The 57671-nt window shown below is 61.2% G+C and carries 51 protein-coding genes, 1 tRNA gene and 5 pseudogenes (1 of these 57 running past the window's edge); 29 read left to right on the top strand and 28 right to left on the bottom strand.

From position 1 onward, the window contains the following. Together RIN79_RS01730 and RIN79_RS01725 are read left to right on the top strand one after the other, a co-directional pair. A protein-coding gene (locus RIN79_RS01730; RefSeq protein ID WP_309082887.1) for an SMP-30/gluconolactonase/LRE family protein crosses the window boundary here: on the top strand, positions 1-1191 show its 3' portion. It extends 525 nt beyond the left edge of the window; the window shows 1191 of its 1716 coding nt (coding positions 526-1716); the start codon falls outside the window, past its left edge; the stop codon is at positions 1189-1191. 2 nt (positions 1192-1193) lie between these two features. Beyond that, positions 1194-1962 (top strand): annotated as a pseudogene (locus RIN79_RS01725) (SDR family NAD(P)-dependent oxidoreductase). A gap of 371 nt (positions 1963-2333) precedes the next feature. On the opposite strand, the gene RIN79_RS01720 reads toward RIN79_RS01725, so the two are convergent. After that, positions 2334-3125, bottom strand: coding sequence for a methyltransferase (locus tag RIN79_RS01720; protein ID WP_309082886.1), 792 nt, complete (start codon positions 3123-3125; stop codon positions 2334-2336). A 75-nt stretch (positions 3126-3200) separates the two neighbouring features. Then, a complete protein-coding gene (locus tag RIN79_RS21535) occupies positions 3201-3485 on the bottom strand; it encodes a GtrA family protein (protein ID WP_375165860.1) in 285 nt (94 codons plus the stop codon). 433 nt (positions 3486-3918) lie between these two features. Between RIN79_RS21535 and RIN79_RS01715 the strand changes: the two genes are divergently transcribed. From RIN79_RS01715 to RIN79_RS01685, 7 genes are all read left to right on the top strand, one after another. Further along, the gene (locus tag RIN79_RS01715) at positions 3919-4806 is read left to right on the top strand and encodes a LysR family transcriptional regulator (RefSeq protein ID WP_309082885.1); all 888 of its coding nucleotides are present in this window, start codon (positions 3919-3921) and stop codon (positions 4804-4806) included. Between the two features lie 114 nt (positions 4807-4920). After that, a complete protein-coding gene (locus tag RIN79_RS01710; protein ID WP_309082884.1) occupies positions 4921-5727 on the top strand; it encodes a carbon-nitrogen hydrolase family protein in 807 nt (268 codons plus the stop codon). 129 nt (positions 5728-5856) lie between these two features. Continuing rightward, positions 5857-6531 (top strand): RraA family protein, encoded by a 675-nt coding sequence (locus RIN79_RS01705; RefSeq protein ID WP_309082883.1) that lies wholly within the window; start codon positions 5857-5859, stop codon positions 6529-6531. 51 nt (positions 6532-6582) lie between these two features. After that, positions 6583-7602 carry an ABC transporter substrate-binding protein gene (locus RIN79_RS01700; RefSeq protein WP_309082882.1) on the top strand — a complete coding sequence of 340 codons (1020 nt, stop codon included), beginning with the start codon at positions 6583-6585 and terminating at the stop codon, positions 7600-7602. A gap of 23 nt (positions 7603-7625) precedes the next feature. Continuing rightward, a complete protein-coding gene (locus RIN79_RS01695) occupies positions 7626-8717 on the top strand; it encodes an ABC transporter ATP-binding protein (RefSeq protein WP_309083084.1) in 1092 nt (363 codons plus the stop codon). 7 nt (positions 8718-8724) lie between these two features. Further along, entirely contained in the window at positions 8725-9582 is an 858-nt protein-coding gene (locus RIN79_RS01690) for an ABC transporter permease (RefSeq protein ID WP_309082881.1), read from the top strand. 7 nt (positions 9583-9589) lie between these two features. Continuing rightward, on the top strand, positions 9590-10384 hold the full coding sequence (locus tag RIN79_RS01685) for an ABC transporter permease (protein ID WP_309082880.1): 795 nt from the start codon (positions 9590-9592) through the stop codon (positions 10382-10384). A 696-nt stretch (positions 10385-11080) separates the two neighbouring features. Here the strand turns inward: RIN79_RS01685 and RIN79_RS01680 are convergent. The 3 genes from RIN79_RS01680 to RIN79_RS01670 form a co-directional block, all read right to left on the bottom strand. Continuing rightward, entirely contained in the window at positions 11081-12388 is a 1308-nt protein-coding gene (locus RIN79_RS01680; RefSeq protein ID WP_309082879.1) for an O-antigen ligase family protein, read from the bottom strand. Between the two features lie 262 nt (positions 12389-12650). Beyond that, positions 12651-14414 carry a sulfatase-like hydrolase/transferase gene (locus RIN79_RS01675; RefSeq protein ID WP_309082878.1) on the bottom strand — a complete coding sequence of 588 codons (1764 nt, stop codon included), beginning with the start codon at positions 14412-14414 and terminating at the stop codon, positions 12651-12653. 230 nt (positions 14415-14644) lie between these two features. Then, positions 14645-16024: a class I SAM-dependent methyltransferase gene (locus RIN79_RS01670; RefSeq protein WP_309082877.1), complete on the bottom strand. Its 1380-nt coding sequence runs from the start codon at positions 16022-16024 to the stop codon at positions 14645-14647. A 593-nt stretch (positions 16025-16617) separates the two neighbouring features. On the opposite strand from RIN79_RS01670, the gene RIN79_RS01665 reads away from it, so the two are divergent. The 4 genes from RIN79_RS01665 to RIN79_RS01650 all read left to right on the top strand — a co-directional run bounded on the left by RIN79_RS01665 (position 16618) and on the right by RIN79_RS01650 (position 18746). Further along, entirely contained in the window at positions 16618-17706 is a 1089-nt protein-coding gene (locus RIN79_RS01665) for an N-acetylmuramidase domain-containing protein (RefSeq protein ID WP_309082876.1), read from the top strand. Between the two features lie 159 nt (positions 17707-17865). Next, positions 17866-18078: a hypothetical protein gene (locus tag RIN79_RS01660; protein WP_309082875.1), complete on the top strand. Its 213-nt coding sequence runs from the start codon at positions 17866-17868 to the stop codon at positions 18076-18078. 145 nt (positions 18079-18223) lie between these two features. Then, positions 18224-18451 carry a hypothetical protein gene (locus tag RIN79_RS01655; protein ID WP_309082874.1) on the top strand — a complete coding sequence of 76 codons (228 nt, stop codon included), beginning with the start codon at positions 18224-18226 and terminating at the stop codon, positions 18449-18451. Then, the gene (locus RIN79_RS01650; protein WP_309082873.1) at positions 18441-18746 is read left to right on the top strand and encodes a hypothetical protein; all 306 of its coding nucleotides are present in this window, start codon (positions 18441-18443) and stop codon (positions 18744-18746) included. Before RIN79_RS01655 ends, RIN79_RS01650 begins: the two co-directional genes overlap by 11 nt. 454 nt (positions 18747-19200) lie before the next feature. Here the strand turns inward: RIN79_RS01650 and RIN79_RS01645 are convergent, their stop codons facing one another. Beyond that, positions 19201-19761 carry a GNAT family N-acetyltransferase gene (locus RIN79_RS01645; RefSeq protein ID WP_309082872.1) on the bottom strand — a complete coding sequence of 187 codons (561 nt, stop codon included), beginning with the start codon at positions 19759-19761 and terminating at the stop codon, positions 19201-19203. A gap of 601 nt (positions 19762-20362) precedes the next feature. On the opposite strand from RIN79_RS01645, the gene RIN79_RS01640 reads away from it, so the two are divergent. The 3 genes and pseudogenes from RIN79_RS01640 to RIN79_RS01625 all read left to right on the top strand — a co-directional run bounded on the left by RIN79_RS01640 (position 20363) and on the right by RIN79_RS01625 (position 22492). Continuing rightward, on the top strand, positions 20363-21109 hold the full coding sequence (locus RIN79_RS01640) for a hypothetical protein (RefSeq protein ID WP_309082871.1): 747 nt from the start codon (positions 20363-20365) through the stop codon (positions 21107-21109). Next, positions 21106-21788 (top strand): annotated as a pseudogene (locus RIN79_RS21530) (autotransporter outer membrane beta-barrel domain-containing protein). The gene RIN79_RS01640 and the pseudogene RIN79_RS21530 overlap by 4 nt, the downstream one beginning before the upstream one ends. 380 nt (positions 21789-22168) lie before the next feature. Then, positions 22169-22492, top strand: coding sequence for a hypothetical protein (locus RIN79_RS01625; protein WP_309082869.1), 324 nt, complete (start codon positions 22169-22171; stop codon positions 22490-22492). A gap of 2368 nt (positions 22493-24860) precedes the next feature. Here the strand turns inward: RIN79_RS01625 and RIN79_RS01620 are convergent. From RIN79_RS01620 to RIN79_RS01585, 8 genes are all read right to left on the bottom strand, one after another. After that, on the bottom strand, positions 24861-26093 hold the full coding sequence (locus tag RIN79_RS01620) for an amidohydrolase family protein (RefSeq protein ID WP_309082868.1): 1233 nt from the start codon (positions 26091-26093) through the stop codon (positions 24861-24863). A 12-nt stretch (positions 26094-26105) separates the two neighbouring features. Continuing rightward, a complete protein-coding gene (locus tag RIN79_RS01615) occupies positions 26106-27074 on the bottom strand; it encodes an oligopeptide/dipeptide ABC transporter ATP-binding protein (protein WP_309082867.1) in 969 nt (322 codons plus the stop codon). Next, complete coding sequence (locus tag RIN79_RS01610; protein ID WP_309082866.1) at positions 27067-28062, bottom strand: ABC transporter ATP-binding protein; 996 nt, start codon at positions 28060-28062, stop codon at positions 27067-27069. The genes RIN79_RS01615 and RIN79_RS01610 overlap by 8 nt, the downstream gene beginning before the upstream one ends. A gap of 14 nt (positions 28063-28076) precedes the next feature. Further along, entirely contained in the window at positions 28077-29021 is a 945-nt protein-coding gene (locus tag RIN79_RS01605; RefSeq protein WP_309082865.1) for a succinylglutamate desuccinylase/aspartoacylase family protein, read from the bottom strand. Positions 29022-29059: 38 nt separating this feature from the next. Continuing rightward, positions 29060-29917: an ABC transporter permease gene (locus tag RIN79_RS01600; protein ID WP_309082864.1), complete on the bottom strand. Its 858-nt coding sequence runs from the start codon at positions 29915-29917 to the stop codon at positions 29060-29062. Then, positions 29914-30894, bottom strand: coding sequence for an ABC transporter permease (locus tag RIN79_RS01595; protein ID WP_309082863.1), 981 nt, complete (start codon positions 30892-30894; stop codon positions 29914-29916). The genes RIN79_RS01600 and RIN79_RS01595 overlap by 4 nt, the downstream gene beginning before the upstream one ends. 304 nt (positions 30895-31198) lie before the next feature. Beyond that, on the bottom strand, positions 31199-32725 hold the full coding sequence (locus tag RIN79_RS01590) for an ABC transporter substrate-binding protein (protein WP_309082862.1): 1527 nt from the start codon (positions 32723-32725) through the stop codon (positions 31199-31201). 3 nt (positions 32726-32728) lie between these two features. Then, positions 32729-33793, bottom strand: coding sequence for a GntR family transcriptional regulator (locus RIN79_RS01585; RefSeq protein ID WP_309082861.1), 1065 nt, complete (start codon positions 33791-33793; stop codon positions 32729-32731). 214 nt (positions 33794-34007) lie between these two features. On the opposite strand from RIN79_RS01585, the gene RIN79_RS01580 reads away from it, so the two are divergent. Beyond that, entirely contained in the window at positions 34008-34991 is a 984-nt protein-coding gene (locus tag RIN79_RS01580; protein WP_309082860.1) for an aldo/keto reductase, read from the top strand. Positions 34992-35781: 790 nt separating this feature from the next. Here the strand turns inward: RIN79_RS01580 and RIN79_RS01575 are convergent. Next, complete coding sequence (locus RIN79_RS01575) at positions 35782-36531, bottom strand: DUF899 family protein (protein ID WP_309082859.1); 750 nt, start codon at positions 36529-36531, stop codon at positions 35782-35784. Positions 36532-36584: 53 nt separating this feature from the next. Beyond that, positions 36585-37802, bottom strand: coding sequence for an MFS transporter (locus tag RIN79_RS01570; protein WP_309082858.1), 1218 nt, complete (start codon positions 37800-37802; stop codon positions 36585-36587). A 518-nt stretch (positions 37803-38320) separates the two neighbouring features. On the opposite strand from RIN79_RS01570, the gene RIN79_RS01565 reads away from it, so the two are divergent. Next, complete coding sequence (locus RIN79_RS01565; protein WP_309082857.1) at positions 38321-38494, top strand: hypothetical protein; 174 nt, start codon at positions 38321-38323, stop codon at positions 38492-38494. 9 nt (positions 38495-38503) lie between these two features. Continuing rightward, complete coding sequence (locus RIN79_RS01560) at positions 38504-38734, top strand: DUF6894 family protein (RefSeq protein ID WP_309082856.1); 231 nt, start codon at positions 38504-38506, stop codon at positions 38732-38734. 145 nt (positions 38735-38879) lie between these two features. On the opposite strand, the gene RIN79_RS01555 is transcribed toward RIN79_RS01560, so the two are convergent. The 3 genes and pseudogenes from RIN79_RS01555 to RIN79_RS01545 all read right to left on the bottom strand — a co-directional run bounded on the left by RIN79_RS01555 (position 38880) and on the right by RIN79_RS01545 (position 41431). Further along, positions 38880-39896: a hypothetical protein gene (locus tag RIN79_RS01555; RefSeq protein WP_309082855.1), complete on the bottom strand. Its 1017-nt coding sequence runs from the start codon at positions 39894-39896 to the stop codon at positions 38880-38882. 443 nt (positions 39897-40339) lie between these two features. After that, positions 40340-40762 (bottom strand): annotated as a pseudogene (locus RIN79_RS01550) (VOC family protein). A 492-nt stretch (positions 40763-41254) separates the two neighbouring features. Continuing rightward, positions 41255-41431 (bottom strand): hypothetical protein, encoded by a 177-nt coding sequence (locus RIN79_RS01545; RefSeq protein WP_309082854.1) that lies wholly within the window; start codon positions 41429-41431, stop codon positions 41255-41257. A gap of 578 nt (positions 41432-42009) precedes the next feature. Between RIN79_RS01545 and RIN79_RS01540 the strand changes: the two genes are divergently transcribed. After that, positions 42010-42927 carry a DMT family transporter gene (locus RIN79_RS01540; RefSeq protein WP_309082853.1) on the top strand — a complete coding sequence of 306 codons (918 nt, stop codon included), beginning with the start codon at positions 42010-42012 and terminating at the stop codon, positions 42925-42927. Here RIN79_RS01540 and RIN79_RS01535 read toward each other — a convergent pair. Next, positions 42916-43323 carry a hypothetical protein gene (locus RIN79_RS01535; RefSeq protein ID WP_309082852.1) on the bottom strand — a complete coding sequence of 136 codons (408 nt, stop codon included), beginning with the start codon at positions 43321-43323 and terminating at the stop codon, positions 42916-42918. The genes RIN79_RS01540 and RIN79_RS01535 overlap by 12 nt on opposite strands. Positions 43324-43344: 21 nt before the next feature. On the opposite strand from RIN79_RS01535, the gene RIN79_RS21525 reads away from it, so the two are divergent. Both RIN79_RS21525 and RIN79_RS01530 read left to right on the top strand, forming a co-directional pair. Next, the gene (locus RIN79_RS21525) at positions 43345-43665 is read left to right on the top strand and encodes an I78 family peptidase inhibitor (protein WP_375165853.1); all 321 of its coding nucleotides are present in this window, start codon (positions 43345-43347) and stop codon (positions 43663-43665) included. A 106-nt stretch (positions 43666-43771) separates the two neighbouring features. Continuing rightward, entirely contained in the window at positions 43772-43969 is a 198-nt protein-coding gene (locus RIN79_RS01530; protein WP_309082851.1) for a hypothetical protein, read from the top strand. A gap of 2 nt (positions 43970-43971) precedes the next feature. On the opposite strand, the gene RIN79_RS01525 is transcribed toward RIN79_RS01530, so the two are convergent. Continuing rightward, a tRNA-Met gene (locus RIN79_RS01525) sits at positions 43972-44048 on the bottom strand. Between the two features lie 516 nt (positions 44049-44564). Between RIN79_RS01525 and RIN79_RS01520 the strand changes: the two genes are divergently transcribed. After that, positions 44565-45626, top strand: coding sequence for a histidine kinase dimerization/phosphoacceptor domain -containing protein (locus RIN79_RS01520; RefSeq protein WP_309082850.1), 1062 nt, complete (start codon positions 44565-44567; stop codon positions 45624-45626). Positions 45627-45954: 328 nt separating this feature from the next. Here RIN79_RS01520 and RIN79_RS01515 read toward each other — a convergent pair whose 3' ends face one another. The 7 genes from RIN79_RS01515 to RIN79_RS01485 form a co-directional block, all read right to left on the bottom strand. Next, the gene (locus tag RIN79_RS01515; protein ID WP_309083082.1) at positions 45955-46320 is read right to left on the bottom strand and encodes a phage terminase small subunit P27 family; all 366 of its coding nucleotides are present in this window, start codon (positions 46318-46320) and stop codon (positions 45955-45957) included. A gap of 309 nt (positions 46321-46629) precedes the next feature. Next, complete coding sequence (locus RIN79_RS01510) at positions 46630-47877, bottom strand: DNA methyltransferase (RefSeq protein WP_309082849.1); 1248 nt, start codon at positions 47875-47877, stop codon at positions 46630-46632. A gap of 569 nt (positions 47878-48446) precedes the next feature. After that, positions 48447-49643, bottom strand: coding sequence for an AAA family ATPase (locus RIN79_RS01505; RefSeq protein ID WP_309082848.1), 1197 nt, complete (start codon positions 49641-49643; stop codon positions 48447-48449). Beyond that, on the bottom strand, positions 49640-50272 hold the full coding sequence (locus tag RIN79_RS01500) for a toprim domain-containing protein (protein ID WP_309082847.1): 633 nt from the start codon (positions 50270-50272) through the stop codon (positions 49640-49642). The genes RIN79_RS01505 and RIN79_RS01500 overlap by 4 nt, the downstream gene beginning before the upstream one ends. 281 nt (positions 50273-50553) lie before the next feature. Next, positions 50554-50754: a helix-turn-helix domain-containing protein gene (locus RIN79_RS01495; RefSeq protein ID WP_309082846.1), complete on the bottom strand. Its 201-nt coding sequence runs from the start codon at positions 50752-50754 to the stop codon at positions 50554-50556. A gap of 287 nt (positions 50755-51041) precedes the next feature. Next, positions 51042-51773 carry a hypothetical protein gene (locus RIN79_RS01490; RefSeq protein ID WP_309082845.1) on the bottom strand — a complete coding sequence of 244 codons (732 nt, stop codon included), beginning with the start codon at positions 51771-51773 and terminating at the stop codon, positions 51042-51044. 2 nt (positions 51774-51775) lie between these two features. After that, entirely contained in the window at positions 51776-52327 is a 552-nt protein-coding gene (locus tag RIN79_RS01485; RefSeq protein ID WP_309082844.1) for a hypothetical protein, read from the bottom strand. A gap of 636 nt (positions 52328-52963) precedes the next feature. Here RIN79_RS01485 and RIN79_RS01480 point away from each other — a divergent pair. The 6 genes and pseudogenes from RIN79_RS01480 to RIN79_RS01455 all read left to right on the top strand — a co-directional run. Continuing rightward, positions 52964-53446, top strand: a complete 483-nt coding sequence (locus RIN79_RS01480) for a DUF2924 domain-containing protein (protein ID WP_309082843.1) — start codon at positions 52964-52966, stop codon at positions 53444-53446. Then, a pseudogene (locus RIN79_RS01475) lies at positions 53443-53891 on the top strand (recombinase family protein); the annotation flags it as partial. The gene RIN79_RS01480 and the pseudogene RIN79_RS01475, both read left to right, overlap by 4 nt. 54 nt (positions 53892-53945) lie before the next feature. Then, positions 53946-54785 carry a recombinase family protein gene (locus RIN79_RS01470; RefSeq protein WP_375165859.1) on the top strand — a complete coding sequence of 280 codons (840 nt, stop codon included), beginning with the start codon at positions 53946-53948 and terminating at the stop codon, positions 54783-54785. Positions 54786-54808: 23 nt separating this feature from the next. Then, the gene (locus tag RIN79_RS01465; RefSeq protein WP_309082840.1) at positions 54809-55174 is read left to right on the top strand and encodes a hypothetical protein; all 366 of its coding nucleotides are present in this window, start codon (positions 54809-54811) and stop codon (positions 55172-55174) included. A gap of 549 nt (positions 55175-55723) precedes the next feature. After that, complete coding sequence (locus RIN79_RS01460; protein ID WP_309082839.1) at positions 55724-56761, top strand: hypothetical protein; 1038 nt, start codon at positions 55724-55726, stop codon at positions 56759-56761. A 2-nt stretch (positions 56762-56763) separates the two neighbouring features. After that, positions 56764-57671 (top strand): annotated as a pseudogene (locus tag RIN79_RS01455) (hypothetical protein); the annotation flags it as partial.

Here is a 57671-nt window from a genome sequence, read left to right as displayed (position 1 = left end):
CGCTACACCGACAAGACCATCACCGATCAGCAGCAGCTCCAGGCCGATATGACGCTGACGCGGGCGCGCGGCTATGCTGTTTCCTACGAGGAGCACCTGCCGGGCGTGAATTCGGTCGCAGCCCCCATCACCGGGCAGGATGGAACGCCGGTCGGCGCGCTTGTCGCGCTCGGACCCTCCTCGCGGCTCGACGCCGAGAACATCCACCCGACCGGGCGCGAACTCATGGCGGCGGCGCGCCGCATTACTGGCTATGCGGGCACAGTGGCGATCAGCTCCGGCCCACGCCCGCGCTCCTCTTCCGCCTCCTCCATTCCCGTCACCTGCGTCCTGCCCTGGGGGGCACAACTCGGCGAGGCGCCGGTCTGGATCGGCGGCGAGGAACGACTCTACTGGGTGGATATCCTGCATCCTGCCGTTCATCGCTTCGATCCCGAGACTGGCCGCAACGAAAGTTGCGAGGTCGACAAGCTCGTCAGCGCGGTATTCCCTGCGGCGGACGGGTCGCTGCTCGTCGCCTCGCAAGACGGCATCGAGCGCTTTGATTTCGCCACGGGCACGTTCGAGACGTTTGCCGAGCCTGAAGCCGGCATCGCCGACAACCGGCTCAATGACGGCAAGGTGGATGCGGCCGGCGCCATCTGGGTCGGCTCCATGCGACTCGACGCCAGCCGGCCGAGCGGCGGTCTTTACAGGATCGCGCCGGACGGCGCCGTCGAGCGCAAGGAGGCGGGCATTACGGTTGCCAACGGGCTCGACTGGAGCCCCGACGGCCGCACCTTCTATTTCGTCGACACGGTGCCCGGCCATATCTACGCATACGATTGCTGTTCCACGCAGGGAACCATCGCCAACCGCCGCATCTTCGCTACCATTCCAATGGAGGAGGGAAGGCCGGACGGCATCGCGGTGGATGCGGAAGGCTTCCTCTGGTGCGCGATCTGGGACGGTTGGCGCGTAAACCGCTACCGCCCCGACGGCATACTCGACCGGGTGATCGACCTGCCCGTGCCGCGCCCGACAAGTGTGGCCTTCGGCGGCCCCGATCTCGATACGCTCTACATCACCAGCGCGCGCACGCGCCTGCCGGCCTCCACCCTGGCAGAAGCGCCGCTCTCGGGCGGCATCTTCGCCTGCAGGGCCGGTGTAAAGGGGGTGCCCGCCAACCGTTTCAGACTGGAGAGGGACTAGCGATGGCGCGCAGCTATGGAGAGCTCTTCCGTCTCGACGGGCGGACGGCGCTCGTTACCGGCTCGAGCCGCGGGATCGGCGCGGCCATCGCGAAGGGCATGGCGGAGTTCGGCGCAAGGTTAGTGGTGCACGGCCAGACGCCGGACTCGATGCGATCCACTGCGGGCGATCCTCGAATCTGGAGGCACCGCGGAGGCCGTGCATGGCGATCTTGCGGCGCCCGGTGCGGGGCGTGAGCTGATCCGCCGGGCGGAAGAGGTCGCAGGCCCACTCGACATCCTCGTCATTAATGCCTCGGCCCAGATCAACGCTACGCTCGATGCGGTGAAGGATGAGGACTTCGAAACGCAGGTGAACGTCAACCTGCGCTCGACGGTGGAGATTCTGCAGGCCGTTCTGCCCGGCATGGCCGAGCGCGGCTGGGGCCGCGTGGTCAATATCGGCTCCATCAACCAGCTGCGGCCGAAGGGGATCGTCTCGATCTACGCCGCGACCAAGGCCGCCCAGCACAATCTTGTCCAGAGCCTCGCGCGCGAATATGCGGCCAACGGCGTGCTCCTCAACACGCTGGCGCCCGGCCTCATCGACACGGACCGGAACGCGTCCCGGCGCGATACCGATCCCGAGGGCTGGGCCGCCTATGTGCGGCAGCTAAACTGGATGGGTCGGGCGGGGCACGTTGACGAGATGGTGGGTGCCGCCGTCTTCCTTGCTTCCGATGCCTGCAGCTTCATGACCGGCGAGGCGATCTTCCTTTCCGGCGGCTATTGACGGACGCTAAATCCTGCCGGTGCGCCGAAGCTAAGGTCGTCACTGCAAGATTGCTAGTCTGGGGTCGTACAACGTTCTTCCGCCAAATCGTGAGTGCATCTCCTCTTGCAGCGGCGCCGGGTGAAGTCGATCTTTGCCCCCGATCTCAGCGTTAATTTCGCGATCGAGCCCGTCTTCTCTACCCTAACTGTCCGATCTTCCTTCTCGGCCGGTCCCGACACAAGCGCTTCGATCCTGCCACGACTTCGGTTGGAGGAGCCGGCCTATGGTGGCGAAAGTTGATCGCCAGCCTGTCGCTGCGTCGTGTGGGGTAAACATTCGCCGCGCTGCCCGCTAGCGCGCGGATAGCTGCGCCGTCTCGGGGGCTGTGATCAAGTTGCCTTGCGTGCGACCACAAAACGGGACCCTCCGAAAGGAAAGCGGAGACCGATGGAAATCGCTGCACGCTCGCTCCTCAGTACCTGTTCCAGCAGAGAATTGACCGGCCGAGGGATATTGAATTCAGCGTGCGGATTGGGTTGGGAGGCCCTATGGTTCAATATACGGGAGGCGGCCATAAGGGGTAGCAGGAGCGATACGAACGAGGTGCTGAGCTCGACTGCAAAGCCAGCAGCGACGATTTTCCTGCGTATTTCGGACGAGGTGTAGCGGCGAACATGGCAGGCATAGTCATCGGCGCCGCTCCACATCCATGGATGCTGAGGGACGGTGATAATGGCGCCGCCACCTGGCCGCAACGCTTTGAATAGCTGTGATAGAACCTGCTCGTCTTCCTCGATATGCTCAAGAACGTCGGCAGCAATAGCTACGTCGAACTCTCCGCGATAGGGAATATGCCGTGCATCCATCTGAATCAGACTAGCGTCAGGAACGCGTGACTTGGCCTGCGCGAGCCCCGCGATGAAGATTTCACTTCCGACAAGACGTACTTGAGGGAATGCCGCAGCCACGCCAGTCAAAACGTAGCCGGTTCCACACCCAATCTCGAGTAGCGAGCGCGCAGGCATAAAATAGCGCCGCAGCGCCCAAATGATGAGTTCGTTCCTTGCCCTAAACCAAAAATTCCCCGCTTCCAGTTCGGCGAGCTTCGCAAACGATTCCGGGTTAAACCCTTCGCCGGAATGTGCAGAATACGGGGCCCAGGCCGGGAAACCGTCAATCACCTCCAGCTCGAATCCGCAACTGGTACCATGGCGCCACGCTGTTGGCCAGCGCTCCTCCGCAGGAAGGGCAGAAAATCATCGTCCTCTCGGCGCCGGAGTTTTGCGGAACACAAACGCGTTCAGCGTGAAAAAAAGGAAAATGGCTACGATGACGATAGCGAAAGCCTGCACTACCTGGTGTGGATAACCCAATTGGTCGGCGACGACGTAAAGCAGGATTAAATTTAGAACGTAGCCGGAAGCGTAACATGCTACATACCTCCCACTGCTCTTGCATATTTCCCCAGAGTAACGAAAGGTCGAGCAGCCAATCCCTGACGAGCTCGTTAAGAAGCTCCCCTGGCTTCTAGAAGGGATCAAAATCTCTGAGCGCGTCGATTTCGGCAAAGCTCGTTTCGTCAACGCTTGACCCGACAGTTCAGGATGGGGCGAACCTCAAGATTCGGGCCCGCGCCAACGGCTAGAGGAGGCGCTAGGCGCTCCAACAGTTAATGCCCACACGCTTTGGCATCGCTAACACAAAGCTGAGATCAAATCAGTCGGGGCCGGAAGCTGACTGACCGCAATCGCACCCGGAGAGATCGGAGCAGAGACGCCTGCTAGAACTAGCCCTGCGCGGACGCGCTGAATTCCAGTTAGGGCTTCGGCCCTTCCGCAGCGTCGACCCAGCTGGCGTGAAGCGCTATGCTCATTTCCGATCGCCGTGAAGCCATGCCGGCTCGCTGGTGGAACAATGGCAAGGGATCCGAAAAGCGGAGCCTAGCCAGCTGAAGGAAAACAGGCGGAGTATATCTTGAACCTGCGCTTCCTTGAGACCTTTGTGTGGGTGGCAAAGCTTAGAAGCTTCAGTCTTGCAGCCGAACAGCTGCACACGACCCAAGCTGCCGTGTCTCATCGGATCGCCACCCTGGAACGCGAGCTCGGGGTCCGGCTACTCGAACGGAACGTTCGGGACGTGAGCCTGACGCCTCAGGGTGTAGACGCCCTCGGGAAGGCGGAGAGGCTTGTGCAACTCGCGACCGAATTCAAATATCGCTTCAGCAATCCAAAAGCCCTGCGCGGGACGGTTCGCATCGGCGCCATCGGCACCGTCGCCCATACCTGGTTGCCCTCGTTCATCGATCTCGTGAACGAGCGCCTGCCAGACGTCGCCCTTGAAATCGCCACCTACACCAGTCTCGAGATCGGCGAGCACATCCGCAGGAACACCCTGGATGTCGGGCTGCTCATGGGTTCAGTCAGCGGCGTGGGGGTCGCCAGCATCGAGCTGTGCGCGTTTCCCTGCGCGTGGGTGGCAAGCCCCCGGGTCGATCTGCCGAACGGCAGGCTCGACGTCGAGGATTTCGCGCATCTGCGTATCCTTTCTCACTCAAGAGATTCGCAGCTCCACGCCTCCATCACGCAGATGCTATGCGACGCCGGCCATGATGAGACCCGCGTCCTTGCAGCGCCGCTGGGGACCATCATCCGCCTCGCCGTCGAGGGCACCGGTATCGGCGTCGTACCGGTCGCCGCCGTTACCAAGGAGATCCAGAACGGAAGCCTCCGCACTCTCAACGTGCGGCAGCCACTTCCGCCCATACCAATCTTTGGCGCTTATCTCAGCACGGAGGAGCGCCCTCTCCCCGCTCTGGTAACGGAGGTTGCCGCGGAGGCAGCAGCGGCCTTTTGCCGTTCCTGATCGCAAGCCACGCGCCAGTGCATTAGATTTTTCTATAGGTTTGGATGATTTTTTCCCGTTGGACAGTCCTGTGCTTGTGGCCCGATGATCTCCGGCAAGGTCAGGAGACGGGCAGTGAAGATTACCCAGATACAGATGAACACGCGTGAGTCCAAAGAGGACAATCTACGCGCGGCAGCAGACTTCATCGATGAGGCCGTAAGACTCGATCGCCCGGATCTGATTGTCCTCCCCGAGTACTATGCCACCTTGAACGCCGATCCTGCCGATCAGCAGGCGACGGGCGAAGAGTATCCCGACGGAGAATCCTTCCGCCTGATGTCTGCCCTTGCCGAAAAGCATAAGGTTACGATCCACGCAGGCAGTGTGGTGGAAAAAAGCGGAAACCGCTTCCACAATACGACCGTCGTCTTCGGCCCCTCGGGCGAACTGCTGGCGAAATATCGCAAGATCCATCTCTTCGACGTGGTCGTGCCCGGTGGCATGGTGTTCCAGGAGTCTGACACTGTGGCTCCAGGCGAAGACATCGTCACCTACCGCATCGGCGAGTTCACGGTAGGCTGCGCCATCTGCTACGACTTGCGCTTCCCCGAGCTGTTCCGGAAACTGCGGGACGCAGGCGCCGATGTGATTGCGCTTCCGGCGGCATTCACGCTGCAGACCGGCAAGGATCACTGGGAGGTGCTCGCCCGGGCGCGGGCGATCGAGACGCAAACCTACTTCCTAGCGACGGGCCAGATCGGCACCTACGCTGATGGCAAGAAGGCCAGCTGGGGCCATACGATGGCGATCGATCCCTGGGGGCACATCATTGCGCAGGCTTCCGATCGGCCGGGCTTCATTACCGCGCGCCTCGACAAGAAGCTAATCGAGCAAACGCGCCGCGGCATTCCTCTGGCTGATCACCACGTGCTCGCCTAAGCCACCCGTGGCTTGAACGCTTGCCGGTCCGGGCTCCTCCATTCGGGCCGCGGCGGGCGTAAAAACTTCTATGCCTTCGGATAGAAAAAACGCGTCTGCCTCACTTCCAACGACAGGTTTAGATCCGATATGTTCACCGTCAACGACATGCCCCCGCAGCTGGATGGCTCGCTGGTCGAACTTCTTGAGCGAACCGAAACGGCGACGGCCGGCCATTTCCTTCATCGCGGCTTCGTTGACCGGGCAATCGCACCGCTTCAGCCCAGGAAGCGCGTGGCGGGGACAGCCGTTACGCTGCGCCTGCCGCACGCGGATTCGACGCTCCTTCATTACGCGACCAAACTGGTTCGCCCGGGTGACGTCGTGGTGATCGATCGTTGCGGCGATATGAAATACGCGTGCTGGGGCGGCGGGCTGACACTTGCCATGAAGCTCGCGGGCGTAAAGGCTGGCGTAATCGACGGGCCCGCGACCGACCTGTCGGAGATACAGGAATTCGACCTGCCGATGTGGTGTCGCGGGCTCTCCTCCATCACCACTCGGCTTCTGGGGATTGAGGGCGCCCTGAACGTTCCCATCTCCGTCGGTGGCCAGGTCGTCAATCCCGGCGATGCAGTGCTGGCCGATGAAAATGGCGTGCTCGTTTTTCCGCCCGAGCTTGCACGGGAGTCCGCGGAGCGGGCCTTGGCAATGCAGAAGGCCGAGGCGACAACGCATGAGAGGCTGCGCGCCGGAGAGAAACTGCCAGACATTAGCGGCGCAACGGCAATCGTCGAAGCAAATATGGTGCGCACCGCCTGGTAGCCTGCGACAAGAAGGGGAAGAGAAATGCTGAAATGGGTAAAGACAGCCGCAATGGCGGCGACGGGGGCCATGCTGGCGATAAGCTCTGCTTCGGCCGAAACGGTCGTGAATTTCGCAGGCTATACGGGGCTTTTTCAGGACCTCTACACAAAGGCCGTGATCGAGCCTTTCATGAAGCAGAATCCTGATATCAAGGTTGTTTATTTCACACCCGGCAACTCGGCCGCGATCCTTGGCGCCTTGCGCGCACAGAAGAATGCGCCACAGCTTGACGTGGCGATGATGGACATCACGCTGGCGAAGGCCGGCACCGATGAGGGGCTTTTCGCCCCAATTGACGAGACGGTCAGCCCACATGTGGCAGATCTTTACCCGATGGCCAAGATTCCAGGTGTGAATGCCGTCGGCATGACCTTTGACAGCCTCGTGCTGGTCTACGACAAGATGGTTGTGAAGGAAAAGCCGGATTCCTGGCGCGCGTTGTGGGATCCCGCGGTTGAAGGCAAGGTCGCGCTGCATGCCACGCCGGACATTCTGGGCGTTGCCCTGACAATCATGCTCGAAAAGATGGCGGGCGGCAGCGATTACAATAAGAATCTGGATAAGGGCATTGAGGAAATGATGACCCTTGCTCCCCACGTGCTCACCTGGGATCCAAAGCCAGACCTTTGGGGCATGATCATGGCCCAGCAAGCGGCCATGGGTGTTGGCTACAATGCGCGTGCGCAGGTCTTTGCCGATCAGCCCGGAAGCGTTCTGGCTGCCTCCATTCCTAAGGAAGGGACACTGTTTCAGATCAACGCCGTCGCGCTGGTGGAAGATGCTCCCAATGCCGAGGCGGCCAAGAAATTCATCGATTACATGCTGAGCCCGGAAGCACAGAAGGCATTCACGGAGGCGATGTTCTACGCCCCGACCAACAGCAAGGCGCAAGTCTCCCCCGAAGCACTCGAGAGAACATCGGCCGGGCAGATGGAGAACGTCCTCAATGTGGATTGGCTGGCGATCGCGGAGATACGCGACCAGGTTACCCAGGAATGGCGCCGACGCGTCATCCCGCTAAGCCGCTGAACATGACCTTGGCAGAAGCGGATATGCGCCATGGTACCGGCCAAGAGGAGCCCGCCGCGGGGGGCTTCCTCTCCCTGCAGGGGCTTGGCAAGCGCTATCAGGGCTTCACCGCCGTCCATCACCTGTACTTGGATGTGCCGCGTGGAGAACTCGTAGCATTGCTCGGCCCTTCGGGGTGCGGCAAGACCACCACGCTGAGGATGATTGCCGGCCTGACGCCGGTATCCGGCGGGCGCGTGCTTGTAGGCGGCCGTGACATGACCTCAGAACCGCCCTATCGGCGGGACATGGGCCTCGTGTTTCAAAGCTACGCCCTCTTTCCGCACATGACGGTGGAGCGCAACGTGGCTTTCGGCCTGGAGATGCGCCGTATCGGCAGGGCCGAGGTGGCCGAAAGGGTGAAGGAGGCGGTCGCGATGGTGCGCCTCCAGGGGCTGGAGAAGCGGCGCCCGCGAGAACTCTCAGGGGGTCAGCAACAGCGTGTCGCGCTTGCGCGCGCGCTCGTCATACAGCCGTCCATCCTCCTGTTCGACGAGCCTTTGTCCAACCTCGACGCCAAGCTGCGCGACGAGATGCGCACGGAGATCCGCGACATCCAGCAACGACTGGGAATCACCGCCGTGTTCGTGACGCACGACCAGGCGGAAGCATTGGCCATGTGCGACAAGGTTGCGGTCATGAACGCCGGACGCCTGGAGCAGCTTGGCACGCCGACCGAACTCTATGAACGTCCTGCAAACCCCTTTGTTGCCTCTTTCGTGGGGCGCATCAACCGACTGCCGGCCATGGCCATGGGCACGAAGGCGAAGGTCGGCGAACGCGAATTGCGCCTGACCCAGCCAATGGAGGGAAACATAGAGGTGATGGTGCGCCCGCATCGAATCCAGCTTGAGCCAGCTGGCTCGGCGGCCACAGAATCAACCAACCGCGTGCAGGGGGAGATCAGGCGGACCACCTATGTTGGCGACTTGATCCAGTATGTCGTCCATGTCGACGGACTGAACTGGTCCGTTGAGCAGCCGACATCCGCTTCCGCCACCCTCAGCCCGATCGGAGCCAAAGTGGACCTGAGCTGGAGGGTTGAAGATACCCTCGCCTTCAAGAGCGCGGGCTAGCAGAAAAATGGCGCAGCAGGGCGATGAAACGCGGCGCAACGGGCTTGCAATAGCCTTGCTTCTGCCGATCGTGCTCGTCAACGTGGGCGTGTTCCTCTACCCCGTCCTGAACCTTCTCAGCACGTCCTTCAAGGAGGCGCTGCCCGGCGGCGGCATTGGCACGGAGTTCACCTGGGCCAATTGGAGCACATTGGTCCAGGACCGGTTCTACATGGAGGCGCTGCTCCGCTCGGTACTAATGAGCCTGCTGATCACCTTTCTGACGCTCCTCTGCTCCTATCCCATCGCCTTGTACCTGCATCGCTCCTCAGGGCAGTGGCGGACATTTCTGTTGGTTCTGGTCGTATCGCCGCTGCTGACATCGGCGGTCGTTCGCACCTATGGATGGGTCGCAGTGCTGGCGGACACGGGGCTTATTAAGAACGGCCTGGAGCAGATTGGAATCACCCTGCCCTTCCGCCTGGTCTACAATATGACCGGAGTGGTCATCGGCCTGACCGAGATCCTCATGCCCTACATGATCCTTGCGCTCCTGGCCGGGTTCGGACGGCTTGACCCGCGCTGTGAAGAGGCGGCTCTGACGCTCGGCGCCAGGCCCATACAAGCTTTCTGGCGCGTGGTCCTGCCATTGACGGCGCCTGGCATCGCGCTGGGCTGCCTTTTGTGCTTCGTCCTGGCGGTTTCTTCGTTCATCACGCCGCGCATTCTCGGCGGAGGGCGCGTCTTCCTGCTGGCCACAGAGATTTACGACCAGGCCATTGTGACCTTGAACTGGCCGGCAGCCGGGACGCTGTCGATCCTGGTCCTCGTCGTCTTCGGGCTGTCCTTGATCCTTTACACCCGCGCGCTGCGCGCATTCGACTGAGGGAGCGATGGAAGAAAGGAAACCAAGCTGGCTGCTGAAGGTGACAGTGACGGTCTTGTTCGTCTTCTTGCTGGTGCCGGTCCTTGTGATTGTGCCGCTGTCATTCAGTGGGGAGAATACGCTGCGTTTTCCGCCGGACAGCTGGAGCTTTCGCTGGTACGGGGAGCTGTGGAGCAATGACCGGATGTGGGGCGCCTTCCGGACGAGCCTTGTGATAGGGGCTGTCGTGACGGTGCTCACAATCCTGATTGCCTTGCCGGCGGCCTATGTGATCGTGCGCTTGAAGGTCCGAGGATCCGAGCTTCTCTACAACCTCTTTACAGCTCCTCTCCTCCTGCCCACCATCGTTATCGGACTTGCGATCCTCATCATCTTCGCATCTGTCGGGCTGTTGGGGACCCGCCTCGGCATCGCGCTCGGCCATCTCGTGCTGACCTTACCCTACGCGCTGCGCATTCTGGCCACCGCGCTAAATGCGCTCGCCGTTACCGTGGAGGAGGCTGCCGCTTCGCTGGGAGCAAAACCGCTGACGGTCTTCAGACGCATCACGCTTCCACTCATCGCACCGGGACTGGTATCGGCAGGCGCATTGAGTTTTCTCGTGTCCTTCGATGAGGTCGTCGTTACGCTGTTCCTGGCTGGGCCAGAGGCGACAACCCTTCCCGTCGAGATGTTCAGGCACCTGGAATCGCGGTCCGACCCTCTGATCGCCGCAATTTCTGTTCTGCTGATTTCCCTGACCCTCGCGGTTGTGCTGATCGTGCACCGGAGCATCGGGTTTTCGACGAGCTTTACCAGATAACGATCGGTGCGGGCGCTGCTCGAGCGCCGAGAAGCCCGCCAGCAAGACGCTGGCAGAGACACCCCGACGCCGCAGTGCAGTCCCGGTGGGATGTCCGCTTTCAGGTAGTGGAACGACCAGCCTTACGACCGAAATAGGGCGCGAAGGAGCCGTTCAGGTTGTTTGCGGCGAGTGACGGCTCCGAGCCGATACCGACCGGGTTGCCGCACGTTCGCGTGCACGCCTCGGTGGAGGCCGGCATCTGACGGCTCGCGGGAACCGAATTGCCGGAGCCACTACGGAGATCTTGAACATCGCGACGGTACACGGGCGGCGCAAAGGCGATCAGGCGATGGCGTCGTTTACAGCTCCGCCCGCTCAGTCGACTTGGGATGTGGGCGACTTTGTGCCCCTGAAAGTGTCCGCAAGGGTGCTCCAAGGAGCTGCACCTGATCGCTTTATCGTTCAAGGCTGGACCCGCATGGTTGCTGGAAGCGCTGTAGGCGCGTCAACTCCCGGAACGCACTGGGCACAACGGATCGAGCGGCTCGGCGTCTAGTCTAATCAAAAGGATCAGCAGGGGATCCGGAATAGTTGCTGGCAACCGGGCAGTTCACGGCTGATCCGTCCCACATGTAGCATATATCGGAAGTCGGCCCGATGCGGTTGGCGAGGTAGGTGATCGACACCATAAGAAGGAGGGCGAGTACAACGCTTTCAAGCAATCTCGTCATTTTCCCCTCCCATTGAGCCCAGCAAAAACCACGTGAGAACGCCGGCACCTGGGATCATCAGTATGTCCCAAGTCAGGGCGACGGCGAACATTGCGACCACGGCCGCCGCGCTGAATGCCCATTCTGGGTAGGCGCGGCGGTGCTCCCATGCCGCCTTGAATGCAAGAAAGATGAAGTAGGCGAAGGGCACCGCAAACAGTAGCCCGCCCTTCCACAGGATGTTGAGGTAATACAGGTGGGGAGTAGTGTTGGCGCCCAGATGTTTACCGATAGGTTCGAAGCGCCCAAATCCCGAAAAGCCGTTGCCAATAAGTGGGCTTGCCGCGAACTCTCTTGCGGCGACGGTCCATAGATCGGTGCGCCCAGTAGTGAGGGCGCTAAGATCGTGGGCTGGTTCCGCAGTGCGTTCGTTGTGGGTCTGCTTCGATTTCATTAAGTAAGCTGATCCCTGCACCAAGTGAGCCATTCTAGTCACTTCGTCTACCCGTATCGACACAGCGGCCCCGGCCAAAACCACGGCCGAGGCAATGAGCGTATAGGCCAGCCACGGACCCTGTCGCCTCCAGAAACAATAGCCCCCGAAGAATAGAGCAAGCAGAATGAGAGCTCCCTGAGAGGCTCTGCTTTCGCTGCCGATCACAAGGAAGATTGCGCACGCCAGCCCGACGCTGAAAAGGATGCGAAGTGAATTGCTACAGGAGAAGATAGCGCCGCACAAAAGAGCTGCTTGCATGCAAAAGAGTGGGGCGATGCTGTTGACGCCGTAGGAGGCGAACACGGGCAGGCCGAGTATGTGGACATTCATGTAACTTGTGCCTGGATCCCGGCCAGGAGTGCCGAAGGGGTACACCCCGCGTACCGGCTCCCCGGTCACCAGAAGAGGCAGCGTCGCAGTGACGAGAAAGACTACTGAGAATATTCCCAGCCAGCGGACAGCCGCACGCAGCGGCACGAGCCGACCCAAAAACAAGAAGCTCGGCGCAAACATCGTCCAAATGAGGAGTTCCGCGATGTTTCCGTGAAGAATGTCTGGGCTGATGATGTGCGCTGCGAACACGGAACCGAGGCCGCACAGCCCTGAAACGATGAACGCCGTTGCTAGCCTGTCATTGAGGCTAAATAGTACCGCCAGCCCGACGACAGGAGCCAAAAAATGCGCCGGGTTGATTTCCATTCTGAAGACGGTGCCAAGAGACACCTGAATCGTGAGCATCGCGGCAATGGCTGGGACGGCCCAGCGCAAAACCTTCGGATCGGATACTATGCTGGCTCTCGCGCCTAGTTCGATCATGCTTGATGTTATCCATCATCGCCCCCCTGGCTGAATGGAGTGGTCCCTTTAGCGCATAAAGCCGGAGGAGAAAACCCCAACGGCCCCTCTATGCGCACCTTGTACAATCCCGAGTGATCTACAACCTAACCTGACCACCTGAAAGGCAAATTCGTGGACCGCACGGTACCAAGAACCCAAAGCGGCGCACGATGGCGGCGCTTTGTGACGGTGAAAATATATAGGCGATCCGGTGGGAGGCCTCCTGGACCCCATAGCACCTTTACTTTGCGGGAGCTTGCGCCTGATTTGTGGCGGGTTGCTGAGCCTCCCAACCTTGAAATTTCCACCCGTCCTTCTCGCGGAGGAACTTCGCGAAGCGATCTATATTGCCGAGTTCTGCGGTGTGGGCTTCGAAATAAATGGCCGGCCTATCCGCTGGTGGCTCGACGGAAAGCAGGGACACGCCAGGACCAGTATATGCCAGGCCGAAGAAGTCCATCACCGTGGGGGCAATGTCCAGCAACTGTGCGGGGGCATCGCTGATCTTGGATTCCTTTGCGCCAGGAGGATGGATCAACAAAAGAGCGCCAGCCACGCCTTCAACAAAATGGCTTGGCAATTTGGAGAGATCACCGGTGTCACGGTCAATGTAAGGGGCCGAAGGATCACGTTTTACTGTTGAGTCCCACCTATGCAGAAGTGCGGCATCCCCTAGACCGTGGTCGGCATGAAAGATAACAAGTGAATTCTCGAACCGGTTTAGCTCTCGCAGCTGTTCCGTAATCCGTTCCATCACTGTCACAGCACAGGCGAACTGGTCATCTATCTGCTGGTCGTGGCTCTTTTGAGCTTGCCGGTCCGGATGGGCAAAGGAGCACGAAGCGTCAAATACAAATGGCGAATGCGGCACCATCAAGTGAAGAAAAACATAGCGTCCACGAGGGGGCAGAGACTGTTCTGCCTCTAGGAACTGTTCCAGCGTGTCCATAGTCGCTGCTTGCATGGGCTGGCGCCATTTTGGGAACCCTTCGCTTCCATCAAAGAGCCCACGAACAGAACTCGTTAGGGAGAACCCATACTCCCACGTATCTACCGGGCGCTGTTGGTGCTGGAGCGATCCGAGGAAGTAGTCTCGCACCGATACCGGGATCAAGCTTTGAAAGAGAATGTCGACGGCAAAGGTAGTGCCAAGGTTTTTTCGGTTTGCGGCATATAAAACCGTTGTGGCCTCGCATAAAGAGGCCTCCGGATCACAAAAGTACGGATAAAAGGGGAAGTAGTGGGTCGAGATACCGGCGCTTTGGAGGGAGGCCGAAAACCCTTTGTTGAAGGCTTCATCCCAATTTGTAATCGGAGATGGATGATGCTGACCTGTAAACACGGAGCGCATGGACAAGTTTGTTCGCCCGTAATTTGCGATTGCATTTGGGAAGAAGGTGAACCCGTTCAGTTCGGGCTTGTTCTTGCTGTTAAGTCGATATTTAAAATAGGGGGAGGCAAAAGCGTCCAGCACCACGTGATAGACGTTACCTTGAAACTTCGCGGCGCTGGCGCTGGTCGGGGCGGCTCTAACAAGTTCAGGGCGGGGTGGCCCCTCAGTTTTGCCTTTTAAGACGTGCCACAAAGCGTAATGCTGCGGAATTGAGAATGCCACTGTCAGGACGGCGAAAAGAGCCGCGGCCTTTGCCAGTACGTCGAACGGAACACGGAGCGCGATCCAAGTACAGATTGCAAGAAGGGCAACCTCTGCAGCGACGGCCCCTAACATCGCTATGGGTGAGTGTAGCCAGATGTGAGGGTAGGCTGCGTTCCAAGCTATCACGTTGATGGCGAAGCTGGTGAGGAAGACGACGCTCGATCGGCAAGCAAGAGCGATCACAGCCAGTACGGCGGATGAGGCCAAAAATAGGGCCCAAACCGCGTAAAGCGCGCGTGCGGTGAACGCGATCTCGTTTGCGTTCGCCTGGATAACAGCTGGTGAAAAACTTAGGAACACGAGGCCGGGCAGCAATATGGCCGCTAGGACTGGGATCAATCGCTGCATTTCTCCTCCCGAAGTAGCGGTTGCCTCTCAAGTTGTGGTCTATGCTTTCAAAGGAGCTGTGGGAATCCTGCAAGGAGAAACACCCCCGGGATGCACCATACGATCAGCCGACCGCAGCAACGTAGAACTTCACCGCGCTGGTGGTACACCTACCCTTTACCTCTTCGCTCGCCCCTCACGCCTCACCAGAGGCCTGCTGATACCGAGACTGCCGGACAGTAGCGTTCCCTCTATCGCGAGTACCAGAAGAGGGTGCGACCAGAACGTGATATCCGCTTTTGACGAACAGTATGAGAGCGCTTTTCGAGGGTGGCCCGGAAATGAGCTTCATTATAGTTGGGGAAGATATCCTCTCTGAAAGCCAGCATCTTCGTGATGGTTGGGTCGGATTTTGGAACGAACTCTATTACACCCGTGGGTGCCAAGCTGACGATCCACTCAACAACCTGATCAAGTGGCACATTGTGTGCGATGGCCAAGTGGTGCTCGAAGGCGAGCGCGAGTACAGCGTCGCTAGAATATCGTTCCGAAAACCCCAGCCGCTCACTTTGCATCCACCCCTGCGAGGGAGAAGGGTTCCTCGCGTCGAGGAATAGAGGAAGAAAGTTTAGGTTTCCGGCCTTTGCGCGTTGGAACGCTTGATCCAGCGACTGCTGATCGAAGTCAAAACCTATGACAGTATCTGCTCCGCGTTCCAAGGCTATGGAACTGTAGTCGCCTGTATTACAGCCGAGGTCGATAACCGTTCTTGGTCTTGTTTCCGCTATAAATTCACCGACGAATGTGCCCTTCTGAGCAGCTTCAGCGGGATCGTATGTGGTGGTGGAGGCATAATTCGCCCACGTGGTGGCGCTGATATTTGCCGGTCGAAGTGCTTCAATCCACCGGAACAATTGCCGGAGCAACCCGCGAAAGCCTTCCAGAGGAAGTTTTCTATTCTTTAGGGCGGCATTGACTTCTCTGTCGCTTGTGGCCCCTTGCTGAAAGTATGCCGGTAGAATGACGTGCGTCATCGCCCTCCAACTTAGGCGAGAGCGAAGTGGAAGAAGTTTGGCTATGGCCGCCGTAGGAATGCCTTCCAACTCGCCCCGGTACCAACCATTCGCCGCTATATCGAAATACGCGCGTAGGAGTAGAGGGTTCAGGAACTGCTCGCAAAACTGCCGGTGACCGGCCCAAAACTCACCCTCGACGTACGGCCGGATCGAAAGGTGGTCAATGAAGACGGGCCGCGGACCGATAAATTGGACATTGTAAGCCGAGGCGTCTGAAAGTGTGAACCCTCTTTCCAAAAGGTAGAGATGCAGATCCAGGTGGAACAGCGCTGCTTCCTTTAAAAGTGAGAAGGACCACTCATACGGAAGCGTCCACGGTGATATTTTGGGATGCTCCAGGAGATACGCAGCATCTTCAAAGCCGTCGACAGGCCGTTCTTCGAAGTCTGCAAGCCGGCCCTGCGCGACAAGGCTGCGAAGAACTTCACGCGCGGTCTCATACTGCGGGGCAGCTGTTTGAGAGACCGTACGGAAAACGCGGTCCCCGGAAATGTAGATTGACCCTGCCGGGTCACGGAAGGAGCCCGGCAGACGAAGCAGGACATTGCTTTCCACTGGCTATTCAGGCCTGCTCTTGTGCAGTACCGAGCGGACGAACGCCTTAGCTCTGTGCCAGTAGAGAGTCACCGTCGCACCGGCCACAGCAATCGCGCCAATGATCCCTTGAAGGATCATACTCCCAGTACCAGGGTCTAAATAGGCATGCGCGTGGGTCACAGATGCGGATGAGATCAATACAACAATTGCCACTATCCTGGTCATTCAGTCCTCCAACTATTCACGTCATGCGAGTAGTCATCAAACTGTCACGCAACTGTCAAGAACAGGAAACCGGCATTCGCGCATTCCTCGGCAGGTAGTGGCTGTTTCAGATCGTGTCGTGGCGCCGGCCTAGCGCAGATGCGGTGCAATCTGCAGGATCAAAGTGACACCAGCTATACAGAAGGCAACAAGCCCAACCGCGGCAGTGTAGAATCTCGTCCGCTCGTCCTGATCGAACCACCATTTCATCTGTTTCGCCCCCGCGAATTGTCAGTCTGCCGGGGCGGCAGACCGATGCCCCAATGCGAAGAAAATCACACCGGTTCGCCCGACGCCAATGTGACGGCGGCCCTTCGCTACGACTGAACTCCCGAAAGGACCATCTCATGCTCGATAAAGCGACCGTGCGCGCGGTCGGCCTTACTGCTGCGCGCCTGAAGGTGGAGACGAACGTGCTCCTGGCCGTGGTGGAGGTGGAGAGCGCAGGCAAGGTCTATGCCCTCCTGAACGGACGGCAGGAGCCGCTCATCCGCTTCGAGGGGCACTATTTCGACCGGCTGCTTGAGGGAAAGAAGCGGGAGCGGGCACGAAAGGAAGGCTTGGCGCATCCCGCCGCCGGCGGCGTCAAGAACCCGTCCAGCCAGGCTGCGCGCTGGCGCATGCTCAAGGCCGCCATGGCGATCGATGAGCAGGCGGCGCTGGAAAGCACGTCCTGGGGCATCGGGCAGGTCATGGGCGCCCACTGGGAAGCGCTCGGCTATGCGAGCGTGCAGGCCATGGTCGCGGCCGTGCGCAAGGACGTGGCGGGCCAGATCGCTGTGATGGCCCGCTACATCGAGGAGTTCGGCCTTGCCGATGAACTGCGGCGGAAGGACTTCACCGCCTTCGCCCGCGGCTACAACGGCCCCGGCTATGCCCGGAACGGCTATCACACCAAGATGGCGGCGGCCTATGCCCGGCTTTCCGGCAAGAAGCCGGTTTCCGCAGCAGCGAGCATGCTGCGTATGGGATCCAAAGGCGCGCGGGTGCGCGAGCTGCAGGCACTCCTTGTGCGTGCCGGCTATGCGGTGAAGGTCGATGGGGATTACGGGCCGAGCACGAAGGCGGCCGTGACCGACTTTCAGCGGGAGAACAAGCTCGCGGTGGACGGAGTGGCCGGGCCGGAGACGATGCGCGCGCTCGCGGCCTTCAAGGTCGCCCCGGAGGAGGAGCCGGGCGCCGTGGGGCCGTTTGAAACCGAGGAGGCCAAACAGGGCGGCGCGGCTGTCGTCACCGGCGCGGGTATCGAGACAGCGCGCCAGCAGATCGACAGCGCGGCGGACCGCCTCGCCGACATTCCTGGCCTCGAATGGCTCTCGGGCACTCTCACCATTGTGGCCGTGCTCCTGGTGCTCGGCGGCCTCTCCTGGGCAGCATACGGCTGGTGGAAGAGCCGGCAGACAGACGAGGGCGACGCCGCCCCGGCAGGTGCGTGATGTTCGGCCTCGGCATATGGCTGAAGCTAGGTGCGGCTGTTGCCGTCCTTGCGGCACTAGCCTGGTCTCACACAGCGGCATATCGAGCAGGCGCGAATTCCGAGCGAAGCGCTGCGCTTGAGCGCTCCGTTGATCTCCTCCGCGAAAGGAATGCCTCCGATGAGACAGTTCGCAACATGGACGATGCTGCTCTTTGCGCTGCTCTCGGCGGCAGGATGTCAGACGACGGCACCTGCCAGTGAGTGCGACGGCTGGCGCGAGCTGACGCCGGCCCCGCAGACGAGAGACTTCATCATCCGCAATGACCGCCCGTTTGCTGAACAAGTGGCGGGACACAATTCGTTCGGAACGGGGCGGGGGTGCTGGGAATGATCAGCCGGCGCGCTTCGGTTTGGGCATTTGGCGAATAGTAGCGACGAGAGGGAAACCCGATGCCGGCGACTGACGACATTTCATCCACCTGCGCCGGCTCGACATGGTTGAGCGCAATCTGACCGACCATGCCCGGAGCCTATCCGTGTTCACCGACCGTCTGGGCGAGACAAATGAAGAACTGACGCTGATACAGGTCGAGCGGGCGGCGCGGGATGAGCAGCGGAAGCACCTCAACGATCGGCTGCAGCGCATCGAGGCCAGCATTGCAGGTATCCAACGCTTGGGGTGGTGGGTACTCGCCACCTTCAGCGCTTCCGCCGTCGCGCTGATATCGAACTTCCTCTTCAGAGGAGGCTTCCATGTGCCGTGAGACCGCGGTGAGTTGGGCGCTGTTCCTTTTCAAGGCATTCTGCGCCTCCGTCATTTTCATGGCCACCGTCTTCACCGTCTACACAGTCGGGCCAAAGATGGAGACGCGCTACCATCCGGTCGTTTCCAAGCTGCGAATCCTCAGCCTGACGAGCAACGATGACGGTTACGCCGTGATCCTGGCGGAGTTCACGAAGCTCCGCGTTTTGCGAATATATCGGGATCGCTTGGTTCCGGGGAAATCCCGATTTCGGTTTCGAGCGTGTGCCTGTGATCCTCTTACGACAGGAGGGTGACAGGTCGAGCCCCAGTAGGCCTGTCGGCACCCAGCAAGTCGGCCCCTGGGTTGTGCAGATGCCGGTGGAGGAAATACCGGGCAACAGCTTTGCTCGGCTGATCCACAGCTGCCATCCGTTCTGGAGCACGACGACTGAGTTTTAGCCCTGATGGGAACGCGCTTCGGTCTCAGCCGTTGACCAGGCAGAGCGTTCCCTGCGCTCATATCCACCGCCCCGCTGGCTACGGCCGGCGAAGCTTTTTTGCGTTAGTGCGGCTGCAAAGAGATGGGAACGGAATGGCAGGTTTCGGGCAGCTACGCCGCGAAAGCTGCCTCTGACCGGGCCAACGAGCTTCGGCGGCAACGCGCCAGGCGCACGCCGGCAAGGTTTTCACCGGTCCATTCTAGCCGCGTTTCGCGGCTGTGCCGAGCGCTTGGCACCCGTATGCCAGAAGCTATCTTCGAACTGAAGCTCAACGCGGCCGCCGCAGCATCGGGACGAGTGTCGGCGACGAACCAACCTGGATCGCGCCGAGCGGTTCGAAGCCGTAGCGTCGGTAGAACGGAATGTTGCGCGGGTTCGAGGATTCCAAATAGGCGGGCGCGTGATCGTGATCGCACCGGGCGAGTGCGTACGCCATCAAGGCGTCGCCGTGACCTTCGCCTTGATGCGCCGGGTCCACTCCGATCAAGGGCAGGTACCAATGTGGTTCGGCGGGGTGATGCGTGGCCATCTGTTCGAAGATGGCCGCGGTCTCGGGGGCAAGAGCGCGCGCAACCGTGCTCTCGAGCACCGCACCAAGCCCTTCCTCGTCCGCATGTACTCCAGGCGTTAGCCACAGCGCCGTCCCGGCATAGCCGTCGGTGCAAAAGGCGCTTCCGTTAGAGAATGCGTTGCTCCCGAACGCCCGAATAAGTCGCGGCATGGCCGCAAGGTACTGGTGTGCCTGCGGCCAGGTCCATCGCGCCATAGGGTCCGCTGCAAACGCCAGCATGACTGTTCCGCCCGCCAGATCTTGCTCGGCCGCGGCCATAACTCTCACTGGTGGCGATTTCACACTGCCCTCCTGACGTAGGTGGTCGGACGAGGCGCGCCCGTTCTTAGCTACCCATCGTAACCCGGATCGCGTGGGAGCGATACCGGTTGCTGCGCGCTCAGCAGTTGGACCGCTGCGGCCTGCCGACGGCGCAACCGCACCTTCTGGGACGTGATTGCCCCGCTGGCCATGCCTGCGGGCGTTTTGTCCACACGCATGTAGTCCGGCTTGCCCCAGGCAACCTGTCCATCTTGGCCATGAAGTAGGTACTCACTGCGCCTTCCGTCTAGCTGTTTTACAATAGAGCGTTGTGTTGCACTTTTGCATGCCTGCGCCGTCCTTTTTCTTTTGAGCGTAAAATTCGTTGAACCTTGAATAAACTTCAGGCTCTACGCTCATCTTCAAATCCAAGGGGGTCATCCATGGACAGACAGGTGGGCGGCGTTGTTGCCGAACTTTTTTTCACGATCAGAAGCCCGTTAAAACGCGCCGCCGGGCGCTTTTTTTATGTCCAAGCACTTCCTGCGCGCCTCTTGCGCTGGCCGCTGCATTCTTTGTGCTTCCAACTGACGCGTTAGCGCAGTGCGTTACCGGCCAGATGATCACGTCGGATGAAGGATCGGTAACCAATTCCACTAGCGTTGATTGCGTGCACATTCAGAACAGCACGATCACCGGTGACGTCACCAATACCGCATCTGGTGTGCTCAACCAGCCCGCCAATGCTGGCTTGGCCGTAGACCAGAACAGCACTGTGACCGGCAATGTCCAGAACGACGGCCAAATCAGCGGAGCCGAGGGCATTCGGGTCAGTGCCTCCACCATCGATGGCTTGATTGAAAATAACAACTCTATCGCAGGTGACATCTATGGCATCCGCCTCGTCAACGGGGCCTTGGCTGGGGGACTCACCAACTCTGGCACCGTAGCCGGGGCGACTTACGGGATGGTCCTCGAGAGCGGGGCTGTCTTCTCCGGTGACATCGTGAATAGTGGCACCTTCCAGGGAGGAGGCAGCGGCATTGCTCTTATTGATTCAACGATGTCGGGAAGGATAATCAACAGCGGGGACGTGATAGGCACGACGGCGATAAGCATCGTTTTGGTTAATACTAACGTAAGCGGTGGCATCTCTAACGAAGCTTCCGGACAGATTATCGGCGACGAGCAGGGCCTATATGTATCGGGCGCGGCCGGATCTCCGCTCACCATCACTAATGGTGGACTTATTAGGGGCACCTCGGCTGTCGGCATCTATTTGCTTGATGCTGACCTTGGCGGTGGCATCGCTAACGAAGCTTCCGGACAGATTATCGGAGGCCAATATGGCATATCGGCGGGGTGAGCCTGCATTACGGCACCTTCTCGGCCGACGTCGCCTCCATCCATGGCGACGGCTCCATCGACGGCTCTGGCTACGGCGCAGGCGGCACGCTCACCTGGTATGCCGACAACGGCTTCTATGTGGACGGCCAGGCGCAGGTGACCTGGTTCGACAGCGATCTCGAATCCAGCACGGCCGGGCTGGTGCTGGAGGACGGCAATGAGGGCGTGGGCTATGCGCTCAGTCTCGAACAGGCAAGCGGATTGCGCTGACGCCGGCCTGGGCAACCACCCCGCAGGCGCAGCTCACCTACTCGGCCGTGGAGTTCGACGACTTCACCGACGCCTTCGGGGCGCCGGTGTCGCTCGGCAGCGCCGAGAACCTCGTCGGGCGCCTCGGCATCACGCTCGACCGCCAGGCCGAGTGGCAGGGCTCCTCGGGCAGCATCAACCGCTCGCATGTCTACGGCATCGCCAATCTCTACTACGACTTCGACGGCGGCTCGAATGTGGATGTCGCGGGAGTGGACATCGAAAGCGAGGACGATGCGCTCTGGGGCGGCCTTGGCGTCGGCGGCTCGCTCAACTTTGCTGACGACAAGTACTCCCTCTATGGCGAGGCGCTGGCGAAGATGAGCCTGGAGAATTTCGGCGACAGCCATTCGATCACCGGGACGGTGGGCTTTCGCATGCAATGGTAGGGCGCGCCACCCCTAGTGTTACCGCTCCCATGTCCCGCAGGCCGAAAGGCTGGCGGGGTTTTTCGTTTGCGCAGAGTCCGGCTCAATCGTTCGTGACGATCTGTCCGTCAGCCGGAGCATCATGAAGGTTATCCCACACGAGCCAATTGTCTGTGGGATCCAGGACGAGCTCGTATGGTTTCGATTGCGTGCTCGCAGATGGTTTCCGCCACGGACCGAGACGACGGAACACTCGATGATCTGGAATCTAGCTCTTCTAGCGATTTCAAGATGCGCCCCTCCAGTTTCTGCTGAAGGGCGAGAACTAATCCGAGCCAACCTGGTTCCAACGTGATTTCAGTCGTACCTCCGCCCCGCTGGCTTCGGCCGGCGGGGGTTTTTTGCGTTCAGTTGCTGTGTCGGTGGCGCAGGATCAAAAAAGTTCAATGCCTGCACAACCTCGGCGATTGTCTCTTGGGGCACCTTTGCCTTTGCTGCTGCCGGATCGAAAGGAGGGCCGCCAGCGGTTCAGCACCGCGGACGATCTGGCCGACTACGTGCAGCTCCGCGCGCGCATCGCGTGGCTGAACAAGATGCACCAGCCGGAGGTGTCCTCAATGCCTTCACTGGCGACCGATCGCGCCATGAAGATCGGCCGCGACATCAACGCCGCAGTCGCGCTGTCGCAGAAACTCGCAGAACGCTTGGGTTGGCAAAATAAATGAACCACCCGGCCGCACCCGGGCAGCTAGCGGGAGGCCATTTTCGTTGCCTGATTCGATGCCGCCCCACATGCCACACCCGCGATATAATCGGTGCTTCGAATCGTCCTGGCGGCCGAAGGGGTTCAAGCAATGCATAACGTGGCATCGCAGAGGCTAAGGAGGCTTAAAGGGGATCTCGCCAAAGTCGTCCCGCGCGTGCCTAATAATCGGGCAAGTCTGTTGGACCTCCAACAGAAGTCCCTGCCAGAGCTGTTGACCGATTTTCTTAATTGGCGATCGCGCTACATTGCTCCGCGGCCGCGGAAAGTCACCATCGAACCACCCGCGATGGCGGATGCAAGGTGGATTAGCCACCGTACCGCTATACAATCGTTTCTGGAGAAGGTGCGGCGGGGCGTCGACCTCACTCCACACCTTTCATTCAAGCCCCGCAGTCGCCAGAGGTCGTAGTGGATCCCCAGAGGACAGATGGTCTGACAAGGACAAGGTTCTGAACGTTTTGGGCTACCACCATTTCCACCTCGGCATATCGATCGGAGAGAACGATCCCGCTCCGCGTACAAAGGACATCATCCTCGCTGGGGTTGGCCGCGAGACCTTCAAGTTGATAGGGATATTCTCCCACGCACTTTTCAATGAGGGCCACGCCGACCATGTAGCGGAGCAGAAGCGATTATGGTCAATCCATGAGCAGTTTGTCCTGCGGGGACCGGCGTAGGCTCCATCGCAGTGACTTCAAGGATCACCAATTCACGGCATTCCTTGCACGTTCGTCAGTATGCGGGCCATTGTGCGAGCAGGATCCTGGAGTGCAATCCCAAACTGGAGGATCCGGCGTTTCTCAAAGTGCTATACCCGCCGTCACTTTCCACACCTGCCAAACCGAAGTTTCGGCGGGCGTTCGATCATTTGAATTGCGTTTTGCTAGACTTCAGCGCACGCGCTCGTTGGACCTTAACGACTGGGTGGGCGTGATCGTTGGTGGGGAGGCTTCAGCCCAAGAGAATCATGGGCGCTTTGAAGGGGAAGTTCAGGCCGAACGGCTTCCTGATGGAAGAAGAATGCGCCTCTGTCCGACTTCAAGTAGTCGAGACGGGGTGGTTAGCGCCTGCAAGGGCGGTCGTGGACGAAGCCTCGATACCACGCCTGCTTTGGTCAAGGGTTGGGTCCCCCTTTACTGGAAACTACCGCTTGCGTCCGTGATCCACGACGTGGCCTGCCAGTTGAGGGAACGAACCTGGGAAGTGAGCCACCTTGCCTTCCACTACGGTATTGAGGGCAGATGGTGTCGCTGAAATCATGGCAAAAGTTCTATACAAGTCATCGAGACGCGAGCCTAGGAGGGCCGGCCGACAACGGGATCATGCCCGTTATCACGCCGTCCTCCTCCGTTCCTACGGAAGCTGCCCGGCGCTATCTCTTACCCGGTCAATCGGGCGATCGCCTCGCTTTGGTCTCGTTGCGCCTGGGTTCGTGTTCAATTTTGCTCCCTCCCCTCCACGTCGACGGGGCAAGGCAGTTGCATTGGCCTACCATGTCGCATCCATGTCGCGTGGAGTAGCCGAGTGTGAGGGAAACCCTCGAAAATCAAGGGAACTGGTTGCAACATTGCGCGACATAAAGTGCTGGATTCCCAGCCAGTCGCTCTCTTCTAACCGCTTGAAAAATTTACATAAATTGTGGTAGAGGGAGGGTTGGCTACATCCAACCCTCTCCGCGTCGATTGGGCATGCACGGGCGGACGCTGAGGGAAGCACGCATTCTGCGGTGAGTCGAATGCTGTAAGAAACTTCGATCGCGATAACACGTCCTCAGCGGTGGGAGTAAGCCGTGGCGTCTCTCATCAAAGATTGATCAGATCGACACCGAGCAACGGGTTCAACTATCCTCACGGTACGGAGCGGAAGCGCTCCTCCTCGTGTGATGTTTGAGCTAATGTTGTTCGGTGCCGTTGCTCGTAACCCCGAAGATCAGGTGCGATGGTCCCAGGCGATTCCGCGCATCAAGAGTCTCTCGTCCACCAAAGGCACGCTGGACGAGTCTTGCATACGCAGGTTCTGCCTAAACCTACGCGATAGTCTTCCCGCACCGCCTCCCACTCGCTTGCAGGACATCCTCCCGGTTTCCTCCAGCCGCGTGTTGCGACTGCGACAGCAGGCGCCAAGCCCGCCCTAGCCGTGAGATCGCCAATCTGGCCGACGGCAAAATGTCTTCACCACGGTCCGGATCGACCAGAACCATTCGTTAGAACCTCCGTTCGCCCCGGCCGCCGCGCGGCGGAGCGAGGCGACGCCGTCGAAGCTCTCTACACTTCCTACTGTAGTTCAGGCTGGCGGAGCCGTGCTCCAACCACCTGAGGCGAGCCAGACTAGTGCAGCGCGTTCTTGAAGATAGTGCCGTCGCGCATGATGAGTGACAGATGCGCTCCGTCGTCTTGCAGAAGGGAGATGTCTTCGAGCGGATTGCCATCCACTACGACGAGGTCGGCCAGCGCACCAGGCGAAACAATGCCGAGCTCGCCGGAATAGCCGCAGAGCTCCGCGCCGATTACGGTGGCCGAGCGGATAATTTCCGCCGGCGTCAGCACCTTCGCCAGAAGCTCGAATTCCATGCAGTGGTAGCTGCGCAATTCCCCGAGCAGGTCCGAGCCGAAGGCCATTTTCAGCCCCGCCTCGCGCATCACTTCCAGCGAGCGCAGGCCGCCCTTGCGCACCACGTCGATCTTCGAAATTTCCGTCTGGCCGAAGCCGAAGCGCTTTCCTTCCAGATGCAGCGCCTCGTAGGCGACGAGCGTTGGCACGGCGATGCAGCCCTTTTCCGCTGCGAGCCGGGCCGTCTCGGGCTCGATCAGGTTGCAGTGCTCCAGCGAGTGGACGCCGAGCTCGACGGCGCGGCGGATCGCGCGATCCGTGTAGAGATGCGCGGAAACATATATATTGGCGTTCTCTGCTTCCTCGACGATTGCCGCGATCTCCTCTCGCGAGAACTGGATAGACTCGATCGGATCGTTGGGCGAGGACACGCCCCCATTTGCCATGATCTTGAGGAAGCGGGCGCCTGCCTTGATCATTTCGCGGGCGGCCAGCCGGCAGGCGTCCACGCCGTCCACCACATAACCCATCGAGCCCAGCCGGTCCGACATCATGCCCGGGCGGTCGTCGGTGCGCTGGCGCAGGTCGGCATGACCGCCGGTGGTGGTGAGTCCCTTGCCGCAGATGACGAGGCGCGGCCCCTTGATCAGGCCTTCCTCGACACCGCGCACCAGGCCGATATCGGCCCCGCCGAGATCGCGCAGCGTGGTGAAGCCGCGCTGCAATGCCTCCTCCATCACGCGGGCGGAGCGCAGGGCGGAAAGCGAAGTGGGCGCGATGATGTTGGCCCAGAGGTCGAGCGTTTCCGCCACTACATGCACATGGCAGTCGATCAGCCCCGGCATCAGCGTGCGGCCAGCAAGGTCAATACGTGTTGCGCTGGGGAGAACGTCGAGATTCGCGCCGACCGCCTTGATACGATTGCCCTCGACCAGAAGATCCAGGCCGCCGCGGGTTACGCCCGCCTCGGGGTCGAGCACCCTACCATTGGTGAAGAGAAAGCTGGTCATGCGGTCCTTTCCTCAGCGGTAATGGCAGGCGACAAGGCGGCCGTCCGGCCGCGGCGTGAGCGCCGGCTCGTGTATCGGGCAGCGCTCGGTCGCCAGGGAGCAGCGCGTGTGGAAGGGGCAGCCGGACGGCTTCTCCGTCGCGCTCGGCATGTTGTCGGCGCTGGCGCTGTAAGCCCGCCGCCTGCGCGGATCGAGCGCCGGCGCGGACCTCATCAGAAGTTCGGTATAGGGGTGGGTGGGGTTTTCGAAAATTCCATCGCGGTCGGCGATCTCGACTATCTTGCCGAGATACATCACCGCCACTCGGTGCGAGATGTGCTCCACCACGCCCAGGTCGTGCGAGATGAAGAGGTAGGATACGCCGAGATCGCGCTGGAGATCGGCGAGCAGATTCAGGATCTGCGCCTGTACGGAAACATCGAGCGCGGAGACGGGCTCGTCGCAGATAATGATTTCGGGATCGAGTGCCAGCGCGCGGGCGATGCCGATGCGCTGGCGCTGGCCGCCCGAGAACTGGTGCGGAAAATTCTCCGCCTGGTCGGGCCTCAGCCCCACCCGCTCCATCAGCGCGGCCACGCGCTGGCGGCGCTCCGCCGGGGTGCCGATGCCGTGAATATCGAGGGGCGCGCGGATGATGTCGTGCACGCGCTGGCGCGGGTTCAATGAGGAAAACGGATCCTGGAAAACGATCTGCACGCGGCGGCGGAAGTTCTTCAGCGCCGCGCCGCGCAGTTTTCCGATGCGCTCACCTGCGAACGTCACGCTGCCTGCCGTGGCTTTCACGAGCCCCATGAGCGCCAGGCCGGTCGTAGATTTCCCGCAGCCGGACTCGCCAACGAGGCTCAAGGTCTCACCGCGCTTGAGGGAAAAGTCGACGCCGTCCACGGCCCTGACGGAGCCCACCTGCCGCTGCAGCACACCCTTGCGGATGGGAAAATGGACGGTAAGCCCTTCGACCTCCAGGATGGGCGCCTCAGTCATTGTCGTGTTCCCAGCAGGCGGCGAAGTGGCCGGGCCGCTTCTCCTGGAAAGGGGGGCGTTCCGCAAGGCAGCGCGCCGAGGCGCCCGGGCAGCGCGGCGCGAAGGCGCATCCCCTGGGCAGGTCCCACATGGGCGGCACCGTGCCGGGAATGTCGGTGAGCCGTCCGGCGCTCCGCCCGCGCGGCACGGCGCCCATGAGGCCCTTGGTGTAAGGGTGGATAGGATGGTCGAAGAGGTCGTAGACCGACGCCTCTTCGACCTTGCGGCCAGCATACATCACGATCACCCGGTCCGCCACCTCGGCTACCACGCCGAGGTCATGGGTGATCAGGATCAGCGCCGTGCCGAGCCGCTTCTGCAGATCGGAAATGAGGCCCAGGATCTGCGCCTGGATTGTCACGTCGAGCGCAGTGGTGGGCTCGTCGGCAATCACGATCTTCGGGTCGCAGGCAAGCGCGAGCGCAATCATGGCGCGCTGGCGCATGCCGCCCGAAAGCTCGTGCGGGTATTGCCGGGCGCGCCGCTCGGGATCCGGCATCTGCACGAGCCGCAAGGTCTCGATCCCCCGCTCCATAGCCTCCGATGCGCTTGCCTTCCGGTGCCGGCGCACGACCTCTGCGATCTGATCGCCGACCGTCATGACTGGGTTGAGCGCCGTCAGTGGCTCCTGGAAGATCATGGCGATTTCCTCGCCGCGCAGGTCTTCCACCGCCCGCGTGGGAAGGGCGAGCACGTCGACGCCGTTGACCTCCACCCGCCCGCCGGCGGCTTCGGCAGCTTCGGGCAGGAGGCGCATCAGCGCCAGCGCCGTCATCGACTTGCCGCAGCCGGATTCGCCGACGATGCACAGAGTCTCGCCCGCGCCGACCGCAAGGCTCATGTCGGCCACGACCGCATAGGCGCCCTGCTCGCCGCGGATGCGGATCTGAAGATCCTCCACGGCGAGCACCGCATTCCCGTTCGCCGGCTGTGTGGCGGGCGTGGTCATCGTTCCGCGCTCGCTCAGTCCGTCGCCCGCGCGAGATTGCCCACCATGAAGCCGAAGTCGCCGCTCTCCACCAGGTTGCGGGAAAGATGCGACAGGATCATGATGCCGCGGTCGAAGGGTGTCGGTATCTCCTCCAGCGTCTCGAACGTGTAGGGGCTGACCACGCGACCCAGAAGCTGGCCTTTCTCGATCACCTCGCCAAGCGGCGGTGAGAGCGGCTCCAGCCAGCCGCCCTGCGTCGGCCGGATCGTCTCGATCTCGTCCACGACGATCTGCTTCGGTGCCGGCTTCACATCGCCGGGGATGGCGCCAAGGTGTCTAAGCATGTTGAGCACGCCGTCGACCGTACGCGTCACATAAGGCGTCTGGTCGACGATGCCGCCGCCAAGCTCGATCACCACGCAAGGTATGCCGCGGCGGTCGAGCGTCACCGCCTTGGTGGTGCCGGAAAACACTGTGCCGCCCTTGTCCATCACCGGCCGGTAGAGGATTTTCGAGCCGAAGGCGCGCGAAAGCTCCTCGTCGTTCCAGATATAGACGTAGTCGACCGTCGGCCGGTCCGTGCCGGCATGGAGGTCAATATGGACGTCAATCTTCTCCAGGAATTCCGATGTGATGGCGGCGGCGAGCTGCTGCGTGTAGTTGCCGCTGCGGTTGCCCGGGAATTCGCGGTTCAAGTTCAATTCGTCGATGGGCGTGAAGCGGTGGTTCACGGCCATGGCTCGCGCATTGGCGACGGGCAGCATCAGGATGCGGCCCTTGAGCGGCAGGTCCTTGATGGCGCGCCAAATATCCACCATCGCCTGCGCGCCGGTGTTCTCGTTGCCGTGGATCGCCGCCGAAAGGCCAATCGTCGGCCCATCCGTTTCCCCGACTAGCTCGTGCATGACGAGAACGGCATCCGAGCCATCCGCATGGGTGGTGAATTTCGGTCTCAATATTCTTGTCGATTTGACCATCTGTTTTTCCTTCTTTCCGATGGATGGACCGGTTGATGTCATGCGCCTTTGGCGCGCGCGCCGCCGCCGCGCGACAGCTGGCGCGGGTCGAGCACGTCGCGCAGCCCGTCACCGAGCAGGTTGAAGCCGAGCACGGTGATCATGATCGCCGCACCCGAGACGATGGCGAGCCAGGGCTCGTCGCGCATGAAGCGGGTGCCGTAGGAGAGCGTCCAGCCCCAGGTTGGGGCCGGCGGCGGCAGGCCGAAACCCAGGAACGAGAGTGCGGACTCAGCGATGATCGCGGTGCCCAGGCCGAGCGAGGCGAGCACGATGATCGGTCCCAGCGCATTGGGCAGGATCTCGCGGAAGATGATGCGCAGGGGGCTCGCGCCCAGCGCCCGGGCCGCCTGCACATAGTTCTGCTCGCGCAGCACCAGTGTGGCGCCGCGCACGACGCGTGCATATTCGGTCCAGAAGACGACGATCAGCGCCAGCGAGACATTGACGATGCCGGGCCCAAGCACGGCGACGATGGCGAGCGCCAGGATGATGGCGGGGAAGCCGAGAAAAATGTCGGTGATGCGGCCGAGCAGGAGATCGACCCAGCCGCCGAAATAGCCGGAGACGAGCCCCACTGTCGCGCCGATCAGGACCGCACCGCCTACCGAGGTGAGTGCGATCATGAGCGAGATGCGGGCACCGAAAACCATGCGGCTCCAGAGGTCGCGGCCAAAGTTGTCGGTGCCGAGCAGGTGTTCCAGGCTCGGGCCGGCGAAGCGGTTGCGCATATCCATCTGCTCGATGCCATGGGTGGCGACAAAAGGCGCAAGCAGCGCGCAGCCGACGACGAGAAGCGTGATCGCCGCTCCGACGACGAGGGATGGATTGCGAAGCGCCTTGGGCAGCCGCATCATCCGAGCCTCACGCGCGGGTCGACCACCGCATAGAGGAGGTCCACGACGAGATTCACGAGCGCGAAGATCAGCGCGAAGGTGAGCACGATCCCCTGGATCAGCGGCAGGTCGCGCTGGGAGATGGCGGCGATGGTGAGCTGCCCCAGCCCCGGCCAGGCGAAGATGGATTCGGTGAGCACGGCTCCCCCGAGCAGCATGCCGAAGCGCAGGCCGATCACCGAAAGGACCGGCAGGAGAGCGTTGCGCAGAACATGGCGGACAATGACGCGCGGCCGGCGCAGGCCCTTGGCATAGGCCGTGCGGACGAAATCCTCGCGCAGCATTTCGAGCATAGAGGTGCGGGTGAGCCGCGAGATGATGGCCGCGGGCGTGGCGGAAAGCGCCAGCGCCGGCAGAAGGATGTGGCTGAGCGAGTCCCAGAGCACGCCGGGCCGGCCGGTGATCGCCGCCCAAAGAGCTTCAGGGAGCGGCGCGCCGCGGCCGATGGAGGGCAGCCAGCCGAGCTGCACGGCGAAGGCGAGCATGAGCAGCAGGCTCAGCCAGTACACGGGCATGGAGACGCCGAGCTGGGCAAAGAACATGGTGATCGTGTCGACGATCGACCCCTGCCGTATGGCCGAAATTACCCCCATCGCGACGCCGACCACCGTCGCGATCAGGAGCGCGGCCACCGAAAGCTCGATGGTTGCACCCAGCCGGCCGAGAATGATGGTGGCCACCGGCTGGTTCTGAAAGATCGATTGCCCCATGTCACCGGAAAGAAGCTGCACGAAATAGTCCCACAGGCGCTGATACCAGGGGTCATTCAGGCCGAGCGCGTCGCGCAGCCGCTCGATCGCCTCGGGCGAAGCCTCCTGCCCGAGCAATACCGAGGCCGGATCGCCGGGAATGATGAGGAGCAGCCCGAAGGTCACGATCACCATCCCCATGGCCATGGGAATGAAGAGCAGCAGGCGGCGGATGATATAGGCGATCACGGCATGCGGCTCCGGCGGACATTACGCCTTCCCGCTGGGCTGGGAGTGTCACTGAAGACATCGCGTCTCCCCACCCCCCTCTGGCCTGCCGAGCTTTTGTCGAGGAGAGGCCATTTCTCGCTCAAGGGCAGAACAATCGCAGATGCCGCCTTTCCCCCACTCCGTCCCGCTACGCGGGCCACCTCTCCCCCACTTCGTGGGGTAGAGGAAGGGCGCCGAGCATCGCGGCCGCGGCTTCCTCTCCCCCGTCGAGCGGGGGAGAGGTGGTCGGCGAAGCCGATCGGAGTGGGGGTCGACCCCATCCCTACTTCTCCATCCCAATCAGCCCGCGCAGATAGCCGCGCGGCGTCGCCACCACCTGCGTCGGCAGTTCCTTGTCGTAGAAGAGCTGGTAGCCCTGGTAGGAGACGATGAAATAGGGCAGTTCCTCCGCCAGGATTTTCGCCGCTTCCTGATAGGCCGCCGCACGCTCCTTTTGGTCGAGCGAGGAACGCCCCTTCTGCAGGAGTTCGTCGACCTTCGCATTGGAATAGCCGCCCCAGTTGGTCGGGCCGCCCGTCGAAAGCTGGCCGAAGAGCAGGCGGTCGGGATCGACGATGTTGAGCCAGCCCAGAAGCGCGATCTGGTGCTGCGACTTCTGCACGTAGTTGGTGGAGAAGCTCGGCCAGTCGGTGATCTGGGTCTTCGCGTCGACGCCGGCCTGCGTGAACATCGCCTGCAGGAATTCGATCGTCTGCACCCGGTTCGGATCCTCGCTATGCGTGGCGAGCGTGACGGTCAGGTTCTTGCCATCCTTGTCGAGCAGGCCGTCGCCGTTCGAATCCGTCCAGCCGAGCTCGTTGAAGAGCTTCGTCGCACCCTCGAGATTGAAGGTCGGCTGCTTGATGTCAGCCGAATAGGCCCAGGAGGACGGCAGGATGATCGAGCTCGCGACCTGGTCGACGCCCTGGTAGAGATCGTTGACGATGGTCTGCTGGTCGATCAGCATCGAGAAGGCCTGCCGCATCTTCGGGTCGGCAAGCAGCGGGTCCTTGGTGTTGAAGTTGATGTAGGTGACGCCGAGCCCGGGGATGATCACATTGCCGAAACGGTCGTCGCCGGCAAGCCTTGTGATGTCCTGGGGCGAAAGCGGCGACTGGATGACGTCGAGATCGCCCGCCTCGAAGGCCTGCGCCCGGGCCGAATTGTCGGCGATGATCTTCAGCGTGACCTTCTCCACCTCCGGCGCGCCCGCCCAATAGTCCGGATTGGCTTCGAGCACGATCTCCGCACCCCGGTTCCAGGAGGCGAGCTTCATCGGTCCGGCGCCCACCGGCTCATTGGCGATGTCGCGCCCGCCTTCCACCAGCTCTTGCGGCACGATGCCGAGGTCGAGATAGGAAAGGAGCGGCGCATAGGGCGCGCTCAGGTTGAATTTCACCGTCAGGTCATCAACCTTCTCCACCGAGGCGATCGGCGTATAGAGCGCGCGCATGGGCGCGTTGAAATCGGGCTGGACGAGCGTGGTGTAGGTGAAGACCACGTCATCGGCCGTGAGCGGCGTCCCATCGGAGAATTTCAGCCCCTGGCGCAGCTTGAAGATGAAGGTTGTGGCGTCAGGCGTCTCCCAGCTTTCGGCAAGGTCCGGCACCGCCTCGAGCTGCGGCGTGATGTGGACGAGCCCCGAATAGATCAGGTCCGCGACGCGATAGGCGGTCGTGTCGCGCGTCAGCCGGGAATCGAGCGTGCCGGCGTCGACATCGGTGCCCACCACGATCGCTTCCTGCGCATAAGCGGGGTTTGCGGCAAGCGCGAGAAGGATTGCGCTGGTGGAAAGGAAGATCTTTTTCATCGGTCATTTCCCTCTGGACAGGACTTCGGCCATACGGCCGTTGCTGCGGCTTGATGCTTTCACGGGAGCGCCTTCAGCTCCCATGTCGCGGGTGGCCTTGGCGCGCCGCAGTTGCGCCAGATAGGGCACCAGCAGATTCTCCAGCGCGTCCGGATCGGGCGCGTGGCGGAACTCGAAGCAGGGAATCTCCGGCCGCGCGAGCTCGCGGATATGGTCGGCGCCGGTGGCATAGACGATAGCGTCGCAGCGGCGCAGCACTTCCGGCAGGTCGGGAGCGGCGGCCCATGTGACGGTGATGTCGGAAATGTGCGGCGCGAACTCGCGCACGCTGGGCTTCATGATGGCGATGTAATCCTTGAAGAAGGTGATCGCCGCCACGCGTGCCTTGGGCGACAGCCCGGCCAACGCCTGGCGCGTGCGCGTGGACGGAATGAAGCGGATCGCCAGCACGTTCGCCTCCGGCACAACCTTGCGCACCTCCACTTCCCGGTGCACGAAGGTGAGCGTCACATCGGCCCGCGCCACCGCGGCGCGTGCCTCGGCGGATGCCTTGAGCTGGTCGAGTGTGACGAGGTGGATCTGGTCCCCCGGGCCCAGGGCGGGCCGTATGTCGGTGATATAATCTCGCGTCGGCGCCTCGAAGATGCCCACAAAGACGATGGTGAGGGCGGTGCGCGGCTTTTTGAGTTGTGCCTGCGCCGTGATCATGGTGGCGAGCGCCGAGGGTGAGATGCCCAACCGTTCGGCGCTGTCGAGGATGGTGTCGATCTCGCGGCGCAGCCCGGCGAGCGCTGCCTCATCCCCCAGCCGCTGGTGCGGGTCGCGAGCCGAAAAGGCCCCCAATCCGCGCCGCATCTCGATTAGCCCCGCATCGCGGAGCTGCTGGTAGACCTGACTCACGGTCATGGGGGCAATGCCCAGTTCCGCCGCCAGCTGTCGCACCGACTGGAGCTTGGTGCCGAAGGGGATGTCGGAATGCGAGAGATAGTAGCTCAAGAGCCCGTAGAGCTGCGTGCCAACCGGCACGGGGAGCGATTTGTCGATGGAGGAAGCGTTTACTGGGAACATGTGTGCTACTGGATTAATACACCGAGACTAGCAGCTTTTCTGACGAGTGCAATAAGCTCTCCGCCATCAAAAAAATACGACCAAATACAACCCCTTAATGCCCTACTTGGGCACTACACCCGGATGGATCCTTCACGTCGCGATTGTCGAGCCGGCACATTTTCTGTCATAAGCTGCTGACTGGGAAAGCCACCACAGCCGAGGGAGTGTATCGATGCAGTATGTCAATCTGGGCCGCACCGGCCTGAAGGTTTCGCGCTTGTCGCTCGGCTGCATGAGTTTCGGCTCGCCTACCTGGGCCCCCTGGGTTCTCGACGAGGCAGCCTCTACGCCGATCATCGAGCGGGCGGTCGAGCTCGGCATCAACTTCTTCGACATTGCCGACGTCTATTCCCGCGGCGAGAGCGAGGTGATCACGGGTCGCGTCCTGAAGCGGTTGCGCAAGCGACACCAGCTCGTCCTCGCGACAAAGCTGTTCAACGCGATGAGCGAAGATCCCAATGACCGGGGCCTTAGCCGCAAGCACGTCTTCGAGGCGGTGGACGCGAGCCTGCAACGGCTCGGCACCGACTATATCGACCTCTACCAGATCCACCGCTTCGACTACGAAACGCCCCTGGAAGAAGCGCTCGACGCGCTGAATGACGTGGTTCGGGCCGGCAAGGTGCGCTATCTCGGCGCGTCATCCATGTTCGCCTGGCAGTTCATGAAAGCGCTGGGACTGCAGCGCCAGCACGGCTGGGCACCCTTCGTCTCCATGCAGCCCCACTACAACCTGCTCTACCGCGAGGAGGAGCGCGAGATGCTGCCGCTCTGCCGGAGCGAGGGCATCGGCGTGATCCCGTGGAGCCCGCTGGCGCGTGGGCGTCTGGCTGGCCGGGAGCCGGCAGCCGGCGAGACGACGCTCCGGGCGCAGACGGACGCCGTGGCCGAACGGCTCTATGGCGCGACGGCCGAGCAGGACGCCGCGGTCATCGCCGCGCTCAAGGCGGTGGCGGCGCGGCACGGAAGACCGATGGCGCAGATCGCCTATGCATGGGTTGCCTCGCGGCCCGGAATCACGGCGCCGATAGTCGGTATCTCGAAGCTCCACCAGTTCGACGATGCGATCGCTGCGCTGGAGGTGACGTTGACCGGCGAAGACGTGGCGGCGCTCGAGGCACCATACCGGCCAAAAGCCGTGGCGGGCCACAGTTGAATGGAGGGGAGGGGCTCAGGCATGATGACCTGAAAGCGGCAGCGCGCGGTCGATCTCGTCGTGGGGGTCTCATCGTGATGATGACGCCGAACGCGCACCGTAGAACTGCCAACAGCGGTTGGAAGAGATTAATGGCGAGCTTGCCCATGCCGATAGAGAGACTCCGCTCATCACCCTTCATCCCGCGGCTCTGGAGCGTTACATCGATCACTCCACAGCTTTGGAGGAGCGTGCGCCTCTTCCGGAGCTTTCGGGCTCTGGTTGTGGCTGCGTACCCGAACGCGCACGGGGAGGCGTTGAAGTCGAGTTCAGAAGGCAATCTTGCTGCCTCGGAGGAAAGGCGTTTCCAAACGCGCTAGGCGGGACGCGTGGTAGCCGAGGAGCACTACCGCCCTTCCCTACACCGAGGGCCTACGCTATGGCCGCAAGTGAACGTCTACTTTCGAGACGCGTGCCGCTTGCAAGGGATTAGACTTCGCGGTTCCTTGCGTTCACTCAGCCCTCGAATACTGAGTCGTAGCAATGCGCCGGAGGTCATCCGCTGTTGAACTTTGCCGACGACAAGTACTCCCTCTACGGCGAGGCGCTAGCAAAGACGAGCTTGGAGAACTTCGGCGATAGCCATTCGATCACCGGGACGGTGGGCTTCCGCATGCAATGGTAGGGCGCGTCATTACCCCATTGTGACCGCCCCCATGCCCCGCTGGCTTCGGCCGGCGGGGTTTTTTGCCTTGGGACAGTCTTACCAAGAAGGACGGGGCGCGGTGATCGAGGAATCGGAAGGCGCTCTTCAGCGTCCACCCGTCCCCAGATCGTCGGAATGACCCGCCTCCAGGCGACGCCATTGAGAGATGGGCCGCCCGTCGCGACGAAACGGATGGTTCGTTTCGCCCCAGTACTGGGGCCATCCGGCGGGCGAGTCTTCGAAATCCTCCTGCCGCCCGTAGACGGTCAGGTCGAGCAGGCGGTAACTGTTGTCCATCGCCTCGACGCCACGACGGGTCGTCCAGTAGGTCTCGAAGACGTTTGATCCCTGCCTCAGATAGCAGATCAGGTACATTATGCCTGGCCGGCGTCCATCGAGGAGCGTCTCGAGCGATGCCTTTGGAACTGAGTACCACGGCGTCCGCCAGCCCATGAAGTCGCGATAACGGACGCTCTCGTCATACGACCCTTGGCAGAAGGTGGCGTAGGTAACGTCCCGCGAATGGAGATGGGAAAGCTCGCGAACCTGAGTAGTGAAGAAGGTGCAGCCCTCGCATTGCTCCGGCGCGGGATGGCCGTCGAACCACATGTAGTAATAGGCGATGAGCATCCGGCGACCCTCGAACGCGTCCGACAGCGCCACCGGGCCGTTTTCGCGAATTAGCGGAGTGGCGCCATCCACCTTCACCATGGGGAGTCGCCGGCGAGCGGCCGCGATGGCGTCGCCTTCTCTCGTGTGGGCTTTCTCACGCACCCGCAATGCTTCGACTTGGGCCTGAAACGTGGCTCGATCTACGACTGCAGGTGCTGCCAAATCCGTTTTGTCATGGGACATGATCATCTCCTGTTGTTGATGGACCGTGCTCAACGGCCAGTGAGCCCCTCCACTTACTCAGCAGCGGCCGGCGCCAGTGCAGGCGTCTGCGAAACCGCACCCGGAGCCCTTTGCGTTGCAATCAGCGCGGCCGCGAGAATGGCACAGATCGCGGTCACGTAGAGCGGTGCGCTCGTCCCAACGACATCCACAGCGATGCCGCCGGCGATCGCGCCGAGAGTGACCCCGAGCTGAATGACGGCCAGAAAGAGTCCTCCCACGCCTTCGAGGTGATCCGGGGCGGCGCGACCCATCCAGGTCTGCGTCATCACCGGTCCCGCGCCAATGGCGATGCCCCAGGCAGCGGCAAAGACAATGATTGCGACGTAGGCGTTGCTGAGCGTCAACAGACCGATTGTGGCGATCGCCAGTACCAGGAACGTGGCGCCAAAACCCTCGCGCAACATGCGGTCGGCGAATACGCCCGCGACTGCGCTCCCGGCCAGACTGGCTAGACCGAGCGTCAGCAGAGCCGCGGCAATGGAGGTCGGATCGAGGCCGCCATTCGTTTCCAGATAAGGCCGCATGAAAGTGAAGCCGCTAACTTCGCCCCCAAAGAACAGCAGCCCAACGACCAGGCCTACCCGCACAGGCTGCCGCTTCAGCAAGCCGAAGAGGCTCGACAGGCTCGTTGCGCTGGTTGCCGGAACCCTCGGCAAGCAGACGGTTTGCAAGAGCAAGGCGAGCAAGCCGCACCCGGCAGCGGCCATGAATGCCGCACGCCAGCCTAAAGCTTCTCCGATCAAGGTGGCAAGCGCTGGAGCGACGACGAGCCCCGCTGAGAGACCCATGAAGACGATCGACATGCCCTTACCCATGTCCTCCAACGTGACGAGCCGGACGACAGTGGCGCCAGCCAGGGCAAAGAACCCGCCGATGGCGATGCCCAGGAGCATGCGGGCGGCCAGCAGCACGAAATAATCGGATGTGAAGGCGACGGCGATATTGGACACTATCACCAGGGCGCAGAGCGCCAGATTGATCAGCTTGCGGTCCAAGCGGCCGATGATCAGTGCCACCGTGGGCGCTGCGATGCCAGCAAACAGAGCCGTGAGGGTCACCGCCTGACCGGCGGCGCCTTCGGTGACTCCGAGTTCAGCCGCCATTGGCGTGAGCACTGCCATCGGCAGCAATTCGCTGCTGATCAGGGCAAAGCTCCCGAAGGTGAGGGAAAGGACGGAAAGCCAGGTCGATATTGACCAGGGACACTTCTGGGGTGCGGATGCAGGCATATCATCCTCCTATGATGAGCAATGTTCGGTCAGGAAATAGATTAGGACCCGAAACCGGGGGGTGAGAGTTACAAATGTGACGGAATTTTCCATCGACTCGCTGATTGCGACTCCGGCCGCAGCGGGTGCACTGCAAGCAAGCTCCTCAGCGGACGCAACTCAGACCAATGCGCGGATCTAGGCTCGGACTTAAGTCCATACGCCAACGGAGCTACGGCCCAAACCGGAACAGTACGTGCCGGCGTGGCGTTGCCTTGCAAGTTTCCCTGCAACGGGAACAACGGCGATGACGCTCGCCGGAGTCCCGGCAAGCAAGAATGAGGATGAAATGCTGAAAGGTCTCGCTCTATGGTGGCTCGGCGTGCCGCTTTTCGTGATTATCTTGCTTTACATATTTGTGTTCTGAGAGCACCGCTTCTAGCTACAGCCCGGCGGCACTCTGCTTCACCGCTGGAACGTTCCGCGAGCATCATAGTTCGACGCACAACGGGCACGCGGCGGGCGACCTGGAATGGAACATGCCTACGTTACCTTTGGCCATCGATATAGCTGACACTGTTGCCAGCGCAGATCCCGGTCTTGATACTGGGGCAAAGGCGGACGAACTGCTGGAGGCGCATCCTGAAGCGGATGCCACTCGCGAAGACGTTCGTGAAACGCTTGAAGAAGAGCTTCGCAGCTTAGACGAGTAGACGCCCACAATGCCATTCTACAATTTTCGCCTCAAACCAGATGAGGTCCTTCCTCACAGCGTGATCGAAGACGTTCATTTGCCGGATGCGGAGGCCGCCCTAAAAGAGGCCACGAGGACTTTTGGCGAGCTGATCCGTGATTTGGAAGGGCTACCCTTCGATTCTGAATGGCGGATGGAAGTCACTGACGAGGAGGGACCGATCTTTGCCCTCTCCTTTGGTGCGAAGCAGATGCGCTGAGTATTGCCGCTGCATGTCAATCGTATTGACCTCCGCTGGCTTCGGCCGGCGGATCTTTTTGCTTGGTGCGGCTCGGGAGCGGACCGGCAGGTTTCAGCCGGTGAACCGCAGCACGCGGTCGTTCCGCTTGCACAGGTTTGGGCGATCAATGCCTTCGCTCGTCAACTGTGGTTGCATTGTCTCTTGAGCGTCTAGCCCTGAAGGCGAGGGCGCCCGCAGCAAGCACAATGGCCAGCATCGCTGTGTTGTGCAGGTATTTGGGCAAAGGCTCCACCTCACCAAGAAGCGGGAAGTAGGTGAAGGCAAGCACGCCACGGCTGAGTAGGTAGCCGATTGCCACCGCTGCAGAGTGCCGCGTAGTCCAGTCAAATCGCATCATTAACCAAATGATCATAGCCACGATTAGGAGGGTCGAACCCAGCCCGACCGCCACGCCGATCCAATCCTCTCCCGCGAAGTTGCCAAGCACAGCCACAGCGAACGTCACCGCCATCACCGCAAGAGCGTTCACACGGGCGATTGGCCTTGACCAAGCACTGATATTGATGCGGCCAATCAGAGCAGCCGCCAGAAAACATGCGGCGACCAGGAGCCAAGAAACAATTAATTGGGTTTGAGATGCACTTCGCGACTGTGGGTCAAACATTATCAATGCAGCTGATCCCACGTAAAAAACCGCTGCAACGATCATCCCGATGGGACGCAGCCAAGGTGCGTCCGCACGCTTGGGCGACCAAGCCTCCGCTATCGCGATTGGGCCGGCGAAGCTGAAGATAATATGCCCAATGATGAAGTTGTAGGCGTTGTACGCACTGATGCCGAACATGGGGATGAAGGTTGCCGATCGGCTCTCCTCCCAGCCGGCGTATCCGCCATACTGATCGGCAAACATTGACTGATCGATTATGCAGGCCTGGAGAACTCCCAAAGCAGCGCAGAGCAAAAGCAGCGAGGGCCACCCCCATCCAAAGCGCCGGGCAACCTCGCGCATGAGCAAGGCGGGGGCCCCATAAAGGGCCATGAAAAAGATCAAGGCGAAAAGGATACGGCCAATATCGCCAGTGCTATCGGAGTATGCTGCAAGCAGCTCTGCACCGACTGCGCAAAGAACTGCTAGGGCCAAGGACTGGGCGTTACCGAGAATCCAGTTCTTCGCCGCCATTCAAGCCCCCAAATCAGCCTCGTTGAGCACATCCGCCGCCCGACGCCAAGTTCAGTTACAATCATCCGCTGCGAGCGGCTGCAATGGCGGCGGGAAGCATGATGGCTGCTTTTGGCTAGATAACCTCTGATAGCAGACGGTCGGGTTGCGGCGTCGATCTTGTTGCAGCTACGGGCTGCCGACGTCGCAGCCGCACCTTCTGCGACGTGAGCCGCTGGCTCATCCGGCAGGTTCTCTAGTCAGTGCTGACGCTGCCGACACCCACGCCAGCCTCCACCGCAATCGCCCGCATCGGCGTCTATTCCCGAATTCGCTAACCCCGCCATCGTGAATTGCGCCTGGCCAGGCAAAGGAGAGGCGCCAATCCTTTAGCCGGTCGGACATGCGCATCGACCGGGTGGCTTTGGGTACAAGCGTCGTCATGGCTCTCATGTTCGCTGGGCTTAGTCCGATGGCAACATCTGGGGATTCCAGACTATTTCCCAAAGGTGTCCGTCAGGATCAGTAAAATAGCCTGCATACCCGCCATAGAACGTATCCTGCGGTGCCTTGATAATCTGTGCCCCAGCAAGCTGGGCCTTGCGCATGATGTCATCGACATCCTCGCGTCGCAGAACATTATGCCCGATGCTGCTGGCGGTGCTGCAGATCGGCTACTTCGGCAATCCGGTGTCATGGACAAGGTCATCCTGCGCCCAGATGGCGAGCTTCAGACCGCTCTGGAGATCGAAGAATGCAACCGCGCCATGCTCAAATTCCCGCCCGATGATGCCCTGGGTGGGGAAGCCCAGCCCATCGCGGTAAAAGGAAAGCGATTTTTCAAGATTAGAGACAGCGAGCGTGAGAACGGAAATACGTGGTTTCATGGCCATACCCTTCCTATCGGCGGCCGCACCATGCGTACGCCTTGATAGTCTTGGGCCGTCACCTTTAGTGACGGAAGGACCCGCCAAGCGGGGGCCGGGCCAACCTTCCCGAACCTAACCTGTTTTAGACGCGACAAAGCTAATGATCAGACCGCCCTGCGTCAACGCATTTGCCAGCCTCCGCGACGCGTCACACGCTTCCACCGACGCGAAACCTTTCGGCCGATTCACGGTTAGGAGGAAGACCTTTCCCGGTCGCCTTTCAGTCACCCCTCCGACCCCGCTGGCCTCTTCGGATGCCGGCGGGGTTGTTTGCGTCTTTCAAAGGAATACGGCCCGGTCAGATGGGGGCTGACGCGCGGGCTGTAGCCCGACCTAGCTTATGTGGCGAAGACACCAGAGGGTGCAGAGAACCTAGCTTCTGGCCGCGACCAGGTCCACGAAAAAGGTATGTAGAGAGTACGGGCGGATCAAGAGCAGGCGGTTAGCGCTTCACGATACTGCATCGCCGCCCCGATTCTGCTTCAGCTCCGGCCACGGCGCATTTATGATTTGGGCGAGCTCAGCTAACGCAGCCAGCCAGTCCTTCTTCTCCTCATCCGTGGCGTCCTCCCACTTTTTGCCCTTGTGCGCTTCAAATTCCCTGATCGCGGGCTCGTCTTGGGTCATAGATTTTCCTCATCCACTAACCCCCAGTCGATTCAGTTGCCGGTTGTTGTCAACGGCTATCTGGCCTTGGCTCCAGCTCGATCATGCCTTCATCGATCAAGCTCAACAACTCGTCGGCTTCCTCCTCATTCAGCCCAATAAGGGCCGCCGCCGACACTTTGCGCCGGCTCGCCCGTGAAGGTGTTATAAACCATCCACGAGCCGTCATCGCTTCTGCGCTTTTCGTAGCGCTCGGCGTCGATCAGCTCTAGGTCGCCTCACCCCGACTTTCTCCTTTCATCCCAGCCTTCGCAGCATGCCTTCACTGCGGGTTCCTCCGACCGCGCGATGGGCGCGGTGAGAATTCGAAAGATCATAGCTGCGCCGAGTGAGGGCTCCGGCCCCACTTCTGTTCATGTCATTGCGGCATGGCTCTTATCCCCCGCCTTTCGTCTCCTGGGGCATAGCCGAGGCGAGAGGCGAGACCGGGGAGGCGTGTCTTCGACCTCAAGAGCTTGGCCATTGCGAATAACGCCCCACGATGGAATGATCGGCAGCGAGGCGGACCAAGAGCTCTAGCTCAAGAAGGGAGGGCCAGAATGGAAGCTATCGCTTCCTATCGCATTGGTTTCCTTGCGGAAGCCCTGCCGGCCCTGGGGCCTCGGATGCGGGCCGCTGCGCTTTCTTTGGGAGCAGTGCTGCTGTGGGCAACTTGGCCCACCCTCGCTGGTTTGGCTGCCCCTGCTCCGCCGTTTCTCGTGTTTGGACTTGCGGCTGCCGTTGGCTTTGCCGTGTCACTTGCTCGTGCCACGGCTCGCGGAGAAGTCCGCGCGTTCGTGTCTACCCGACCAAGAACTTTGGCGATCGTGACGGTTGGGCTCCTAACCAACAACATCCTCTACCTTCTCGCCATGCCCCGGATCGGTCCGGCGGAGGCCAACGTGATCGCCTACCTTTGGCCAATCATGCTGGTCGTAATCATGGCTCGAATCCGCCGCGAGCGGCTGCAAGCCGTCCGCTGGTTTGGTTTCGCGCTGAGCTTCTTGGGGGCGGTCCTTGCCATTGCACCGACGTTTGAACGAGGGTTCGACCCGACTGGTGCACTCCTTGCCTTCGGTAGCGGCTTGGCATTCGCTGTCTACTCAGCCGTCCGCTCGGGCGGACGGGAGACGCACGATGTGATTGGCCCGTCCATGGGGTTGATCGCCCTGCTCTCGTTAAGCACGCACCTGATGATAGAAGCGCCTTCGACCCTGGCGCCCGTACAGATGCTCGCCATAGCCGGTATCGGGTTGGCACCCCTCACGCTGTCCAATACGCTTTGGGATCGGGCAACTCGAACCGGCCACACCGCGCTTGTCTCCAGCATCGCCTACCTGACGCCGCTGGTAGCGCTCCTGCTGTTGGCGCTGTTCGGTGCCGGTGTCGTAACGACTGGCACTATGGTAGGGGCGATGCTGGTTGTGGCGGGAGCACTCTCTGCATCGGGCTTGCTTCCAACGCGCTCACGGGGCTAGTGAGAAGGCCTTTGGTTCCAACCTGCCGCTGCGCAAGTTCTTTTCAGGGCGTTGCGTCTCTCGCGGTCCGGTGCGACCAATACTTCTTCGCGACTCGCTCTGGGGATAGAGCTCAAGAGCGCGGTAGATCAACCAGGCCTCGACTGCGGCCCAGTCAGCAAGCCCCTTCTCGTTTGCCTGGTACCCTTCGATCTCATCTCCGCCGATGGATGCAGCGAAGCCGCCGTCATAGAAGCTGATGACGCGGAAGTTGATCTCCGAGGCGTGCAGGTCGTCCATCACGGTCATGAACAACCAACAACAGTGGGCTTGGATTGTTTCAGGTTGATAGCGGCGCCCGCCTTCTCGACCTGGGCGCTTGCCTTGCTCCTGCTTAGGTGGAAGCATGCCGGCCATTTCGCCCTGAGGAGAATCGCCATGCCACCACGCCTGTGTTTTCCTGTAGTGTCAGTTGCCGGAACACTCGTGTTGGCAGCATGCAGCAGCCCGTTGCCGCCTCCTACCGCACACCTGCCAACTCCTCCGGATTGCGGCGCCGCCGCTCTCCAAGGCAAGATGGGCTTGCCCGTTAGTGGCAGTACCGCTGAGGATGTTCGGGTCGGCGGCGCACCGGTCCAATCCAAAGGGGAAGTTCGGGTGATCGCGCCTGGTCAGGCAGTCATCGAGAACTACAGCGAAGCGCGTCTCAACCTCGAAACCGATGCCCAGGGTAATCTCATACGCGCAAGTTGCGGCTAGTCGCGCTGTTTCAGGCGGTCAGGCACGGCTGGACCGCACGCTTCCATCTTGTCGGTCAGCGCCATGTGTGGTCTCCTGCCTTGATAGCAGGGAGTGAGGAAATATCGTGATCGCCGATTATATTGACGAGTTCATTATGCTCTGCGTCGGCCTATGGATGACCGGCGTGGGATTTGGCTTTCTCTCGGTTCCGACCAACCCGGGACGACCGGCATGGCAGACGCACCTCATCCGCCAATTCAAATGGATGGGGCCGCTTTTGCTGATCATTGCGGTTGTACTCGCCATCGCTACTCGGTCCTGATCTGGTTGCGGTGGCGGGATTCGAACCGCGATCTCCTGCTTATGAGGCAGGCGAGATAGACCACTTCTCCACACCGGCAGAATTAGCTGAAATTGGAACTACCGTTCTTTTGATCACTTGGGTCTTTGGTCGGAGACCTATGTCCCTATGTCACCTAGAGGCCACGAAGACGGCGCATTACTGCTCGCAATATTACTTGGTGTGTTCGCGATCGCATTCCTTGTTGCCGACTAATCCCCGACCCCGGGCCTTATTTCGACGGTATTCCCGATCTATTCCTCACGCGGGACGGTACGCCGTTGGAGGCAATGAATGCGAGCGCGTGCAGAAGATTTTCTGCTGGCGGTTTCTCTTATCGCCGCTGTCGCAGCCGTGGCCTTGCTGGTCTTTTGAGCAGCCCGAGGCTGCCGTTGGTCACGTGACCGGCGGGACGGCGACTCCTTAGGCCGCCAGCAAGAAGAGGTGTTTGCATATGAACGAGTTTCAGGAGGAGTTGGAAGGCACGCCCGCCCGCACCGCTTCCGAGCGCGACCTCGAAAATGTGAGGCAACGCGGAGGCGTGTTCGTTGAGGCGGTTCGCGTGACGCGGATGCCGATGATGGTCACCGACGCTACGCTCCCCGACAATCCGATCACCTTTGTTAATCCGGCGTTCGTCGAACTATCCGGATACACGTTTGAGGAGTTGCTCGGTCAGAATCCTCATTTCATGAATGGCTCGGAAACCGATCCCGAGGCCATTGCTGCTTATGAGACCGCCATGCAGGAGGGTCGCGACGCTACCCTTGAGATCCTGCAGTATCGCAAGGACGGCTCGCCGTTCCGGGCCATGCTCTTTGCAACTCCGCTGGACGACGGGCAGGGCCGCGTAACCAATCATTTTCTATCCTATCTCGACATCACCCGCCGCCATGAGGCTGAGCAAGCGCTCCGAACGCTCGCCACAGACATGGAGCGGCGGGTGGAGGAACGCACTCGAACGCTGGAGGCTGCAAACGCAGCGCTCCATCAGGCCGATGCCGAACGCGAGATGCTTCTGATCGAGGTCAATCATCGGGCCAAGAACAGCCTATCCGTGGGGGCGGCCCTGCTACAGTTGCAGGGCCGACGGCAGACGGACCAGGCAGTAAGGGCGCTTTTCGAAGAGTCAGCTGAGCGCCTGAACGCTATGGCCCGGGTGCACGACATGCTTAGCCGCTCCGAACATGCGCAGCGTGTCGATGTGGCGACATATGTGGCCGAACTCTGCGAAGCCTTGAAGTCCCTCGCAGGCGGAGATGGACGCATTTCGCTCAGGGCACGGACTGAGGAGGACATCCTGATCGATGCCGATGCAGCCTTCCCGATCGGCATCGTTCTGACCGAGCTCATCACCAACGCTGTCAAATACGCCTTTCCCGACAACCGCTCGGGCATGATATTGGTCCAAGCTAAGCGGAGCGGTCCCGGCCGCGTCGAGATTGTCGTTCGCGACAACGGCGTCGGCATGGCTAACTTTCGGGAAGGGTCACTCGGTTACGGGCTAATTAGGTCTCTCGTGAAGCAGATTGGGGGCGAGCTCGATATCCAAGGCGACGCCGGGGTGACCGTCACCATTTCCTTCTCCGATGCGTCGCGGTTTCCACCCCCGGGCGGGCGCGAGGCCACAGAGGGATGACCCGCGGTCAATGTCAGTTGCCTCGGGCCTCCAAATCCAGCACAGCCGCTAAGTCATACGAGCAGGCTTGTGCTAGGCCGGCTGTATCTGCTTCCGCTTCTTGGCCTCCTGCTGGCGCCGGCGCTCGTTACGCTTTGGCCGCCCAGGAAATGTCTGCCGGGTTATCTGAGAGGAAGCTGGTGAAGGCATCATCCGCAGCCCGTGATGTGAGGCCCTTTGCCTTGACCACATCTGCCGCGAGCCGCTGTACCTCTACCGGATAGGTTCTTTTGGCGTGACGAAACAGGTCTCCCAACCTGGCGAGCACATTGCGAGCTTCTGGTACGTGTCAGGAGAAGAATTCGTCATCAGTGTCATTGGAGGCAAACTCCCAAGGCTTCGGGCCGAGTGGCCTTGTCGTGACGCGGCTGCGTGATGCGGGTGAGAGGCCGAGTTCGGCGGCAAACTTGTGCATGAGATCCACGCTCTTGTTGGAGATTGCGAGCCATGGCGAGGGCTGCACATAGCCGGCTGGTGTCTTCAGCAGGGTGGGGGTCTCCTTGAGCTTACGCTCGGCCTCCACCCAGCGGCCATAGGCCTGGCAGTAGGCGGCGAGCACCGCGCGGTCGAGTTCGGTGAGAGCGCCCAGCTGATGCAACTGGCGGGCAAGGCGTTTCCATTCGGCCTTTGCGGTGGCCTGTAGTGTGCCGGGCAGGTCGGGATGACCGGCTGCGGATTTGGCTCGAGGTGGTTGAGGCGCCGCTTGCCGGGATTGCCCATCACCACTTTCAGTGCCGTTGGCACCGGCTTGCGTCCTCGCATCATCCTGCCCCTTGGCCTTCAGAGTTGGTCGACTGGAACAGGCCCGATCTGTAGGTCCCGCCAGGCCAGGAATGGCTGAATTGTGCCGATCGTGTGCAGATGACCATGAAGGTGACCCCCTTCGGATATTCGCGGATGTGAAAGATAAGGGACGCCACCGGTCTCCGTTGGAAAGGCTGCGGACTTCATGATGCCCCCCGGGTCATACGCTTTGCCCGGTCCGTTCAGCCTTCACCTCGGCGAAGCTGCCATCAGCACCATCCAGAGTGGCCTTTTCTCCTGTGAACGCTTCCCACCGCATGACAGCTACATCAACATGGGCCGGGTTCAGTTCGACGGCCTGGCAGCAGCGCGCGGTCATCTCAGCGGCGATGATGGTGGTTCCTGACCCGCAGAACGGATCATAAACCGCCTGGCCCGGCGAGGAATTGTTCTCGATCGGCCGCTTCATGCATTCGACCGGCTTCTCCGTGGCGTGGCCGGTCTCGTTCTTGCGATGGGGAATCTGCCAGATCGTGGTCTGCCTGCGATCGCCGGACCAGTGGCCTTTACGGCCTTTCCTGACCGCGTACCACGCCGGTTCGTGCTGCCAGTGGTAATCTCCGCGCCCGATCACCAGACGCGTCTTGTCCCAGATGATCTGGGAGCGGATGACGAAGCCGGAGGCCTCCAAGCTTTCGGCTACTGTGCCGGCGTGAAGGGCGCCGTGCCACACATAGGCGACATCGCCCGGGAAGAGGAGCCATGCCTCACGCCAGTCAGCACGATCATCGTTGAGCACCTTGCCACGGGCAATGTCGCCGTTCTTGCTGAAGCGCTCGCGCCAGGTCGGATCATAGCTCACGCCATACGGCGGATCCGAGGTGAGCAGGTGAGGCTTTACGCCATTCAGGACGCGATCGACATCCTCCTTGCGCGTGCTGTCGCCGCAGAGGAGCCTGTGATCACCCAGGAGCCAAAGGTCGCCTGGCTGCGTGACTGGCTGCTCGGGAACAGCGGGCACGTCGTCGGGATCGGTCAAACCTTGCGTGCCTGTGCTCAGAAGCGAAGCGATCTCCTCGTCAGCAAAGCCGGTGAGCGACAGATCAACTCCAAGGCTGTCGAGGTCGGTGAACTCCAGTGCCAGCAGTTCCTGATCCCAGCCGGCAGTCAGGGCAAGCTTGTTGTCGGCGAGAATGTAGGCGCGCTTTTGCGCCTCCGAGAGGCCGTCAAGCTCGATGACAGGCACTTGGGACTGCCCTAGCTTTCTGGCCGCGAGCAGCCGCCCGTGACCGGCGATGACGCCGTTCTCCCCATCCACCAGAATCGGGTTGGTCCAGCCGAACTCGCGGATCGAGGCGGCAATCTGCGCCACCTGCGCATCCGAATGCGTGCGGGCGTTGCGCGCATAGGGGATCAGGACGTCGACAGGCCTGTAGGTCACCTTGAGCGGGCTGTCGTGCATCGTCATCACAGCTTTCCCAATTTACCACGCCCCCGGGTCAGGCAGGGGTGCGCGCATGTTCATGCTGGCAATTTATCAGATCTTCTAAACCTTTGATAGCACGACGGATTCCGACATCTCTGCTCAACAGCCCGCAGGAGTCCGCGGCTAACCGGGATGATACAGAAACCCCAACAGCCAGCTCCCATTGGTGCGGGGCGGGGTCGTGCGCTATCTGGCGGACCATGGCGCCATCGCTCCAAGGCGCCGCCTTCAGGCAACTTCCGATACCCGCCCGGGGCAGCGCTACGATCGATGTTCGAATCGGCAACTGGATTGCGGGCGACTCAGAACCACCTTCTGAAGCCTTGCGGGCATTCTGCAGGATCGGGGCCTTCGGCCGAATATCGGGATTGGCCGCGCCTGCGGCGGCCATATCTTTAGATATGGGTTGGAACACACCCAGTTGGAACCGCAGAATTGCTGGGTTGGAAGCGGTTGGAATGTGGTTGGAACACCCAGTTGGAAGCCGGTTGGAAGTAGTTCGGATGGACCAGGTGCTGTCAGGCGTGGGCACAGACGAGCAAATGAAGCGCTCAATCGCGTCCATCCTCATCATGGGGGGCGGGTGTGGCGCGTAACAGTTGCCGGAGCTTCGACGGCGGGCCGGTGGTCTCTACCTCTATGCGTGCCGTCTCGAGCAGCACGTTCATGGCGCGATCAAATTGGCGGCTCGTGACCCCTTCGGCCCGAGGGTGCCTTGCAAACACGGCCGGCGCATAGTTCGGCCCCTTCATCGGGGAGAGACGCAAGCCTTTGTCGGCGTGCCAGCGCAGCAGATCGAGGAACTTCGCCTCGATCCAGGCCGCCTTTAAGAAGCCTCTGTTCTGCCCGGGTGCTGCAGGGGCGTCCGTTCGAATGAAGCGTCCAGCTTGCCAGCGCAGCGGAACCTGTCCGCCGCTCGGGCCGTAGTTCGACTTCATGGTCTGCAGGAGCCGATTGTCGGGGTCGAGTTCCGCTCCGTCCTTTTCCTTCTCGCGCAGCAGGTAGAGCCTCGATCGCACGGAGTTGTTCCATGCCGTGTTGCCGCTCATGCCGGAGCCACTGTTGATGCCCGACAGCGATGGATGGGAGAGTAGCAGCACGACGCAGTCGAACTCTATCGCCTGTCCTCGCAGCGCGCTGACGAACTGGCGGGCCAGCGGCCGCACGTTCTCGTTGCCGGCAAAGACGTCTGCAAGGTTGTCGAGCACGAGCAGACGCGGGCGGGAACGCGCCAGCTTGAGCCGGAGCCGATCGAACAGCGGCGTCATCTCGACCTTGCCACCCTTCTGCGCTTCGGTTCCCAGAACTGCATCCCTGCCGGCCAGCACCGCAAGTTCCAGGGTCTTCATTCTGCCGATGGAAAGGTTCTCGGCGGCGCAGATGTCCTTCAGGCGGATATGCATCTCATCGAGATCGTCCTCGGCGGAGAGGTAGACAACCGGCCCGGTCTCGACATCGATGCCGAGCCATTTCGATCCCGTGACGACCGCTGCCGCCAGCTGCAGGGCAAGCAGGCTCTTTCCGGTGCCGCCGTCGCCGGACAGCATGGTTACGTTCCGGCAGGGAAAGAGTGCTGCACCATCGAGGAAGCTGCGTCGTGGCGTTGCCTGAGATGCAAAGATCGAGGCGCTCACGGTCTCCAACGGTAATGGTGGTGGAGCGGACGGGACGGCCTCGCCAGGCCGGTAGCGCTCGACAACAGCTCCGATCTCGGCCAGCATCTGTTCCGGGGTATACCAGGAGTTCACCCACCCCTCCCGATCGGATCGGCCCAGTCACGTCCTGCTTCGCTCCGAGCCAGCACGATCGCCTCACGTCCCGCTGCCACCCAGCGCCGTGCGCAATCGCGAGCAGCGGAAAGCCCGGTCCCACTTGCGTCGTTGTCGGCCATGATGGTGACCGTCTCGATTCCGGAAAGGACCGGGAAACGTGCTATGCCGCCAGCCGAAAGCGCTGCCCAAATTGGGCGGAAGCCCATCACCTTGCAGGAAAGTGCCGTCTCGATGCCTTCGGCAACATGCAACCCGAACGTCACTTCATCGTCCGCGGAGAGCTTGATGCAGGCGCCGCTTACGTTGCCCAGCATCCTCTTCGGGCTGCCGAGCCCAGGGTAGTCGGCCTTGCCGCTGCCGTCCGGCTTCAATGCGGTGCGGTGGATACCGCAGAACTCGTTCGTCCGGATGTCCACGATAGCGCCTAGCATCGCGGGGAGTTTGACGGTCGAACCATTCTCGAGTCGGAAGGGACAAGCACTGTGATACCTCAGCACCGTCCCCTGGAGCACCTCCGCTGGCAGGCCCACGCCGCGCCACAGCAGGTAGATGGCTGCCGGCGTGGAGGTGATCGGAACGGCCGTCTCCCACAGCCGGCGGGCCAAGCCAATTCGGTCCTCAACTGACGGTGCAGGACTGCGACGCGGGTGACGCCGGACTGATGGTAGCGATCCCCAGGGTGGTAGGCCGATGGTCCGACGGACATGCTCGCGACAGAGCCGCCAATCGTCGCCAGCGAAACTGTGCACCCAAAAGCCGTCCGGCGCCGAAGGATCGAGTTGAACTGAAAGGGACCGGTCCCGGGGCGTGTGTCCCGGCCCCGGAACGTGAATCCGGGAGGGCCCACTTACCTGACCGCCGAGCACTCGAGCCAAGGTCTGCAGGTTCATGTGTCGGTCCCCAGCTGTTCCGGGTCCCGAGTCTGCTGCTCCTCATACTCCGCCACGTCCGTCTTGCGGTAGAAGACCAGCCAGCCGATCTTCAGGTATCGTGGACCCTGTCCAATCCGCCTCCAGCGGTCGAGAGTTCTGGTCGACATGCCCCAGCGCTTTGCCAGGTCCTTGGGGGTGTAGAAGTGGTCCGTCATTCGGCATCTCCAAAACGTTTGGTCACGCCGAACACGAAAGCAGATCTCTTAAGCCTTGTCGGTGGGAGAGGGGTCGGAGCAAAGGTGGGAAAAGGTGGGAGATCTGGCTCGAAGGTGGGAATGCCGGTGATGGCCCGGCTGTCGCGGAAGTTGCGCAGTGCCTTGGCTGCGCATTGCCGTCGTGGGAGAATCGCTCCCACGTGGGAAACTCAGGAATTTTGCCTTTTCCACAGGTAAGTGCACCCGGCTGACAATCTTGGACAGCGCCGATGGATGCGCTGCAGCGATTATCGAACGAGGTAGAGCTTCGGTCGCCGGAAAGTGCGCTGAATGCCCGATGCGCTCTGACGGTCGGGAATGTTCAGCCTCCACCTGCCACGGTGGTCGCAGCGCAGGATGTTGCGCCATCCCTCGAGCGGGGCAAACAGGTCGACCATGCGGCTCGATGCGGAGCCGGCCTGCGACAGAAGCACCTCGTCGCGCATCCATGGTCTTCCAGCCAGCCACGCTTCATGAAGAAGCTGCACAACGGCACGCCGCTTCGGGCTCAGGCGATAGGCTCGTCCGGCAAGGCTGATCTCGGAATAATCCGGGCTATGGGTGAAGCACAGATCGTCCGGCTCGACGCCGACGTTCGGCACAATGTCGTGCTCCTGTTCGAACCGCCTGCGCTCCTCGGCGGTCACCACCAGTTCCGATTTGGTCACCTCGATCCCGAGATCGTCCTCGAGCACCTCGACGAAGCCATCCTCAGTCCTGAACCTGCGCAGATATACCGCGCCCCGGCTGTTGATCGCCCAGAGATCCTTCTCGAACACGCCATGCGGACCATGAGCTTGTCTCCGCCCTGCCGGCAGCGGATCCTGGTGGCCGTGCCACGAATCCACTCTCGACCCGAACAGAAGCACAGAGATCGTCAGCTTGCCGTCAACTGCCAGCCCCAGCAGCTCTCCTATAGTGGCGCCCCAGGCCTGGGCGATCTCGTCCAAGGTGTAGACGGAGCGGGGAGGGAGGCCCATGCTCAACCCTCCCTCGGTCGGGACAGCGCAATCAGGTCGTACTTGGCCAGGCGCACCGATATGAACGAGGGGGTGAGACCGAACGCATCGCCCAATGCGTCGAACAGCAAGGGCAGTTCGGGGCAGTTTGCAGCGACAGGAGGTTCATTGGAGAACCTGCCCTTGACCAGAGGAACGCCACATGCCGGCGCAAGCCTCAACAGTTCCCCATGGAGCAGCCGGCGGGGGGCCAGAAAGCTTCCCATGAACTCGTTGGCCCGCCATTCGCTCCAGTCCGATGCCTCCCGGCGATAACGCTCCGGCGCCCCGAACACCCGGCGCGGTGCGGCCGGCGTCGGTTGCGCTGCGCCGCTGAACCAGGCCGGTGCATCGAACACTGCATGTCCGAGTTCGTGTGCGGCCGTGCTGCGGGCGATGGGCACGTCACCAACGATCTGCACATTAAGGCTGATGAGGAGGGCACCAGGCGCGACTAGTCTACAGGAGCCATAGACGGGCTGGCCGGAGCAGTCCTTCACAGTCTCGTCCAGGTTCCAACGGATGCTCAGCAGCATCCCATTCACCAGAAGCCGTCTTACGCGCGAGACCAACTGGAGAAGCTCCACGTCGAGCCGGCAGGTTGAGAGTCCCAGTTGCTCTCGCATCGAGCTTGCAACAGCCGCCACTCGAGAGGTCCGCAACCGCTTGGGCGCGAGAGTTACGGCGTCACAAGGATAACTGACACTGAGCTCCGACATGGTACGCCATGGACAAGACTTGCCTACGATGTTCTTATTATGTTCTCAAGGCGTGAAGAGTCGAGTCGTTTCTGAAGATGAGGTCTGAAATCGTAAGCTGACGCCTATTCCGTCAGCCTCGCGTTCCTGTCCGCGTGCGCAAGTTTGATGTCGCGGGCGCGCTCTGCGTCGGCTTGGCGGCCTGTTCAGGAGGCTTGGAGTTGGACAAGCTCCTGCCATGCAAGTTACCCCTGTAAACTCGCTCCTCAGACAATCCCTCGGCCCGAACCCGGTCGCGGTGGACCAGCTCTCTGCACAAGAGCGTCTGTCCGAGGTGGCTTCCATTCTGGCTGCCGGACTGGTTCGGCTGAGGTCGCGACCGTCAAGCAAAGTATCTGCTGCCGAGGCGAAAAGTTCGCTTCACTCCCTCGCGGAAGAGAGCGTGTATCGGTCCCACCGCAGTGGAGGGACAGCATGACAAATCGCTCAGAACCACACAGCCGACGCTATGACGACCCGCATGTACTCGCGCGGATCGCCGAGATCAGGAGCATGGAGATGGAGGGCCTCAAGGCGATGTGGCGTGAGCTCTTTGCTGCGGAGCCTCCGCGTCACAATCGCAAGTATCTGGAGAGCCGACTGATCTACCGCATCCAGGAGCTGGCCTATGGTGGCCTCAGGCCTGAGACGCGGAAGCGGCTTGCCGCACTTGCGGAGGAGATGGACACGCGCGGCCGCGGGCGCGGGAAGCGGATCGACAACAGGCCGATCGCTGGCACCAGGCTGATCCGGGATTGGCAGGGCGTGGAGCATACCGTCACGGTGCTGACGGACGGCTTCGAATATGAGGGCCGACCCTACCGATCGCTCTCGGCGGTCGCCCGCGCGATCACCGGCACGCGCTGGAACGGCCTCGTCTTCTTTGGCCTGAAGACGCAGCAGGGGAGGCGGGGATGAACATGCACGCGCCTCAAAGCACGCAGACCCTGCACAAGCTGCGCTGCGCCGTCTACACGCGCAAATCCTCCGAAGAGGGCCTTGCCATGGAGTTCAACTCGCTGGATGCCCAGCGGGAGGCCTGCGAGGCCTATGTGGCGAGCCAGCGGGCAGAAGGATGGGTTCTGGTGCCGGACCGCTATGACGATGGCGGCTTCTCGGGCGCCTCGCTGGAACGGCCGGCGCTGAAGCGTCTCCTGCGCGATGTGGAGGCGGGGCTGGTCGATGTGGTGGTCGTCTACAGATCGACCGCCTCTCGCGCGCGCTAGCCGACTTCTCCAAACTGGTGGAAATCTTCGACGGAAACGAGGTCACCTTCGTCTCCGTCACCCAGAGCTTCAACACCACCACGTCGATGGGGAGGCTGACGCTCAACATCCTCCTGTCTTTTGCCCAGTTCGAGCGTGAGGTGATCGGCGAGCGCATCCGCGACAAGTTCGCCGCCTCACGGAGGAAGGGCATGTGGATGGGCGGCTATGTTCCCCTTGGCTACAGGGTCGAGAACAGGAAGCTCGTCATCGAAGACGAAGAAGCGGCGAAGATCCGCATGATCTTCGAGCGCTTCCTCCAATGCGGGTCAGCCACGCATCTAGCCCGCAGGCTCCACAAGGAGGGTGTGACCACCCGCTCGGGAAGGTTGGTCGATCGCAACTTCCTCTATAAGCTCCTCAACAATCGCGTCTATATCGGCGAGGTGGTGCATAAGGGGACAGCCTATCCCGGCGAGCACGAACCGATCGTCGCGCGCGATCTCTGGGACAAGGTGCATTCAACCCTGGCGAAGAACCCGCGCCAGCGTGCGGCGCGTAGCCGGGCACAGACGCCGGCGCTCCTGAAGGGGCTTCTCTTCGCGCCGAACGGGCGTGCGATGAGCCCGACGCACACGAGGAAGAAGGGCAGGCTCTACCGTAACTATGTCACCACCAGCGTGGTGAAGGTCGGGCCCGAGACATGTCCTGTCCGCCGGATCCCTGCAGGCGAGATCGAGAGGGCGGTGGTCAATCAGCTCAGGCTGCTCCTGCGCTCTCCTGAGATCATCGTGCAGACCTGGGCTGCTGCAAGGGCGGGTGATCTCGGTTTCTCGGAGGGAGAGGTCAGGGAGGCTCTGATCTGCTTCGATCCGCTTTGGGAGGAGCTGTTCCCTGCCGAGCAGGCGCGCATCGTCCAACTCCTGGTCGAACGGATCGATGTGGATGTCGACGGCATCTCGATCCGGCTCAGGACGGAAGGACTGGCGAGTCTGATCGCGGAGCTTCGGCAGGAAGCGCCTGCACAGAAAGTGGCAAGATCGACGACATGAAGGCGAAAACCGAGAGCCAGTCGATGACCATCCGCATTCCGCTGGCCGTGCGCCGAAGGGGAGGGCGCAAGCTGGTGCTCGCGCCTGCGGGAGAGGAGCCCTGGGCGCCTCAACGTCCTCAGGTCGACAAGACCCTTTGCCGGGCCCTGGTCCTTGCATTCCGATGGAAGCATCTATTGGATGAAGGAACCTTTGGCACCATCAGCGAACTTGCCGCGGCCGAACGCATGAACGTGTCCTATGTGGCGCACGTGCTTCGCCTAACCCTCCTGGCCCCCGAACTGGTCGAAGCGATCCTCGACGGCAGGCACCCAAAGACGCTGCAGCTGCAGCCGCTCATGCGGGGGTTTCCAGTCGAGTGGGGCAAGCAATGTGAAGTGTTCCGATAGTCGCCTGCTGGGACCTGCTGTGCGCCCCATCTCAGCCGTTCAGCCCGTCATCGCGCGATCCTAGAAGCAGACGATCATCTAGCACTCTGCCGTGCTCATTCATCATCTATTGGCTGGACATTTCCCGACTGCCCGCTTTGGCGGATCGTGTGCGAAGCCAACGTTTGTAGCATAGTCTAATTGATCTTTTCTTCCACTCCGAAATGCCGAGCTTAGCTTTCGATGCTCGGAAGCCGAACCGTGTTTTCGCATATTACGCAAGTGAGACCGCTGACGAACGGGCAAATGCTCGCCACAGGCGGGCGTTTCGCATGCGCCGAAGCCAGATGCGCGTAAGGGATCATTCCACTGAAAGCGCGATTCAGGTGCTTTGCCGACGACGAGCAATTCGCTACAAATTTTTCTAGGGGGGAGAATCCGTGGACACGACAATATTCAAAAAAGTTACGGTGTGGTGCCGATGAATCTGCTCGGCCTGCGCCTTATTGCGCAAATCATGAACTGGACCGACGATGGCGTGGCAACCGCGAGTATTCTTGGCTGCGGCTTATGGCCTCGACCAAGTATGACGGCTACAGCGATTTCCGCGCGGGATCCCGCTTCATCGAAAACTTGGCAATCTGGCTAAAACAGTTCGATGCCGAGGACCGCCAGACGGCCTATGATTTCATCAAGCACCGGCTGGTCTATATCTCCAATGCTGAACTTTATCGCGTGATCGAGGCCTTCTACCCAGAAACGGTGACCCCGCATTTACGGCGCCTTGCAGCCAAGCAGGCTGGCATCCCACCCCATGAAGTTTGGGGCAGCAGGGATGGGGTAGCAGCCTTCAAGCGGATTAGGCGACGCTCTCTATTCATAGGTATGAGCGACGGTAGCCGCATCGACATAATGCGTCGCGCAAATAGCGGCCGCATCACCCAGGAACAGGTCGTGCCGATGATGAATATAGGCACAGAGAAATGGCTCGATCTCGCGAAGAAAATTAAGGAAGCCGATGCCGGCGACGAGCAGTTCGAGCACGTTTACTTGATCGACGATTTCACAGCCTCAGGTACGACCTTCATTCGCTTCAAGGATGGCGAGTGGAAGGGCAAGCTGCAGAAGTTCAACGCCATGCTGATCGGGGCGCGCAAGGCGGTTGAGGCACAGGGCAAGACCTTCCCGATCGTCGAGAATTACGCGCTGCACATTCATCATTATGTCTCGACCACCCAGGCGCGCGAGGCGCTCCTGCAACGCACCGAATTGGCCAATCTCGAATGGGCGGACCGCACCTTCGGGTCAATAGATGTGACCCAAGGTACCTTGTTGCCCGCCTCGCTCAAGCTCAGTCCAGGCCGTGACGATGCCGTCATCGCGCTTTGCGAAAAATATTATAATCACGATCTCTACCGGCGGCTGATCGAACATGCAGGCGAAGCAGAGCAGTCCGATTTCAAAATGGGTTATGCTGACTGCGCCTTACCACTTGTCCTTGAGCACAACACGCCAAACAACAGCGTTCCGCTACTCTGGGCGGAAACGACCAATGAAAATGGTCATGCGATGCAGCCCTTGTTTCGTCGGCGTGATAGGCACGGCTGACCATGGCAAATCCGTTTCTCCGTCGCGCCACCGAATACATCCGGGACGACACCACTTTCCTTGAGATCGTGAGCCCGGCGCCGCTCACCACATTTTTGGCCGAGCATCCCCGCAAGGCCGACATTTTCGACCTGCCCATCCGCATCGTCGGCGCGCCGGGAAGCGGTAAAACGATGCTAGCCATGCTGGCCGAGTTTCGCCTCGTCGAAACGATCCTGCGCGACCCAGCCAATGACACCAATAAGCAGCTCTCCATCGCCCTCGCCGGGGCGGGTTTTCTGCAAGACGGAAAGCCCGGGGTCGCGGCTGTCCGCATTCCTATGGAATCCGAGTATCGCGACTTTTGGGAGTTGCCCTATGAGGACAGCGTCAAGACGAAGCTCGCCCTGTGGCTGGTCCAGGCGCGCACTATGCTCGCTCTGCTTCGAGGCCTTACGAATGGCGACCATCGGCGGCTCGACGAGATCCGCTTCATCGCTCGGGAGGCATCGGAAGCGCACCTCGAGCAGATTGGCGGGCTGACCGCGGTCGGCATTCGCGACCGCGCGCTCGAAGTGCAGCGCGCCATCTATTCTATCGGAGCGAGCTTGCTGCCGCCAGATATCGACAAATTGCCAAAGGCAGCGACTGAACCCTATCAGCCATTCGAATGCATCCAGGAGATCGATATTCCTTGGATGGGACAGCGTCTGACGGTCAAGCCGCTCGCTATCCTAGACGACGTCCACGCCCTTCACCCAGACCAGTTCGAGCAGATCTTCACCGCGCTCGCGCGACGCGAGATCACCGGCCGCGTCACCGAGCGGCGCGTCCTGTCCTATGGCGAGGACTATTCCTTCGACTATATGCAGGGCGTCATCATCCTGCGCCGGCCGCTCACCTCCATGACCGGCACGGCAAGCCCGGTGCG

Origin of the sequence: Chelativorans sp. (genome assembly GCF_031180965.1) — a bacterium.
GTDB lineage: Bacteria > Pseudomonadota > Alphaproteobacteria > Rhizobiales > Rhizobiaceae > Chelativorans.
The sequence above is the reverse complement of the archived record's forward strand: the minus strand, read 5'-3'. Positions and strand labels throughout refer to the sequence as shown.

Bases quoted from the DNA above. Each gene is read 5' to 3' on its own strand.
- RIN79_RS01600 (WP_309082864.1), bottom strand. From the start codon at position 29,917: ATGATGCGGCTGCCCAAGGCGCTTCGCAATCCATCCCTCGTCGTCGGA.
- RIN79_RS01480 (WP_309082843.1), top strand. From the start codon at position 52,964: ATGACAAATCGCTCAGAACCACACAGCCGACGCTATGACGACCCGCAT.
- RIN79_RS01590 (WP_309082862.1), bottom strand. From the start codon at position 32,725: ATGAAAAAGATCTTCCTTTCCACCAGCGCAATCCTTCTCGCGCTTGCC.
- RIN79_RS01705 (WP_309082883.1), top strand. From the start codon at position 5,857: ATGTTCACCGTCAACGACATGCCCCCGCAGCTGGATGGCTCGCTGGTC.
- RIN79_RS01470 (WP_375165859.1), top strand. From the start codon at position 53,946: ATGTGGATGGGCGGCTATGTTCCCCTTGGCTACAGGGTCGAGAACAGG.
- RIN79_RS01575 (WP_309082859.1), bottom strand. From the start codon at position 36,531: ATGTCCCATGACAAAACGGATTTGGCAGCACCTGCAGTCGTAGATCGA.
- RIN79_RS01520 (WP_309082850.1), top strand. From the start codon at position 44,565: ATGATGGTCACCGACGCTACGCTCCCCGACAATCCGATCACCTTTGTT.
- RIN79_RS01560 (WP_309082856.1), top strand. From the start codon at position 38,504: ATGCCATTCTACAATTTTCGCCTCAAACCAGATGAGGTCCTTCCTCAC.
- RIN79_RS01640 (WP_309082871.1), top strand. From the start codon at position 20,363: ATGATCACGTCGGATGAAGGATCGGTAACCAATTCCACTAGCGTTGAT.
- RIN79_RS01605 (WP_309082865.1), bottom strand. From the start codon at position 29,021: ATGGTCAAATCGACAAGAATATTGAGACCGAAATTCACCACCCATGCG.
- RIN79_RS01610 (WP_309082866.1), bottom strand. From the start codon at position 28,062: ATGACCACGCCCGCCACACAGCCGGCGAACGGGAATGCGGTGCTCGCC.
- RIN79_RS01665 (WP_309082876.1), top strand. From the start codon at position 16,618: ATGCTCGATAAAGCGACCGTGCGCGCGGTCGGCCTTACTGCTGCGCGC.
- RIN79_RS01565 (WP_309082857.1), top strand. From the start codon at position 38,321: ATGCCTACGTTACCTTTGGCCATCGATATAGCTGACACTGTTGCCAGC.
- RIN79_RS01585 (WP_309082861.1), bottom strand. From the start codon at position 33,793: ATGTTCCCAGTAAACGCTTCCTCCATCGACAAATCGCTCCCCGTGCCG.
- RIN79_RS01570 (WP_309082858.1), bottom strand. From the start codon at position 37,802: ATGCCTGCATCCGCACCCCAGAAGTGTCCCTGGTCAATATCGACCTGG.
- RIN79_RS01615 (WP_309082867.1), bottom strand. From the start codon at position 27,074: ATGACTGAGGCGCCCATCCTGGAGGTCGAAGGGCTTACCGTCCATTTT.
- RIN79_RS01490 (WP_309082845.1), bottom strand. From the start codon at position 51,773: ATGGGCCTCCCTCCCCGCTCCGTCTACACCTTGGACGAGATCGCCCAG.
- RIN79_RS01545 (WP_309082854.1), bottom strand. From the start codon at position 41,431: ATGACCCAAGACGAGCCCGCGATCAGGGAATTTGAAGCGCACAAGGGC.
- RIN79_RS01465 (WP_309082840.1), top strand. From the start codon at position 54,809: ATGACCATCCGCATTCCGCTGGCCGTGCGCCGAAGGGGAGGGCGCAAG.
- RIN79_RS01495 (WP_309082846.1), bottom strand. From the start codon at position 50,754: ATGACGGACCACTTCTACACCCCCAAGGACCTGGCAAAGCGCTGGGGC.
- RIN79_RS01485 (WP_309082844.1), bottom strand. From the start codon at position 52,327: ATGCTGCTGAGCATCCGTTGGAACCTGGACGAGACTGTGAAGGACTGC.
- RIN79_RS01645 (WP_309082872.1), bottom strand. From the start codon at position 19,761: ATGGCCGCGGCCGAGCAAGATCTGGCGGGCGGAACAGTCATGCTGGCG.
- RIN79_RS01685 (WP_309082880.1), top strand. From the start codon at position 9,590: ATGGAAGAAAGGAAACCAAGCTGGCTGCTGAAGGTGACAGTGACGGTC.
- RIN79_RS01690 (WP_309082881.1), top strand. From the start codon at position 8,725: ATGGCGCAGCAGGGCGATGAAACGCGGCGCAACGGGCTTGCAATAGCC.
- RIN79_RS01650 (WP_309082873.1), top strand. From the start codon at position 18,441: ATGTGCCGTGAGACCGCGGTGAGTTGGGCGCTGTTCCTTTTCAAGGCA.
- RIN79_RS01695 (WP_309083084.1), top strand. From the start codon at position 7,626: ATGCGCCATGGTACCGGCCAAGAGGAGCCCGCCGCGGGGGGCTTCCTC.
- RIN79_RS01700 (WP_309082882.1), top strand. From the start codon at position 6,583: ATGGCGGCGACGGGGGCCATGCTGGCGATAAGCTCTGCTTCGGCCGAA.
- RIN79_RS01680 (WP_309082879.1), bottom strand. From the start codon at position 12,388: ATGATCGAACTAGGCGCGAGAGCCAGCATAGTATCCGATCCGAAGGTT.
- RIN79_RS01460 (WP_309082839.1), top strand. From the start codon at position 55,724: ATGGCCTCGACCAAGTATGACGGCTACAGCGATTTCCGCGCGGGATCC.
- RIN79_RS01535 (WP_309082852.1), bottom strand. From the start codon at position 43,323: ATGGCCGGCATGCTTCCACCTAAGCAGGAGCAAGGCAAGCGCCCAGGT.
- RIN79_RS01555 (WP_309082855.1), bottom strand. From the start codon at position 39,896: ATGGCGGCGAAGAACTGGATTCTCGGTAACGCCCAGTCCTTGGCCCTA.
- RIN79_RS01580 (WP_309082860.1), top strand. From the start codon at position 34,008: ATGCAGTATGTCAATCTGGGCCGCACCGGCCTGAAGGTTTCGCGCTTG.
- RIN79_RS01540 (WP_309082853.1), top strand. From the start codon at position 42,010: ATGGAAGCTATCGCTTCCTATCGCATTGGTTTCCTTGCGGAAGCCCTG.
- RIN79_RS01510 (WP_309082849.1), bottom strand. From the start codon at position 47,877: ATGACGATGCACGACAGCCCGCTCAAGGTGACCTACAGGCCTGTCGAC.
- RIN79_RS01660 (WP_309082875.1), top strand. From the start codon at position 17,866: ATGAGACAGTTCGCAACATGGACGATGCTGCTCTTTGCGCTGCTCTCG.
- RIN79_RS01620 (WP_309082868.1), bottom strand. From the start codon at position 26,093: ATGACCAGCTTTCTCTTCACCAATGGTAGGGTGCTCGACCCCGAGGCG.
- RIN79_RS01675 (WP_309082878.1), bottom strand. From the start codon at position 14,414: ATGCAGCGATTGATCCCAGTCCTAGCGGCCATATTGCTGCCCGGCCTC.
- RIN79_RS21525 (WP_375165853.1), top strand. From the start codon at position 43,345: ATGCCACCACGCCTGTGTTTTCCTGTAGTGTCAGTTGCCGGAACACTC.